Genomic DNA, 55,881 nt, shown 5'->3' on the forward strand with positions numbered 1-55,881 from the left:
AGGACGGCCTCGGCCAACGCCGGGTAGCGGCGCCGCACTTCGGGGTGGGCGGCGAGGTCGCTGTTGGTGACGGTCGCGCCGATCCGCAGGCCGCCGTCATCGGTGGCCTCGATCCGGTCGAGGGGCAACTCGCGTACGTCGATGAGCAGTCCGGGCCGCTCCACGCCGGACTTCATCAGGTCGACGAGGTTGGTGCCCCCGCCCAGGACGCGCGCGTCGGGGTCGGCGCCGAGGAGCGCGACCGCGCCGGGGACGTCGGACGCCCGCTGATAGCCGAATTCCCTCATGCCACGGCCTCCGCAGCCTCGGTCTCGACAGCCGCGGCCTGCGCGACCGCTTGGACGATCGACACATACGCGCCGCAGCGGCAGAGGTTGCCGCTCATGCGCTCCCGGATCTCGTCGGCGCTCAGCTCGGGAACGCCCGCCTCGGGCCGTACGTCGGTGGTCGCGGCACTCGGCCAGCCCGCCGCGTGTTCCTCGATGACCGCGATGGCCGAACAGACCTGTCCCGGCGTGCAGTAGCCGCACTGGTATCCGTCGAGGTCGAGGAATGCCTGCTGCACCGGGTGCAGCCGTTCCCCGTCAGCGACGCCTTCGATGGTGGTGATCTCCCGCCCCTCGGAGGCGACGGCGAGTTGCAGGCAGGAGACGGCACGGCGACCGTCGATCAGCACCGTGCAGGCGCCGCACTGCCCTTGGTCACAGCCCTTCTTGGTGCCGGTCAGATCGAGGCGCTCGCGCAGGGCGTCGAGCAGGGTGGTGCGGTGGTCGACGGGCAGCGAGTGCTTTTCGCCGTTGATGTTCAGCGTGATGGCGCTGGACGTCGATAGGGCCACGATCAGCCTTCTTTCGCTTCTCTCAGCTTCTGTCAGCTTGTGTCACGTAAAAGCGGGAACTTCGCGCGAGGCGGTCCCGACTCAGGCTCCGGGGAGGGTGGTGGCGCTGTGCGTAAGGGGGGTCTGCCGGTATGGTGACCCTAAGCGGACAGGTGTCCGCTAGCTTCAAAACTTAACGGACAGCTGTCCGGTTAGCAAGAGTGGTTCGGGCCGCGATTCTCGGGAGGAGGACGAGTGCACCGGAAGAAGGACGCCCAACTGCGCTCGGACGCGCAACGGAATCGCGAGCGCATCCTGGAAGTGGCACTGGCCGAGCTGACGCACTCGGCGGACGCCCCGCTCAGCACGATCGCCAAGAAGGCGTGCGTCGGGCAGGGAACGTTCTACCGCAACTTCCCCAGCCGCGAGGCTCTCGTCCTCGAGGTCTACCGCTACGAGGTCCAGCAGGTCGCCGACACCGCCTGCCAGCTCCTGGAGACGCGCGCGCCCGACCAGGCCCTGCGGGAGTGGATGGACCGCCTCGCGCAGTACGCCATGGCCAAGGCCGGCCTGGCCGACGCGATGCGCAAGGCCACCAGCACGCTGGGCACGCTGGCCGGAGTGGGCCACGGGCCGGTGACCTCGGCCGTCACACTCCTCCTGAAGGCGAACGAGGAGGCGGGCACCATCCGCCCCGGCGTCACCCCCGACGACTTCCTGCTCGCCATCGCGGGCCTCTGGCAGATCGACCCGCACGGCGACTGGCAGACGCGCGCCGGACGGCTCCTGGACCTGGTCATGGACGGGCTGCGCGCGGGAGCGCCGCGCTGACGCATGCGGCGGCCAGCAGCTCGTGCGGCGGCATGTCCGCGCTGATCGGGGGCGGGGCGGCCCGCCGCCGTGTCGTGGGTTTGCGGGGCGTCGGCGCGCAGCTCCACCCCCGACAGTCCGTTGTCTGCTGGATTCATGACTTCAAGTGTTTCGTTGAAGTCGCACCGGAGACTCTCGCTCGCTGCCGTTCGCCGCCCCGGGAGTATCACGCTGTGAACCCTCAAGCCCCGGTGCCACCCCGTCGTGACAGAATCCGGCCTGAACAGCGGCGATGAGGGTGTGAGCGCAGTGAGACGGCGGACCAGAACCGGCACATGGGACCGCTTCGTGGCATCGGACCCCGGGCTCCTGCGACTGATGGCGGGGCTGCGGACGGTCGGCGCGATCGGGCTCACGCTCGTCGTCCTCGCGCTGCTCGGCACCGACGTCACCCACATGGTCGCGGGTGCCATGACCGCGATGGTCTCCACCTTCGCCATCAAGGAGAAGGAGGTGCGCGGCCAGGCGATCACGCTCGCTCTCGGCCTGCCCGTCGCCATGGCGGCGATCTCCCTGGGTGCTCTGCTGCACGACCAGGTCGTCGCGGGGGACATCTTCTTCATCGCGCTGATCTTCGGCGCCGTCTACAGCCGCCGGTTCGGCGACCGGGGCACCGCCCTTGGTCTGATCGGCTTTCAGGTCTACTTCGTCTCACTGTTCGTGGGCGCCACCACAGCCGCCCTGCCCCGCCTCCATCTGGCTCTGGCCGTCGCCTTCGCGTGCAGCGCTGTCGTACGGTTCGCCGTCGTGCCGGAGACTCCGGGGCGTGATCTGGGGCGGCTGCGCGTCGCCTTCCGAGCGCGGCTGGCGCAGCTGGTGGCCACACAGATCGAGCTCCTGGACGCCACGCCCGCGCAATTGGAGAAGGTCCTCGCCGAGCTGCGGCGCGGTACCTCCCGGCTGCACGAGACGGCCTTGATGATCCAGGGCCGCCTTGAGGAGGGCACCCCCGACGCCGCCACGGCGGCTCTGGTCCAACGACGCGTGGCGGACGCGGAGATCGCGGCCGAACGCCTCGGCGTGCTCCTCCTGAACGCGCGCAGCGCCGAACGCGCGGACACCCTCACCCTGCACCTGCCGCACGCGCCCGTTCCGGCGACCGGGACGCGCATCCGCGCCGAGGATGACGCGACCGTCACCCTGCGCCGCGACCTGAAGGCGCTGCATCTGGTGGTCGGCCATCCGGTCGCCGACGACCGGGGTACGGCACTGGCCCACGTGCGCAACCGGCTGCTCGGCTACCGCGACGAGGACAATCTGCCGCGGGCGTCGGTCGCCGTCCAGGATGTGTTCCGCGGCATCGGTGAAGCGGCCCGAGCCGTCCTCGGCCTGCGCATCGCCCTCGACGGCCCCCAGGACGAGTCCGACGACTCACCGGCGACGACCCGCTCCCGCGAGGAGTTCGACGCCGAGGACATCGCGATCGCCGGCGCCGAGGAGGCCGCCGAAACCGAGGAGGACGACCGCACGGGCCTCCGGCGGCCCACCACCAGGGCCGCTTTCCAGGTCTCGGTGGGTTCGACCCTGGCCATCATCGGCGGCGAGTTCCTCTCCACTCAACGCTGGTACTGGGCGGTGCTCACCTGCTGGGTGGTGTTCCTCAACACCGCTTCCACGGGCGAGATCCTGGTCAAGGGCTATCGACGGCTCCTGGGCACGGTACTCGGGGTGGTCGCCGGTGTGGCGCTCGCGGGTCTGGTCGGCAACCACACGTGGGTCGCGTTCGCGCTGGTCCTGGTCTTCATCTTCGCGATGTTCTTCACCGCTCCCCTGTCGTACGCGCTCATGTCCTTCTTCGTCACGGCGATGCTGGGTCTGCTCTACACGCTCCTGAACACCTACAGCCTCGCCGTGCTCTGGCTGCGCATCGAGGAGACGGCGCTCGGGGCCGCCTGCGGCATCATCGCCGCGGTCCTCGTCCTTCCGGTGCGCACCGACCACCGCACCGACGAGCTCCTGAACACGGTCCTGACCCGGCTCGCCGACGTCATCTCCGCGTCGGTCGAGCAGCTCAGTGGCGGCCCGGCGGCCGATCTCCTGGACAAGGCGCGGGACTTGGACACCGCACTCGATGATCTGCGCGCCTCCATCCAGCCGTTGACCCATCCGATCACCCCCCTGCGTGGCCGCCGCAGGACCGCCCGCTATCTGGTGGCGCTCCTGGAGACCTGCGCCTACCACGCCCGTTCCCTCGCGGCGACGGCCGAGCTCGTGCCCTTCAGCAAGAACGTCGCGGCCGATCCGCGCCTTGAGCGGGCCGGCCTGCGCATCGCCCACAACATCGAGGTCATCGCCGGGTACGTGGACGACGACAAGGCCACGGGTGAGGTCGAGTCGGGTGCCAGCATCGCCTCGATGCTGGAGGCCGAGGGGTCCGGCGCCCCGCGCTCGGGCACCGTGACCTACCGCGTGCTGCGCCATCTGCAGCGCCTGGACGAGGGAGTGGTGGGCCTCGCGCGGCCTCTCGATGTGCCGGTCGCGGGGCGGTCCGGGAAGACCTCACCGGTCTGAGGCGCGTGCCCGCGCGGTCACTCGTCCCAGCGGCGGTCCGGCGGCAGTGAGGCGCTACCGGACCATCCGTCGAGGACGACGGCTTTCCTCCGGCGGTGGTTCAGTCGAGCAGTCGCGTACGCAGTCGGTCGATCAGGGGGTCGTCGACGCCGAGTTGCTTGACCGCGTAGTTGTGCACCGAGCCGTAGGTGGCGGTCAGGTCGGACAGGAACAGGCGCATGATCTCTTCGGGTGCTCGTCCGTAGCCGGGCCAGTTCAGGGGGCGGTTCGGGTGGGCCGCTCTCCAGTCGGCTATGAGCCGGTCCGTGGCGAGTTCGGTGAGGGCGAAGTCCGCGGCGATGTCGTCCTCGTCCACGCCGAGCAGCGAGAGGACGAGCCCCGCGAGCAGCCCGGTGCGGTCCTTGCCCGATGCGCAGTGGAAGACCTGCGGGGCGCTTCCGGAAGCGATGACCTCAAGGGCCTGGTGGAGCTCCGCGGCGCCGTCGATGGCGACTTCGGCGTATCGGTCGGCGAGGAAGCGCCAGGGGTCGAGGGCGGGGTCGATCTCGGCCTGGTCGTAAGGGCGGTGCTCCACACTGAGGTTGGCGTACGCGAGCCCTTCCGCTGCGGGCACCCGTCCCTTTGCTTCGATCTCCCACGGATAGCGCAGATCGATCACCGTACGGATTCCCAGCGACAGGAAGCGGTCCCAGTCGGCGTCCCGCAGCTTGGCGAGCGAGTCGGAGCGGTACAGCCGGCCCCAGCGCACAGTGCGACCGTCAGAGGTCCGATAGCCGCCCAGGTCACGGAAGTTGTGCAGGCGCTCGAAGTCTATGTGTCGTCTCACCCGCGGGATTCTACGTGGCGCAGGCGCGGGGATCAGCGGTTGCCAGGGACTCCCGCAGGAACGCTGCCGCCTCCCGCAGGGGCGCGGGGGTGTCGGGCTTCCTGAGCAGTAGGGACGCCGTGCGGCCGAGTGTTCGCGTCGTGCGTACGGACCCGATGCGGGCGGCACCGGGCGCCAGCCCGGCGATGAGGTCCTCCGCGTCCCTCCAGGCTCCGGCTCGTGCCAGGGCCCAGAGGAGCTGTGCGGTGAAGAGGTTCCGGTAGGAGGGGCCGGGCGCGGTGGCCGCCTCGTGCAGGAGGGGAACGGCCTGGTCCCATCGGTGCAGCCGGGCCAGGACCCAGCCCCGGTGGCCGAGCAGCTCGGTCTGGTCGATCCACCAGGCCCAGGGCGGGTCGTGGCGCGAGACGCCGTCCAGGAACCGGCTCTGGGCACGGTCCATCAGGTCCATGGGCGCACGGTGGCCGCCGAGCATGGCGATCGCGTGTGCCCGGCGGATCAGGACGAGGCTGCTGACCCTGGCGGGCAGCGTTCGCGCCTCGTTCACGCGAGCCGCCGTCTCCAGGGCGGTGCGCGGCTCTCCCGTATGGGCCTTGAGCATGCTGTCGTTCAGGAGGACGAAGCGGGCGGACCAGCGGTCACCGCAGAGCTCTGCCAGGGCCAGCGCCCGTGCGTTCATCCGGTGGACGTCGCGGTAGCAGCCCGCGTCGAAGAGGATCCACCCGATGACCTCGCACAGTTCGGCAAGTACCGCGAGCTCATCGCTGTCACGGGTACTGAGGCTCCCGGGATCGGCGGACAGTTCCGGGATGAGCCGCGTGGCCTCGCGCACGGCGGGCATCGCTGAGGTCGCGCCGGACGTGGCGTCCAGGGCCACGAGGCGCTCGACGGTGCGAAGAGCCAGGGGGATCACCCTGCCATGGTCCCGCACCCGTCGAAGCTCCGGCCAAGTGGCCACCGCCGGATTCAGCAGCCCCCGGATGACGGTGCCGATGCGCCGGTCCGGAGCGTGGCCGGGGCGCCACAACAGCCGCCGCCGTCCTCGGGCTTGGCGGCATCGGGCTCATCGAAGAGGCCCGCACCACCGCAGACGCCGGTCTCCGGGAGCGTCAACTCCACGCGCTCCGCGGCCTCTTGGTCCCCGGCCAGGGAGGCGGCGATGGAGCGCACCTGCTCGTAGCCGGTCATGGCGAGGAACGTCGGTGCGCGGCCGTAGGACTTCATGCCGACGAGGTAGACGTCCCGCTCGGGGTGGGAGAGCTCGCCCACCCCGTGCGGATAGACGGTGCCGCAGGAATGGACGTTGGGGTCGATCAGCGGCGCGAGGCCGACCGGGGCCTGGAGGCGCTCGTCGAGCCCGAGGCGCAGTTCGGCGAGGAAGGAGAGGTCCGGGCGGAAGCCGGTGAGGACGATGACCTCGTCGACCGGGTCCAGGCGGTGCCCGTCCTCTGCCACCAGGACCAGCCGCTCGCCGGCCTTCTCGATCGCGGCGGTACGGAATCCGGTGACGGCGTCGGCGTACCCCTCGTCGACGGCCGCCTTGGCCGCGAGACCGAGCGCCCCGCGGGCGGGCAGCTGATCGGCCTCGCCGCCACCGAAGGTGGCGCTGCCGATGCCGCGGCGCAGTACCCATGCGGCGTGGGTGCCGGGGGTGTCCTTGGCGAGGTCGGCCAGGTAGGCGAGCGCGGTGAACGCGGAGGCCCCGGAGCCGATGACCGCGGTGCGCCTGCCCGCGTAACGGGCGCGCACGGAGGGGTCCTTGAGGTCGGGGACCCGGTAGGAGATCCGGTCGGCCGCCGCCCGCTCGCCGGGGGCGGGGAGTCCGTCGCCGCCGATGGGGCCGGGCGAGGACCAGGTGCCGGACGCGTCGATGACGGCGCGGGCGGTGAGCCGCTCCTCGGTGCCGTCGGCGTGCGCGACGTGGACGGTGAAGGGCTGCCGCTCACGGTCGGCGTCGACCACACGGTCCCGCCCGAGACGGGACACGCCGGTCACCCGCGCCCCGAAGCGGACCCTCTCCCCCAGCGCACCGGCGAGCGGCTCCAGGTAGCGGGCCGCCCAGTCGCCGCCGGTGGGGTAGGTATCGCCGTCCGGCTTCACCCAGCCGGTGGGAGCCAGAAGCTTCTCGGCCGCGGGGTCGACGACTTCGGCCCAGGCGGAGAAGAGGCGTACGTGACTCCACTCGCGGACGGCGCTGCCCGCACCCGGTCCTGCCTCGAGGACCAGCGGCTCGATGTCGCGCTCGACGAGATGCGCGGCGGCGGCCAGACCGACGGGGCCGGCTCCGATCACCACGACGGGCAGGGCGGCGGTGTACGCCTCGGTCGTAGGCACGGTCACGGCGACTCCCCTGGTTGGTTCGACATCTGTCGATGCCCTCGCCCGGCCCAGCATCCCACCTGATTCGACATCGGTCAACATAGACGGGTATCAAAACATAGGGTGGCGGAAGTGCTGCACCCTGTGAGCCTGGTTCGACGCGTGTCAACATAGACGTATGCCGAATACGAAGGTGCTGCCGGAGCCGACCGTGGTGGCCGACGTGGTCCCGTGCTGCCCGCCGCTCACCGAGCGCCCGCTCTCCGCCGGGGAAGCAGTCCGTACGGCCGCGATGTTCAAGGCGTTGGGCGACCCGGTCCGGCTGCGCCTGTTCTCGCTCGTCGCCTCGCACGAGGGCGGCGAGGCCTGCGTGTGCGACATCTCCGACGTCGGCGTCTCCCAGCCCACCGTCAGCCACCACCTCAAGAAGCTCAAGGAGGCGGGCCTGCTGACCTCCGAGCGGCGCGGGACGTGGGTGTATTACCGTGTCGAGCCGTCCGTGGTGGCCGCCTTGGGGCAGATGCTGCGTCAGGGCGCCGGGCCGCGCCCCGGACACTCGAGGCGGTAGCCGAGCCCTCTGACCGTGTCGGTGGTGCGGCAACCGCCGGGCACGGAACCGATCTTCTCGCGCAGTCACTCGATGTGGACGGTGAGCGTGTCGGTGTCGGTGTCGGTGAGTTCACCGCCCCACAGCTCGCGCAGGATCTGCTCGCACGCAAAGAACTCCCGTTGCGGGAGGAGGAGTTGACCGGGCTCGGCGACATGCTTGACGCGAGGTCAGCCGACTCACCGATACACCTCAGTGGAATGCGAACGGCCCACGTCACGGACGAGTTCCAGGCCGAGGACACGGTCGAGATGGGCGAACGTCTCGAACTTGGCGCCGCCCGGCACGTCCACGGCCGTCTCCAGATCGCCGAGGAGCCGCAGCACGGCCGGGGTGTCGAGTCCGTTCTCCAGAGCGGTGCGGGCCCGCTCCACGAAGTCAGCCGGCATCGCCTTGGACGGCTCATCGGCCCAAGCGGCCACGGACTTGCGCCAGTTGGCCAGCTTCTCACCGGCGGCAGCGACGGCCTTCGCGCCGACCTCGACGGTTTCGTGGGGCGCGTGGCCAAGGAGGAGCAGCCGCAGGGCGAACATGTCCCGGTCCTCGTCACCCTGGCCCTTGTCCCGGTACGCGCCTCCCGTGGTGGTGGCTTCGCCGACATGGAGCGACAGGCCGCCCGCGGCTTCGTACGTGCGGCTGGTGAAGTGAACGGCCGGCGGGCCGCCGAGAGCTTCGGTGATCTCGTCCACGGTGCCGTGGGCGTCGGCCGGACGGATACCGGTGGCGTCGGCCGACGCCACCGGCGGGCAGGTCCACCCGATGAGAACAGTCCGGCCGCGCAACTCGGCGACGCGGGCCAGCACGTCGGCGACGAGGAGCACACGCAGACCGGTCAGGGCGTCCGGGCCCTCTAGGTCGTCGCGGTCGTCGGGGTCGTCGGCCGAGGGCGCGTGGACGCACATCCGCAGCGGTCCGAACCCGGCCAGATCATCAACGATGCTCAGCACACCACTGAGACTAGGCGTACCGCTCCTCGATGGCACCCGGCCGGAGCGGGTATGGGGCCCGGTCGCGTTCGGCCTTCTGCGCGCGCTGCGCGCGAGGGCCTGCGGTGGGCGGCCTTCACCGGTGCGCGGGCGGGATCTCCGGTTTCCGGGGCTGGACCCTCATCGCCTCTGCGTCGCCGCCCTCAGCCCCGGCGCTGATCCAGCAGCCGCTACTATCTGCGGCCATGGCGTCAGGTCTGCGGGACTCGGTGTGCGGAGAGCGGCGGACTGCCGCGCGCTGCGCCGTATTCGGGGTGAGCCTGGCCACCCTGCTGGCCGTCCTGTGCGTGTGCTTCGGTTCCGCGGCTCATCACGAGGAGCCGGGCGCCCGCGACGTGCTCTCCTTCTCCGCAGCGCTCACGCCCACGGCCGGAGCCGGTGGCCCGAGCCCCGCCGACGAAGCCTCCCAGGGCCACAGCTGCCCGCCCGGCGACCGGTGTGCCTCCGCCACGCACGCCGCGGCGATCGCGCTCCCGGCCCCCGAACCAGCGGTGCCGACGGCTCTGGGGGAGGCGGGTCTGCCCGCGGCTCCGGGCACGGCACATCCCGTCCCGCGGGCGCCTGTTCACCGATACGCCCCGGATCTCCACGTCCTTCAGGTGCAGAGGACCTAGGCCGAACCCCCGCGCGGCAATCCCGTCGTCCCGTCCTTCACACGCACACGGACACGGACACGGACATGGTCACTGCCGCGCGCTCGTGCCGTTCACCTCACACACCACCACCGCCGCGCCCCGGGCACGGCGGGGACAAGGACACCCCGGACATGGGCACCTCCAAGACAGGCAAGAAGGCTGCGACCTCCGCCGCACGCAAGGCCCGCATACAGGAGCTGCGCCGCGCCGAGCAGGCGCGCGAACGCCGCAACCGCGTCATCGCCATCACCGCGGGCGTGGCCGTACTGGCCGGACTCGCCGGATTCGGCTCGTACGTCCTGTTCGACGCGTCGGAGAAGAAGGACAAGGAAGAAGCCGTCGCGCAGGCCCCCGTCAAGGGGGAGAAGACGTGGGACGCGAAGAAGCTCGGGCGCAATCACGTCACGAAGGAGGTCGACTACCCGATGACGCCGGCAGCGGGCGGCGATCACAGCCAGGCCTGGGCCAACTGCCAGGGCGATGTGTACGACAAGCCGCTGGGCGAGGAGAACGCCGTCCATTCGCTGGAGCACGGCGCCGTCTGGATCACGTACAACGACAAGGCGGCGACCGGCGACATCAAGACGCTGAGCCAGAAGGTCAGCGCGACGCCCTACACGCTGATGAGCCCCGTCGAGGACCAGAAGGGTGCTCTCACGCTCACCGCGTGGGGCCGCCAGCTCACCGTGGACAAGGCTTCCGACCCGCGGGTCGAGCAGTTCCTTGGCAAGTACGTCCAGGGGGAGCAGACGCCCGAGCCGGGAGCGGCCTGCACGGGTGGGGTCGGACCGGCCTGAGGGAGAGCGGCGCTCGGGCGGCAGCAGCACTCGAGCGGGAGCGGCCGGGCGGGGAGTCACCGCCCGGCCGGGCGCTCCGCCTGCCCGGCCCTTCCCCGGCCGCTCCATCGCCCCGGACCCCATGCCCATGCCCATGCCCCGAGTGCCTCGCCCTGCCCCGGCCCCGCCGCGGAACCAGCGTGCCCGAGCGCTCCCCCGCCGCTCACATCCCGTGATGCGCGAGGGCCTTGTGCGGGTCCGGGGCTCCGGGCGCGGTCGCCGGGTCGGCGTGTACCAGCGCCGCCGTCAGTTTCCCGACCGCGTGGAGCAAAGCGTGCTCCGCGTCCACCGCGACCGCGTGCGCCTCCCGGACGGACAACTCCCCGTCCACCACGACCGCGACCTCCGCGCGCAGCCGGTGTCCGATCCAGCGAAGGCGCAGCTCGCCGACGCCACGTACGCCGGGAACCGTGAGGAGCGCTTCCTCCGCCGCGTCGACCAGGGCCGGGTCGACGGCGTCCATCACCCGGCGGAAGACCTCGCGCGCCGCGTCCCGCAGGACCAGCAGGATCGCCGCGGTGATGAGGAGGCCCACGATCGGGTCGGCGAGCCGCAGACCCAGTGCGGTGCCGCCCGCGCTCAACAGGACGGCGAGCGAGGTGAATCCGTCCGTCCGGGCATGCAGACCGTCGGCGACCAGAGCGGAGGAGCCGATCTCGCGGCCGACACGGATGCGGTAGCGGGCGACCCATTCGTTGCCGATGAAACCGATGACGGCAGCCGCGGCCACCACCCAAAGGTGCTCCAGAGTGCGGGGGTTGAGCAGCCGGTCGAACGCGGCCCAGGCCGCGAAGGCCGCCGACGCGGCGATCGTCAGGAGGATGACGATGCCGGCGAGATCCTCGGCGCGGCCGTAGCCGTAGGTGAAGCGGCGGGTGGCGGCCCGTCGGCCCAGGACGAAGGCGATGCCGAGGGGAATCGCGGTCAGGGCGTCCGCCGCGTTGTGCACGGTGTCGCCAAGGAGGGCGACCGAACCGGTGAGCACGACGATCACCGCCTGGGCCACGGCCGTCACGCCCAGAACGGCCAGCGAGATCCACAGTGCCCGCATGCCGCGCGCGGACGATTCCAGCGCCGGGTCGACCTTGTCCGCGGCCTCGTGCGAGTGCGGCTTCAGGACGTGCCCGGCCTTGTGCCGCCACCCGGTATGCCCGCGACCGTGGTCGTGATCGGGATCGTGGTGGTGGTGATGCTCGTGCGGAGGGTGCGGGTGTCCGTGCTGCTCACTCACGAGTACGGCCTTCCGACGCGGGACGGAGAGTGGACACCGCCAGGCGCCCGTGCCCATTATGTGCGTATGAGCGCACGCATGCACCTATCACCTGCGCACGATGCGCACCCGCGAGATCCGGGCGCCGAGCACTTCGCCCACGCGGCCGAGGTCCTCGGCCTCCTCGCCGACCGCACCCGCCTCGCCCTGCTGCACACCCTCGGCAAGGGCGAGGCCGATGTCATGACGCTGACCGCCGCGTGCGGCGCGGCTCGCCCGGCGGTCAGCCAGCACCTGGCCAAACTCCGCCTCGCCGGTCTCGTCTCCGTACGCAGGGAAGGCCGACGGATGATCTACGGCCCGCCCGACGGGCACCTGCGCCGCGTGGTCGACGAGGTCCTGAACCTCGCCGACCACCACCTCAGCGGCACGGTCACCCACGACTGAGCGGGCGTCAGGCGTAGTTGCGCCTGCCGCGCCGGTAGTCGATCTCCCCCAACACGATGTCCACGGCCATGAAGGCCGCCAGCGAGATGCCGAGCAACGGCACGAAGTAGCCGAGCACGGCGATCGCCGCCATCAACGGGACCAGGACGTACGCCGGGACATGTCGCCACGCCCCGCGCGGCAGCGGCCGTCCGAAGGAACCGCCGCGCCCGCGCTGCCACCACATGCGGTAGCCCCACACGATCATCAGGATCAGGCTGAGGGCGAGAGCGACGAGCACGATCTGGTTGGCGAGACCGAACAGGGTGCCGGTGTGGGCGTCGATGCCCCAGCGGGTCAGCTTGGCGAGCACGGGGTAGTCGGCGAACCGCAGCACTTCGGTGACCTCGCCGGTCGCCGGATCGACGGCGACGGAGTCCTGCTTCTCGGGCCAACTGCGCTGGATCTGCCGGACGACGTACGCGGACGACGCGTCGGCGGGCGGTACGACCTCCACCGGGTTGGAGAGCCCCTCGGCGCGTGCCGCCTTCAGGACGGCGTCGAGCCCGACACCGTCGCCGCCGCCGGCACCGGCACCGGCCGAGCCCGTTCCGCCGTGCCCCGCGTGCTCCCCGCCGCCCGCGGCGGTCGCCGTCAGCGCCGGTGTCGTCTGCCCGATGGCCTCGCGCAGGTCGCTGACGCTCTGTCCCGCGTACGCGGACCAGGTCAGGCCCGTCGCCGACAGGCAGATCAGCCCGACGGCGGCCCACACGCCCACCGAGCCGTGCAGCGAGAGCGTGCGCCGACGGCCCGTGGCCCCGCGCAGCTTGCGCCGGGAGCGGCGGCGCCCGAACCACAGCACCAGGCCTCCGCCCGCGATGACCCACAGCCAGCTGGCGGCGAGCTCGCTGTAGAGCCGGCCGGCCTCACCCAGGTGCAGGTCGCGGTGGAGTTCGTCGATCCAGGTGCGCAGCGGCAGCGCGCCGGTGGAACCGTACTGCTCCAGCGCACCCCGCAAGTCGCCGGTGTACGGGTTCACGAAGACGGCGAGGGTGTGGTCGGCGTCCACGCCCGGCGTCCCGGACAGCAGCACGCGGGTCGTCGCGCCGTCCTCCGACGAGGGACGCACCGCGCTGACCGTGCCCTCGGGATGGGCCTTACGGGCGGCGGCCACCTGTTGCGAGATCGGTAGTGCGGTCTTGTTCTCGCCGACGGAGACGCGCAGTTCGTGGGAGTACACGATCTTCTCGGCCTGGTACGAGCATGCGTACAGGAGCCCCGTGGTGGCGGCGACGAGCAGGAAGGGCGCGATGAGCACCCCGGCATAGAAGTGCAGGCGCAGCACGAGCGGACGCAGCGACGTCCATCCCGACCGTCCTGAGGAGGGCGGCGCCCCCTGGGTCTCCTGCCCGTCGGCCGGGGCGAGGAGTGTGGGTTCGGCGGACATGCGCTGCTCTCCTGGGTCAGGGGTGGTGCGGATCGGCCTTGTCGGGCCGGTGCAGGAGTCGGCCGGAGAGGCGGCAGAGTTCCCCGCGATGCGCGCGAGTTCCGTGATGCGCGCCACGTGGGCGGGTGGTGGACATGCGGGTGCGCCAGGAGGAACCGGCGGACCGCCGTGCGCCGCGATGGGCGAGCTCCGCGCCCTTCACCGGCGGCGGAGGGGGGACTAGCGTCGAGAGACCGGGTGTCCTCAGGTCCGGGAACCCCCGGGGCCGGGGCCCTCAAGACCTTGTTGGAGACGCGATGCTCCAGACACGCGAGTTGTTCGACAGCCTTGCCTCGCGCGCCGACCACCTCGACAACCAGACCCTCGCCACCGCTGCCGACGCCCTCTCCTCGTGCGAACTGGCCGTGACCGCCTGCGCGGTCGGCATGCTCGCCGAGAAGGAGGCCGATGAGCTGCGGGCCGCGATCAACCGCGACCTGAACTGCGCCGACGTGACCGCGGCGACGCGGCGGGTCCTGACGCGCGGCACGGACGCCGATCCCGCGCTGATGGCGGCGCAGTTGGAGGCGTGTGCGATCGCCTGCGAACAGAGCCACGAGCTGTGCGTTCAGCACGCGCCGCAGCACGAGCACTGCCGCATCTGCTCCGAGGCCACCGACAGCGCGGCGTCCGCGTGCCGCGAGGCCCTGCGGAACCTGCGGGCCTAGGCGGTTTCGTCTGGATCAGTGGGGCGTTGCCCGCTGCGGATGTGGGCCATCGACCCAACCTCGCAGGAGACCGCGACCATCTGGGTACCGGCAGACCGTCACGGAAGATCGAGGCCGATGGAACCATCCGCCCCACCCGTCGAGTGGTACACCCTGTGTGGATACGAACATGGTCACTCATCCTCTGTACGGCCCTCGCCGGCATCGCCCTCGGCCTGACCCCGGCCGCGTCGGCCATGGCCACGTCCGCGGGCGTGAACGGGCTCGCGCTGGAGGGCGTCTCGGCCACGCGTTATCTGCCGGAGCCGGACAATCGGCAGTATGACGACCCCGATCCGCAGGACTTCGGCTTCACGCTGAAGCGGGACCGGGCGGAGCGGTCCACGCCTGTACGCATACGGATCGACGCCAGTGCGCTCAACGGCATCGCCACGGTCGGCAGGCTCAGCAAGAGCTGCCACTACGGCGACGACCGCGCGCACGTCGAATGCGCGTACACCCCGCGGTCGGCCCGCAGCGAGGTCAAGCCCTTCGCGCTCACCATGACCGACGCCGGCGCGGCCGGTGACCACGGCAGGGTGACCGTCGCCGCGTCCGCCGGCTCGCGCCCGGCGGTCGAGGCCTCAGCCGACGTGTGGGTGGGCCTGCCCCAGCTCCACATGAGCGCGGAGTTCGAGAAGAAGGTCCAGCCGTCGGGCGGCACAGCCCCTGTGCGGATGAGTGTCCGCAACAGCGGAAAGGTGCCCGCACCCGACGGCATCGGCTTCACCGTCGACGGCGACCAACGCGTCGCCCTCACACACCTCCCCCGTAACTGCGGCAGGTCCACGGAGACCGACAACATCGCCGTGTGCAGGTTCGGCAGCGAGGCTCTCGCCCCGGGGGCGACCGTGACGCTGGACCGTCCCCTCGACCTCCACGTGCCCAAGCGCATCCTGCGCGCGACCCTGGATCTGCACGCCTGGGCGATCGGCAGTCAGGACGACCCGCGGCTGCCCGAGAACGCGTACCGGAAGGGCGAGAGGTACTACGGCCACTGGCAGCAGGGGAAGGCAACCGCCCCCGCCGTGGGGCTCCGGAAGCAGTCAGGGGCGGACGGCGGCTTCAGAAAGTACCTGCGAAGGTGGATCGAAACGGACGCCCGCCTCGACATCTCAGCCGACGCGGGCACCATCCGGGGGAAGGTGGGGGAGACGGTCGAGGTGCCCATCCACATCAGCGAGCGATGGCCGGACGGGAGCCGCAACAGCTCCTTCTACGTCGAGTGGGCCTACCGGTTCACCGCCCCGGAGGGAACCACCGTGGTGCACGGGCCGATGGAAGAGGGCGAACCGCTGTGCCCCGGCAAGGGCCGCACACTCTCCTGCCCGAGCACCATGCCCGGCGACCACATCACTCTGCACATCGACCGCAAGGTCCCGGACGCCGCCGCGCGGATCGAGATCGTGCAGAGCAAGAGCCACCCCGCTCACGACCCCGTACGCGCCAACGACCGTGCCACGCTGCCCCTTTATGTCGACGGCGTGATGCCGAAGCCTTGGACCCGCATCGTCTCGGCCGTTGCCCCGTGGGCTGTCGGAGCGGCGGTCGTACTGGCGGGCGGCGCGCTGTACTGGTGGCGCAGGCGGCGTTCGCGGCGGCCGGTCACCCGGTGACCGCAGGCGTGTGCCGGGTCCGGGCCACGGTTCGCTCCGCGTTCCCCGATCCGGCAGACTGCCCGGATGGACTATGAGTTCTGGAACGACATCCACACCCGCGGCGGCATCCCCGCGGTCAGGAACGCTCTGGAGGAGCTGGCCGAGCGCGGTTCTGCCGAGGACGTGGACGCCGCGATGGATCTGGCCTGCCGGGTCATCGAGGACGACACCGCCCGCCTTCAGGCCCGAGCGGATCAGGCCGAGGCCAGGCTGCGGATGCTGACCGACGAGGCGCGTGAGGTGGAGCGGCAGGTCGACGCGCATGCCGGGGCCGAGGGGTCCGGCGAGGCGTCGGCGCGCGCAGAACGGGAGTAACCGCGGCCGGGCGCCGGGCAGCTGGACCCCGGGGCCGGGTGACGCTTGGCGCTTGGCGCTTGGCGCTTTCGGGGCTCCAACGCGAGCCCGGCCGGTGCCAACGTCCCACCGTCCGGCGCGTACCTCGTACGCGTCTTCCACCGCCTTCTGACCGTGGAAGACCTCGGCGCAAGTGGCACGACGGCACCGACCCCCGAAGAAGTCGGGGCGATGTACGACCAGTTCGGCGACATCCTCGCCATGACGCTCGGCTCGACCGCTCTGCCCATCGGCATGTGTGTGCTCTACGAGGACCGGCGCGGCGAGATCGAGGAGCGGTTCGGCAAGGAGGCCCTGGCCCACAGCGATCCGCTCATGACCCCCTGTCGCTCCTTCTGCCGCGGCCACGTGGACTACTTCCTGCTCGTCGTGCGCGCCCCCGAGGCCTGACCGCGGCGGATCAGTGGGTTCGGCGGGTCCGCTGGTCAGCTCACCGTCACCGTGACGACCGGTGAGACGGTGGTACCGCTGGCCACGCGCAGTTCGTTCTTGCCCTTGATGCCGAGCTTCACGCGCAGGCCGTAGCTCCCGGTCGCGCTGGTGACCGTACTGGCGGGCAGGGCCTTCCACGCCCCGTGCTGCTTCTGCTGCAGGGTCACCTTGCTGCCTGCCTTGACTCCGGTGGCCTTGCCCGTGAGGCGCAGCTCCTGCCACGCGCGGACGTGGGAGACGGACGCCTTCGCCGTGAGCGTGGCCGCGACGGGCTCAGCGGCGGCCTGCGCCGGCCGGGGCTCGGGGCCGGACCCGGCGGCGAGCGCGACGGTGGCGGGAATCAACAGGACCGATCCGACGAGAGCGGAGACGGCGGTGGTGCGCAGCAGGCTGCGGCGGTTGTTTCGCATGACGGCAGTGATCCCCTTGGGTGTCGGTCGGTACGTGTTCCTCCGGGTGCGACGAGCCGCCGCACCCTGAGGAACATAAACGTATGCACCCGACATTGCGATCACCCGGAGGGCGCGTAACAGAATCCGGCAAAACCGGTCACAGCGCCGCAACTGCCCGCACGGTCCCTCGCGTTGCGCCACGCGTTGGGCCCTCGCGGCCCGGTCAGCGGCGGGCCGGGTACGCGCGGTGACTTCGTCGCGCGCCCCCTCACCTGCCCCCCTTCTCGCCGTCGCGCGCCTTGCCGGCGGCCGGCAGGGACTCGATCCCATGCCGCCGCTCCCCCAGAACCCGCCGGCAGTTGGCGGCTTCCGCGGCCGGTCCGAAGGCTCCCTCAGAGACCCCCTGAGCGCGCCGTTCCGCCACTGCGGCCGCGGTGTCGGCGGTCACGAGATCGGCGTTGATCGCTGTCGCGGCCGTCATGCCGGAGGCCGCGGACACCATCACTCCCGCCACGAGGTCGGTGGCGTTGCCCGCGACCCACACCCCCGCGACGCCCGTGAACCCGGTCGCGTCCGACTCCACGTAACTCCCGGCACCCATGGGATGGTCGACGCTCTTCAGGCCGAGTCCCGCGAGCACCGCACCGCGCGCCTCGAACCGCGGTGCCACGGCGAGGGCCCGCACCGGGACACGCCCGCCCGAGGCCATCCGTACGCCGGTGAGGTGGTCGGCCTCGACGTCGAGGCCGACCACCTCACCGTCCACCACCGCGATGTCGCGGGCGGCCAGCTGCTCCCACTGCTCGTCGGTCAACTCGCCGGCGGTGTGCAGGAACAGGGTCACCTCAGGCGACCACTGACGGAACAGCAGCGCCTGGTGCGTCGCCATCGGGCCGGTCGCCAGGACACCGATCGGCTCGTCGCGCACCTCCCAGCCGTGGCAGTAGGGACAGTGCAGGACGTCACGGCCCCACCGCTCGCGTACGCCGGGTACGTCGGGAAGCTCATCGACGAGCCCCGTGGTCACCAGCAGGCGCCGCGCCACATAGCTCCGCCCGCCGGCGGTCTCCACGACGTAGCGCTCGGAGACCCGCCGGGCACCCGTCACCAGGTCCGACACGATCCGCCCCCCGTAGCCGACGACCTCCTCCCGGCCGATCCGCAGCAGCTCGCCCGGCGCGAGGCCCTCGCGGGAGAGGAACCCGTGCACGCCGTCGGCGGGAGCGTTGCGCGGCTCACCGGAGTCCACCACCAGCACGGAACGCCTGGCCCGGGCCAGGGTCAGCGCCGCCGACAGACCGGCCGCGCCGCCCCCGACCACCACTACATCCACATCCGCAGCCGCGTTCAGATCAGCGGCGATGTCTCGCTCGTTCGTCTCAGTCATGCCGACACCGTGCGCCCGACATCAGCAGAACGGCAAGCTTCCTTGCTGTTTCAGCAAGGAAGCCAGCTCACCGCTCACACCGCAGGTCCTCCAGGTCGACCGTGTCGGCCATCACCCGCATGCCCTTGTCGTTGGGGTGGAGATGGTCCCCGCCGTCGAAGACCGGCAGCAACCGTTCCTGGTCGTACGGGCTGCGGAGCGCTTTGTCGAAGTCGGTGACGGCGTCCAGCTCGCCGCTGTTCCTGATGAAGTCGTTGACCTCTTGGCGCACCGCCTCGCCGGCGGCGTCGAACTCCGACCAGCCCTTGAAGGGCGGCACCGTCCCGCCCACGACGCACTTGCCCGCCGCGTGCGACCGGTCGATGATCTGCCGGTATCCGGCGATGAGTTGCTCCGCGGTGACGCCGGTGTGCGCCTTGATGTCGTTGATGCCCTCGAACAGGAACACCGTGCGCACGCCCGGTTGGGAGAGGACGTCTCGTTGCAGCCGGGCAGTGGCGCTCTGCCCGGCGCCGTCGACAAGGACCTTGTTGCCGGAGATTCCCTCGTTGGCGACCCCCTTGATGCCGGTGCCGGACGTGCCCTGGAGTCGCCGGGACAGATAGTCGGGCCAGCGGCGGTTCATGTCGGTGGTGGACTGCCAGCCGTCGGTGAGGGAATCGCCGAGCGCGACCACAGCGCCTGTGTCCGCCCCGCTCTCCACGCTCACCGCGTCGAGATAGAACCACGAGCCGATCCGCTCGCTCCAGCTGCCCTCGCTCTCCTCGCGGGCGTGGTCACCGTTCGCCGCGTACGACGTCTGCATGGCCATGCCGTGCCCCGTCGCCCGGCCCGCGGCCTCGGCCACGTACAGGCTGACGACCAGATCGCTCTGTGCCGCGAGCTGTCCGAGCAGCGGGTCGCTGGTCACACTGGAGCCCGGCGCCACTGTGACGGACCGCGCGCCCCCGAAGCTGACCCGGCGGTTGCTGCCGGGCACGAGCCGCGCACCCTCCTCGCGCGCTGCGGCGTAGACGCTCCCGAAGGTCACCGGCCGGTCGCCGAAGGCGTTGGACAGCCTGACGCGCGGTTGGGATCCACCGACGCTGGTGCGGACGACAAGGCGGTAGCTGCGGTCGGCCACCGCCTGGCCGAGCCGGTCGGCGCTCGCTCCCCAGGTGACGACCTGATGCCGGGGCGGCCGGCCCACCGCCGACGCCGCTGTCATCGGTAAGCACAGCGCGAGCACGAGCCCGCAGACGAGGACGATCGCCCGGCCGCTCCGCCGCATGAACCGCAGCCGGGGTCTCAACTGCCCTCTCCCCGCAGCGTGATGGAGCCACCCGGCTCGAGAGCGACCTTCCGTGTCACTCCCCCGCACACCACGGTGGTGCTGCGACCGCCGACACTGCGCAGCCGCGCCCGGGTCACCTTCCCGTTCCGCCAGCGCAGGTCGACGACGAAACCGCCGCGTACGCCGACGCCGGAGACCGATCCCGAGCGCGCCCAGGCCTCGGGCAGGGCCGGGAGCAACTCGACGTGTCCCGGGCGTGAGGAGACCAGCATCTCCAGCATCGCCGCCGCCGTGCCGAAGTTGGAATCGATCTGGAAGATGCCGCGGCCCTTCTCGACCTCGTAGATGTCGAAGAGGTTCATCGCGGTGCCGTTGCTGCCGCCGATGGACGGCCGCAGGTTGTTCACGACCAGTTGGTACGCCTTGTCCGCGTCCTTCAACCGCGCCCAGCACAGACTCCGCCAGGCGTTGGCCCAGCCGAAGCTCTCCATGCCGCGCGCGGTGAGCAGCGCCCTCGCCCCATCGACCAGGGCCTTCGATGTCGTTGCGTCGGGGCGGATCCGGTCGCCGGGGAAGAGCTGGACGAGCGGGGAGAGGTGGCGGTGGGTGGTCTCGCCGAGGTTGTCGGGGGACATCCACTCCTCCAACCACCCGGTCGTCGGACTCACTCCGGGGAGGTGGAGGCGATCCTTGAGTTCGCCGACCCTCTTGCCATGGGCGGTGTCCCTGCCGAGGACGGAGCAGGCGGTGCGGTAGTTCCCGAAGAGGGCCCAGACCAGTTCCTGCGCGTATGTGATGCCCTTGGCGTCGAGCGGTCCGTGCTCGGGAGACCAGTCGCTGTCGGCGATCAGGACCTCGCGGCTCTCTCCGGTGGCGGGGTCGGTCACGGTCGTGGTGAGCAGGCGCGCTTCCCAGAACTCGCAGGCCCCCTTGAGCAGCGGGTGGATCCTGGCGAGGTAGGCCCGGTCCTGGGTGAACTCGTAGTGCTCGTAAAGGGAGTTGGACAGCCAGGCGTTGCCCGCGGGGTGCCACCACCAGCCATTGCCGCCGTGAATGTTGGTGGAGATGGCCACGGTCCAGCCCGCGATCTTCCCGCTGGAGTTGCGGTAGCGGTTGCGCGGGTCGTTGAACAGGGTCCGGGTGAGCTCGGTCCAGGAGGGAAGCTGCGCCAGGCAGTAGTCGGCGTACGCCTCGAAGCAGGTGGAGAGCGCCGCTCGGTCGGCCAGCCAGTAGTTCATCTGGATGTTGATGTCGGTGTGGTAATCGCCCATCCAGTCCGGGTCGTTGCCGTCCAGCCACAGGCCCTGGAGGTTGAGCGGCAGGCTGTCGCGGGACCCGGCGATCATCAGATAACGGCCGAACTGGAGGTACGACGCCTCAAGTTCGGGGTCGGCTTCACCGTCTCGGGCGCGTGCCTGGACGCGTTCCCAGGTGTCGAGGCGACGCTGCGCCCGCGACGACGTGCCGAGCGAGACGTCCATCCGCTCGAACAGGCGCCGATGGTCGGCGACATGGGTGTGCAGGAGCGCGCCGGGCTCATGGCGGGCGGCCGCGAGCACCTTGGTCCTGGCGAGGCGCTGCGGGTCGAGGGTGGGGTCGCGGTATCCGGCGGCCGCGTCAGGTGCGTAGTTGGTGCCGCCGCTGACGACGACGGTGAGCTCTCCGCAGTTGGTGAAGGAGATCCGCGAGCCGTCGACTGCCACGGTGCCTGTGGTGCTGTAGGCCGTCACCGCGGCGCCGTAGCGCAGCCCGCCGTCCGGGAAGGCGGCACCGAACGATGCGGTGCGGGGGCCGTGCGCGGTGGTGCTCTCGCCGTGGGTGCCCGCGAGCATCACGGTTCCCGTGTAGTGGCCGCCGCCCTTCTGGGAGAAGTGCAGGACGATGGCGTCGTCGGGATGGCTCGCGAAGATCCGGCGGCGGTACGTCGCCCCGGAGCGGACGTACGAGGTGGTGACGATCCCTTGGCTGATGTCGAGGTCGCGGCGGTAGTCGGAGACAGCGGAGAGGTCGTGGTCGGGGATGTCGACGGTCAGTCGCGCGAGGAGGGTGAACGAGCCGAAGTCGCCGCGCCCGTAGGGGAATTGTCCGTCCGCGTCGAGTGTGGCGTTGAGACCGCCGGTCCACATTGTCGCGTCGGTGAGCAGGAGCAGTTCGCGGGCCGGGGCGTTGCCGGCGAGCGCGCCCAGGCGCCCGTTGCCCACCGGCAGACCCTGTTCGATCATCCTCCGCTCGGATGCGGGCGCCCGGTACCAGAAGCGGGTCGTCTCCTCCTCGGCCAGCAGGGGCGAGGCCGTCTGCCGGGTCGCGGGCGCGGAGGCCGCGAAGGCGGGCAGTCCGCCGAGTGCGGTGAAGGCGCCGGCCGCGGCGGCCACGGAGAGGAGGTCGCGGCGGCTCGGTCTGGGTCGGGTTGACTCGGTGTGCTGATCGTCGTCCACGAGGCACTCCATTCCGAAGGGGCGGTGCGGGGCGGAAGATGTGGGCGGCAGCGGTCGTCAGGAACGCTTCGGAACGCCGATCCGGTCGATGTCGGGGGCGTATCCGTCACCGCTGTCGAAGGTGACCGTGTTGGTTCCGGCCTTGAGGGTCACCGGCACTCCGATCGTCTCGGCGGTCCCCCAGTCCCCGGTGGAGGGGAACTTCAGGGCGGTGGAGCCGTTGCCGTTGGCGGAGACCTGGACCGTGCGCGGATCACCGCTGACGTACGCGACCTCGATCACGTAGCGGCCGGCCTTGCGTACCTCGATATCGTTGAAGCGGAGCCTTCCGCCCTGGTAGAGATTGCCGACCTTGCTGCCGCCCGAGCATGCGGGGCAGTCGCCGACCGCCGCGTTGCCGGTGAGGGTGTTGGCATCGGACTCGGCCTCGTATCCCGTCATCTGCTGCTCGGGGCCTCGGGGTGTGACGGTGAACAGGCGTGAGCCGTGGGCGGGCAGCGTCTGCGTCACCTTGTCCTGGTAGGTGCCGATGTCCTCGTGGTTCCACAGGTCGCGGACCTTGCCCCGACCGGAGAAGCCGAGGGTGGAGAAGTCGGCGCTGACGGCGGCGGGGGAGTCGCCCAGATTGAAGAGGGCGACGGTGTGGCTGCCGTCGGCGTTCTTCGCGCTCCAGACCTGCCGGTCACCGGAGGCGGTGACCGGGCGTGCGGGCGGTGTGCTGCCCTGGTTGAGCGCGATGACCTCACGGTTGGTCAGGAGGGAAACGCCGTAGTCGTCGAGGCGGGTGAGGTCGTCGCCGGTGTAGAGGGGTGACTTGGCGATCGCCCACAGGGTGGCGTAGCTCTGCCGTTCGGCCTTGGTCAGGCCGTCCATCTCGCCGTTGCCCACGTTCAGGGAGTCGAGGTCGTTCCAGCCGCCGGGACCGGCGTGCCGGGTCCAGCCGGGGGCGTCTTCCCAGCGGTCGTCGACGGAGTTCTCCCACGACACCAGGGTGTTGCAGTAGCACTCGACGTCCGTGTCGATGCGCCAGCCGTTGGAGTACTTCTTCCAGTCGGCGACATGATTGATGTCGAGCGCCCAGGAGATCTCCAGGTGGATCGGCCGCCCCGCCTTGGCGATCGCCTTCTTCCAGGCGGCCACGTCGGCGACGTTGTTGTAGTTGTCGCCGCTCTTGGAGGAGCCGGGGCCGACGCCGTCGAGCTTGAGGAAGTCATATCCCCAGTCGGCGAAGAGCTGGGCCTGGGAGTCGATGTACTTCTGCGCGCAGGGCCGGGAGAAGTCGAGTTTGTAGGCGCTGTCCCAGCCGTTGGTGGTGCGCAGGTCGTCGTACACGATGTCGGCGGTGCTGCAGCCCTGCGCGTTCCAGATGGGCACCTTGCCCTCGCCGTACGCCTCCTTCTCCAGGCCCACCGGCAGGTAGATGCCCGCCTTGAGGCCCTTGGCGTGGATGTCGTCGGCGACCGGCTTCATCCCGCGCGGGAAGCGGCCCGCGTCCGGCGCCTGGCGGGCGTAGGCGTCGAACTCCGGCTTCCACGCCATGTCACGCCACCAGCCGGCGTCGATGTTGACGTATTCGTAGCCGTACTTCTTGAGCTTGGAGGCCATCGCGGCGGTCTGCTTGAGGACGTTCTTCTCGGTCAGGTAGCTGTAGTCGCCCTCGGGGTTGAGCCCGGGGTACTTGGATGACTGCATGGACCAGCTGGTCCAGCCCATGAAGGGCTGCTGGGCCGGCTCGGCGGCAGGTCTCGCCTCGGCCACGGGGGTGGCGGCGGCAGGCACGGCCGTCGTCAGACCGGCGGCGAGGGCCAGGACGAGCGCGGAGGAGTACAGGGACGACCGCATGGGTCGCACCTCCAGGGGGTCGGGGCAGAGGGTCAGCCCTTGCCGGAACCGATGGTCAACCCGCTGATGAACTGGCGCTGGAGCGCGAAGTACACCAGCAGCGTGGGGATGGCGGTCAGCAGGGCACCGGCCGCGATGAGGTTGGGGTTGGTGAAGTACTGGCCCTGGAGGTTGGCGAGCGCGGAGGTGATCGGCCGCTTGTCGCCGGTGTCGATCAGGGCGAGCGACCAGAAGAAGTCGTTGTAGATCCAGATCGATTCGAGGGTGGCGAGCGCCGCGAACGCGGGCCGGCACAGCGGGAGCACGATCTGGAAGAACTGCCGCCACACGGGGGCGCCGTCCACCAGGGACGCCTCGGTGATCTCCTTGGGGATCGTCCGCATGTAGTTGCTGAGGACGAAGGTGCAAAAGCCGCACTGGTAGGCGATGTGAATCGCGATGATGCCCCAGACGGAGTCGTAGAGCAGGAACGAGTCGCTCATCCAGCCGGGAAGACCGATCTGCAGATAGAGCCGGTACAGCGGGGTGATGAGCACCTGCGCGGGCAGCAGGTTGCCCGCGGTGAAGAACATCAGCAGCGCGATGTTCCACCGGAAGTCGAAGCGCGAGACGAAGAAGGCGACGGCCGCCGAGAAGAGCAGGGTGCCAAGGACCGCCGGGATCGTGATGAGGACGGAGTTCCAGAAGAAGTGCGGCATCCCGGACTGGCTCCAGGCGTCGGAGAAGTTCTCCAGGCTGATGCCGTGCGGCCAGGACAGATAGCCGTGCTTGCTGGTGTCCTCGTAAGGCCGCAGCGAGGTGTACATCGCCCACAGCAGCGGGACGAGCCACAGGAGGGCGATCCCGCCGAGGAGGATGTGCCGGCCGGTCTGCCGTTTGGGGCGCGGCGGGCCGCCCGACGGCAGTGGCCGGCGGGTGCGTGAGCCGGCGGCCGGCGGGGTGGCGGTCGCGGTCACTGGTCCTCCTTGCGGAAGGTCTGTACGAGGAAGGCGCAGATGGCGAGCAGTGAGACGACGAGCAGGACGACCGCGAGCGCGGAGCCGTAACCGATGTGACTGGACTCGCCGATGATGTTGTCGGTGATCAGGAGCGAGAGGAGCTCCATGCCGGGTTTGCTGCCGGTGCCGCCGCCCAGTACGTAGACGATGTCGAAGGCCCGCAGGGACTCCATGACGGTCACGACGAGGATGATGATGTTGACCGGCTTGAGCGCGGGAAAGACCACCCGCAGAAACGTCTGGCGTCCGTTGGCGCCGTCGAGTGCCGCGGCCTCCTTCAGGGCGGGGTCGAAGCCCTTCAGCCCGGCCAGGTAGAGGATCATGATGTAGCCGGTGTGACGCCAGGCCGACGCGACAAGCACAGCCCAGAGGTTGAGGTCGGGATCGCCGAGCCAGTCGATGTGCTGACCGGCGTCCGCCCCGCTCAGGATGCCGTTGAGCAGACCGTTGTCGGGGTTGTAGATGATCTCCCAGATGAAGCCGACGACCGCCAGGGAGAGCACCATCGGCAGGAAGATCGCGGTCTGGTAGACCCGCGTGAAACGGATCTTCCGGTCGAGCTGGTAGGCGAGGAAGATGCCGAACGGGGTGGGCAGCAGGGCCGTGAACATCAGCCAGACGACGTTGTGCTGGACGGCCGGCCAGAACGGCGGATAGTTGGTGAAGATCTCCTGGTAGTTGTCGAGTCCGATCCAGCGGATGTCGGACAGGGCGATGCCGTCCCAGCTGGTGAAGGACAGGCCCACGGAGGCGAGGGCCGGGAGCCAGACGAGGACCAGCAGGGCGAGCAGCGGAATTCCGACGATGACGGTGAGGAAGACGCGGTCACCGGTACCGAGCCGCCGGGGCCGGGCACGCTTGGACGGGGGCGCTGAGCGCACGGAGGACATGGTGAACCTTCCCGGTCCTGATCAGAGCCGTTCAGGCCGTGAAGAAGCGCGAACGCTGGGACTCGATCTTCTTCAGCAGGGCCGCGCCGTCGTCCGGGTGACCGAGCCATTCGGTGAATCCCGGCAGTACGACAGTGGAGATGAACCCCGGGTCGCTGTCGCGGTCGCCGAACTGGGTGATGTGCTCGGCCGACGCGATGAGGTCGGCGGACTTCTTCTGCAGGGGGTTGTATTTGCCGGTGTCGGCGCGGGAGTTGACGGCGACGTTGCTCGGGTCGACGCCCATGTAGAGGTTCTCGGCCTCGGCACTGGCGAGGTACTCGAGCATCTTGGTGGCGCCTTTGAGGTTCTTCGGCTCGCGGCTGAGCATGAAGCCGTCGGTGGGGGCTTCGACGGTCTCCTGGCCGTGCGAGGGGTCGATCTCCGGGAAGGGAAAGAAGTCGATGTCCGCGCGCAGCTTCTCGTCGGTGATCTGCTGGCCGAGGAAGAGCCCGATGACAGCCATGCCCGACTTCTTGTCGAGCAGCGACTGGGCGGCGTCCTGCCAGGAACGGCCGCCCGCGCCCTGCTGGTAGAAGCCGCTCAACTCACGCCACAGGTCGAGGGTCCTGGTCGTGCGGCGGTCGGTCCAGGCGACCTCGCCCCGCATCAGGTCCATGTGGAAGTCGTAGCCGTTGGCCCGGAGGTTCAGATAGTCGAAGGCTCCGAGGACGGACCAGCTGTCGCCGCCGCCGTAGCCGGACGCGATCGGCGAGAGCCCGTCCTTCTTCATCTGCTTGGCGAGGGCGGTGAACTCACTCCAGGTGCGCGGGACTTCGTAACCCCGCTTCTTGAACACGCTCCTGCGGTAGAAGACGGCCCACGGGTAGTTGTACAGCGGGACGAAGTAGTACCTGCCGTCCTCTCCCTTGGACAGCTGCTTGGCGGCTTCGCTGAATCCGGCGCCTATTTTCTCCCATACGTCGTCGATGGGATGGGCCAGCTTCTTCTTGGCGAAGTACTGCATGCGGTAGCCCGCGAACCAGGTGAAGACGTCGTCCGGAGTGCCCTGGAGATAGGTGGAGATGCTCTTCTGGAAGGTGTCGTGGTCCACGGTGTTCGTCTTGACCTTGAGGCCGCTGTCCTCGGTGAACGCACTGGTGAGGGTCGCGTAGGCCTTCTTGGGCGTGGCGTCGGCGCCGTTGGATCCGAAGGTCACCGTCTTCGGGTCGGCGGCCGGCCCGCCACCGCAGGCGCTCAGGAGGGGCGTGCCCAGCGCGGCGGCACCGATCCCGAGAGATCCGCGGACCACGGTGCGGCGGCTCGGCTCACGGGCGGGGAAGGGTCTGCGGCTCTGCTGCGTCATCGCAACTCCTAGTACGTGTCTATGCCGATGAAGGACTGGATCGCGGTGGCCGCGGCCCCGCGCGCCCACTCCTCGAAGGGCAGGGGACGTGTCATGACGTCGCACTGCGCGGCCGTACCGAAGGCGGACGCGGTGAACGCGTCGCGGATCTGCTCGGCGAACAGGTCGTACGCCGCGAGACCTTCGCCGGAGATGATCACCCGCCGCGGTCCGAGGACGTTGACGACGGCCCCGATGGCGCGGCCGATCGCCTCCCCGGCCCGTGCGTAGGCCTCTCGCGCTCCGGGGTCACCCCGGTGCGCCAGTTGAAGGACCGCGGCGGAGTCGGCCACCGGCATGCCGGTCACCTCGCGGACGCGGCGGACGATGGCCGCGTCCGACGCGATCGCCTCCACACAGCCGGTGTTGCCGCAGTGGCACGGCGGGCCCAGTGGGTCGATCGGCAGGTGGCCGATCTCACCGGCGACTCCGTGCGCCCCGGAGACCACCTTGCCGTGCACCACAAGGCCGCAGCCGATGCCCGCGCCGACGGTCACCAGAGCGAAGTCGGAGATCCCCGCCCCTGCGCCGAACCACTGCTCGGCGACGGTCAGCGCGCGGACGTCGTTGTCGACCGTGACGGGCAACCCGGTGACGGTGGCGGCCAGTTCGGTGAGCGGCACGTCCCGCCAGTCCAGGAAGGGCGAGTAGCGCACCACTCCGGCGGCACGGTCGACGTCGCCGGAGACGGCAAGCCCGAGACCGCGCACCTCCACGCCGAACCCCTCGGCCTCCGTGAGGAGTTCCTGTACGAGTCCGGAGATCGAGGCGAGCACGGCGCCGGGCTCGCGGTCGGTGACCGGGAGGTGGCGGGCGACGCGGATGCGGCAGCACAGGTCGGTGAGGACCGCGATGATCTCGTCGCCGGTCACCTTGACCCCGATGAACAGGGCCCGCCCGCCATCGACCCGTACGAGGGTGGCGGGCCGCCCGAGGGAGGGCCGCGCCTCCTCGTCCATCCCTTCGACGAGGTAGCCGGCTCCCATCAGCGGCCGTACCGCCTTGGTGACCGCAGCCGAGGAGAGCGCGGTCCGCCGGGAGATCTCGATCCGCGTGAGCGGGCCGTGGGACAGAACAGTGGTGAAGACCAGGGATGCGGCAGGTGTGGGTGCCGGAACCACGTCGATCCGAGGAGTCGTGGAGCGCATGGCCGAAACGTAGGGGGTGTTCTTTTCCTCTGTCAATGAAAGAAGCAAGCTCCTTTCAAGAAGCGCTGAACGAGGCACCTTGGCTTTCAAATGCCTGCCATTGACGAGGTGTTGACAGTTGATCGAAGGGAGTGTTGGCTGCCGCATGTTCTCGAGGCGCTATCTGAACGTGAGGATCCATGCCTGTGATCTCCTTCGCCCCTGAGACCGGGGTCTGGCTGCTCTGCACTCCGCGCACGTCGTACGCGCTCCGCGTCGACGAGACGGGAGCGCCCTGCCATCTCGCGTGGGGGCCACGGCTGACCCTGACCGAGGCACAGGAGCTCGCGATTCCCCCGGCCCCGCACCCCAGCAGCTTCGAGGGACGACCACCGGTCGGCGAGGAGCTGCCCGTCGACGGCGGGGCACGGTACGGAACCCCCTCCCTGCAGGTGCGCTTCGCCGACGGGACGCGCGCGTTCGAATGGGAGGCCACAGGTCACCGCGTCCATCAGCCGGCGCCGGGCTCGACCGAACTGGCCCTGGACTTCCGCGACCGCCACCACCCACTGGAGGTCACGCTCCACTACCGCGTCCACGACGACAGCGACGTCATCGAGCGCTGGTGCGCCCTGCGCAACACGGGCCAGGAGACGGTGGCCCTGCTGCGCGCCGACTCCGCCGCGTGGACGCTCCCGGCCAGGGACGACCACCGGCTCAGCCATGTCACGGGCCAGTGGTCCGCCGAGACCCAACTGCACCGCGACCGCCTGCCGTTCGGCGAGACGGTACTCACCAGCCGCAGGGGCATCACCAGTCATCACGCGAACCCCTGGGTGATGCTCGACGCGGGCGACGCGACCGAGAACCACGGCCAGGTCTGGAGCGCGGCCCTGGCCTGGAGCGGCAGCTGGCGCGTCACCGTGCAGCGCGCCCCCGACGGCCGGGCGGGGTTCACCGGCGGCTCCGGCCACGACGGCATGGCCCAACCCCTCGACCCCGGCTCGGAGTTCCTCACTCCACGGCACGCCGGTCTCTACACCGACGGGGGCTTCGGCGCGACGAGCCGCGCCTGGCACGCGTACATCCTCGCCCATGTGCTTCCGCACCCCGATGAGATACGCCCCGTGCTCTACAACTCCTGGGAAGCCACCGGATTCGACGTCGACGAGGAGAAGCAGCTGGCCCTGGCGGGCCGGGCCGCGGCGCTCGGCGCGGAGCTCTACGTCATGGACGACGGCTGGTTCGGGGCACGCCGCGGCGAAGACGCGGGGCTCGGCGACTGGACGCCGTCCCCGGACCTCTTCCCCCGAGGGCTCACGCCACTGGTGCGCGAGGTGCACCGGCTCGGGATGGGCTTCGGCCTGTGGGTGGAACCCGAGATGGTCAACCCGGACAGCGACCTCTACCGCCGGCACCCGGACTGGGTCCTGCACTTCCCGCACCGCACCCGCACCGAGCTGCGCAACCAGCTCGTGCTCAACTTCGCCCGTCGCGACGTCGCGGACTGGGCATACGGCTGGCTGACCCGCCTGGTGGGCGACCACGGGATCGACTTCCTCAAATGGGACATGAACCGCGCGCTCAGCGAGGCGGGCTGGCCGGAGCGGGCGGGCGGAACGGAGCGCGTGTGGACGGCGTACGTGCACCACCTCTACGACGTCATCGACCGGCTGCGGGCCGACCACCCGGGCCTGCGGATCGAGGCGTGCGGCGGCGGCGGAGGCCGGGTCGACCTGGGGATCCTGTCCCGCACCGACCAGGCGTGGACGTCGGACAACACCGACGCGGCGGACCGTGTCCTCATCCAGCACGGGTACGGCCAGATCTACCCCGCCCGCACGATGGCGGCCTGGGTGACCGACGTACCCAACCAGCTCACCGCCCGATCGGTGCCGCTGCGCTTCCGCTTCCATGTCGCCATGGCAGGGGTTCTCGGCCTCGGCGGGGACCTGACCCACTGGTCGGATGCCGAACTGGCCGAAGGGGCAGAGCTGGTGGCGGAGTACAAACGCGTACGCCACCTCGTGCAGCACGGGACGACGCACCGGCCGCGAGGCCCGGTCGACGACGGTCCGTCCGCGGTGCAGTACACCGCGGCGGACGCCGGCGAAGCGCTGCTCCTGGTCTGGCAACGGGCTCCGCGCCACGGCGCGGCCCGCCCGCCCTTGCGCCTCACCGGTCTCGCCCCTGGCGCCCACTACCGGGACGCCCGCACGGGAGCGGTGCATTCCGCGACGGTGCTGACCGACTACGGTCTGCTGCCAGAGCTTCCGGCGGGCGACTGGGCCAGTGCGGCTGTGCACTTGGTGCGCGTCCCCTGACCGGAAAGCGCAGCAACCACGCACCAGTGGCTGCCCTACTGGGACGGCTCCATGGTCCTGATCGCGGTCAGCATGTGCCGCTACATGCGTTCCTCCTTGCAGGCAGAGCTGGAGCGGTAAACCGCGTGCGGACAAGATCTGCGCGCGTTACCGTCGTCCGTATGAACGTCACCGGCCTACGCACCACCGCGACCGCGCGAGCGCCCAGCTCGCCGGTTGCCGCCGTCTGACGCACTTCCCCTTTCCACCGGCGACCGGACACGGTCCGCCGGTGTTTTCGTGGTCTCCGTGGTGTTCCCGCCCCGGTTCTCATGTGCGGACCCGCTGTCCGGTGCCTCCCCGCTGTGATCGCGAAGGAGCCACCCCATGAACACCGAACTGAGCACCGAGGACGTCGTCCGCACGTTCGTCGAGTACTTCGAGGAGCGCGGCCACCGCCGGATCACCGGTTCGACGCTGCTGCCGCCGCCCGGCGACCCGGTGCTGTTCACCACCTCGGGCATGCATCCGCTCACTCCGTACCTGGAAGGGCGGCCTCATCCGCTCGGCAGGCGTCTGGTCAATGTGCAGCGCTGTCTGCGGACCACGGACCTGGAGGAGGTCGGTGACTCCACCCATCTGACCGTCTTCGAGATGCTCGGCACCTGGTCGCTCGGCGACTACGAGGGGCGGCAGAGCCTCGACTGGGGGTACGACCTGCTCACCGACGGGTTCGGCGTCGACCCGCGGCTGCTGCACGTCACCGTCTTCGGCGGCGACGACCGCGTCGGGCCCGACACCGCCTCCCTCGACCTGTGGCAGGACCGCGGGGTTCCGGTGGAGCTCACCGTCGAGGACAACTGGTGGCCCGGCGGGACCAACGGGCCCACCGGGCCGTGCGGACCCGACTCGGAGATCTTTCTGTGGACCGGTGACACCCCACCCGAGTCCACACCGACCGGTGACGACCGCTGGGTGGAGATCTGGAACCACGTGATGATGCGCCACCGCCGGCTCGCCGACGGGTCACTCGTGCCGCTCCCCCAGCGCAACATCGACACCGGCCTCGGACTGGAGCGGCTGGCCTCGCTGCTTCAGGGGCGGGCGTCGGTGTTCGAGTGCGACCTCTTCGCCCCCTGGCGTCGCCTCGTGCCGGACCTGTGGCAGCTGGACGAGACGACGCTGCGGCTGGTCTGCGACCATCTCCGCTCGGCCATGGTGGTGATCGGCGACGGGGTGGGCCCCGCCAACACCGGCCGCGGCTACGTGCTGCGCCGACTCCTGCGACGCGTCCTCACCGTGCTGTGGCGGGGTGACCCCTCGCGTCAACTGGCCGATGTTCCGGTGGAGTTGTTTCAGCACACCCTGGAACACTTTCGTCAGGAGGTGGCAGCCGACGACGTGCGCCGCGTACTGATCGAGGAGGAGCGGCGGTTTTGGAGGCTGCTGGAGCGGGGGCGGCAGGTCCTTGCCCGGCCTCGATTCCGGGGCACACTCGACGAAGAGGACTTTCACTACCTCCATGACACCCATGGTCTGCCGCGCGATCTCGTTCTGACGTTGCGTCAGGGGTGAGGGAGCCGCTCGGCCACCGTCCCCAGCACGTCGACCAGAGCCGCCACCGCCGGACGCCGTTCGGCGGAGGCGCGGCACACCACGACGACGTGCCGCTCGATCCGCTCGCGCAGCAGTAGCACGTCGAAGCGCGAGGCGCGCAGGCCGAGCATCAGCTCGGTCACCGTGCTCACACCGATGCCCGCCTCGACCAGGGCCAGGGTCGCGGCGGTGTCGGTGACTTCGTGCCGCACGTCCGGTTCGATGCCCGCGCGACGGCACGCGGTGCGTACGGCGCGGCCGTAGTAGCTGTCGGCCGTCGGCAGGATCCACGCCAGGTCCCGGGTGTCGGCCAGAGCGGCGCGGTCGCGGCCCTCCATCCAGCCGGTGGGCACCGCCAGGGCGAAGCGCTCGCGGTGGAGCCGGGTCACGCGCAGAGCGGAGTCGCGCGGGATGGGCACGTCCGGGTAGTCCAGGCCGAGCGCCAGGTCGACGCCTCCCGATGCGACGGCGTCGTACACCTCGTCCACGTCCATGTCACGGCTGTGCACATTGAGTTCGGGGTGGGCCTCGTGCACCCGGCGCAGAGCCGGCGGCAGGATCTCGGCGGCGGCCGTGGCGAACAGGCCGACCAGGAGGGTGCCGCAGACCGCGCCGCGACCGCGCTCCAGTTCCTCGACGGCTGCGGCCTCCGTGGCCAGGATCCGCTCGGCGTGCCGGGCCAGCGTGGCCCCGGCATCGGTGAGTTCCACGCGGCGGCCCGCCCGGCGCAGCAGCGGCGTGCCCGCGGCCTTCTCCAGTGCGGCGATCTGTTGGGAGACACCGCCCGGGGTGTAGCCGAGGGCCTGAGCGACAGCGGTGATGGTGCCGCGCCGGGTCAGCTCGACCAAGGACCGCAGCTGGGCGCTCGTCCAATCCATGAGGCGCCCATCATGAGACGACCGTATAGAGGTCGTCAATGATCAGGTGCAGGATCTGTTCATGGACGTCAACGGTTGGGTTGCGTCACGATGACGGGAGGCCGACTGATCAGCGCCCCGCACGTTGCCGAGCAAGTCACTGACGTCCATGCCACGCCCATGAACTGACGCCCCCTCAGGCCCCCTTGGTCCGGGCGTCGGCATCTGGAAGGGATCGGCCTCTTGTCCTCGCCACCGCATCCGTCCAGCGCCCCGTCCTTCCGCATGCTCCCGCCGACCGCGGATGTCGTGATCGTCGGCGGGGGCGTGATGGGTGCTTCCATCGCCTTCCACCTCGCCGAGGCGGGGTTGCACGACGTGATCGTCGTCGAACGCGGCGAGCTCGCCTGCGGCAGTTCCGGCAAGCCGATCGGCGGGGTGCGCGCCCACTTCTCCGACCCGCTCAACATCGAGCTCGGCCGGCGCAGTCTCCGCGCCTTCCAGGACTTCCCGCACCGGCCGGGGGCGGGCATACGCCTGGACACCGTGGGCTATCTCTTCCTGCTCACCGGCGAACGGCACGTCGCGGAGTTCACCGAGAGCGTGCGGCTCCAGAACAGCCTGGGCGTACCGAGCCGCGTGATCGATGCCCAGGAGGCCCGGCGTCTTTGCCCATATCTGAACACCGAGGGCCTTGTGGCCGCCGTCCACTCCCCCACCGACGGACACGCCCGCCCGGGCCTGGTCGTGCACGGCTACGCCGACGCGGCGGCCCGGGCGGGTGTCCGTTTCGCCACGCACACCCGCGTCACCGGCATGGACACCTCCGGCGACCGTGTCAGTGCCGTGCACACCCACCGCGGAACCGTCGCCTGCTCCACCGTGATCTGTACGGCGGGCGCCTGGTCCGGGCAGATCGGCTCCATGGTCGGCGTCGACCTTCCCGTCCGGCCCGTGCGCCGCCAACTCGCTTTCACTGAGACGCTTTCGCCGGCCGCCCCGCGGATCCCGTTCACCATCGACTTCACCTCGTCGGCGTACTTCCACAACAGCGACGACGGGCTGCTCTTCGGCCTCGCGGACCCCCGGCAGGCCGACGGTTTCGACACGACGTGGACCCCGGAGTGGCTCGACCTGTTCCAGGAGGTCGTACGTCATCGCGCCCCTGCCCTCGCCGCTATGCCGATCAACGGCGGCTGGGCGGGCCTGTACGAGGTCACGCCCGACCACAACGCCCTGATCGGCCGTTCTGTCGAACTGCCCAACTTCCTCTACGCCACCGGGTTCTCGGGGCACGGCTTCCTCCAGGCACCGGCGGTCGGCGAGGTCGTGCGCGACCTCCATCTGGAACGCGAACCGTGCGTCGACATCGCGCCGATGAGCGCCGACCGCTTCCGGGCCGGGACCACGAACCGCCCCGAGGCCCACGTCGTATGACCCCACTCCCGTCCTCGACCGTCGGAAAGGCAGTCCCTCCATGATCAGCCAGTGGCAGCTGCGAGCTGCCTTCGCCACCCGGCTCTCGGAGATGTACGGGCGGGAAGTCCCGGCCTACAACACACTCGTGGACGTCTCGCGCGAGGTGAACGAGGACGCCCTGCGCGCGCGGGGCGCCGACGCCGAACGGCTCGGTTCCATCAGCCGGGTCACCGCGGAGCGGCACGGCGCCATCCGGGTGGGCACACCCGCCGAACTGCGCGACGTCGCCCGCGTCTTCGGCGCCCTCGGCATGCGCCCGGTCGGGTTCTACGACCTGCGGGAGGCGGCCGCGAGCGCGGTGCCGGTCGTGTCGACGGCGTTCCGCCCGGTGGACGCCGAGGAGTTGGCGCGCAACCCCTTCCGGGTCTTCACCTCGCTGCTCACGCCCGCGGACCCGCGCTTCTTCGACGCCGGCCTGCGCGCTCGCCTGGAGACGTTCCTGGCCGGGCGCGAGCTGTTCCCGCCGGAGCTGCTCGCCCTGGCGGACCGGGCCGAGGCCGAGCGCGAACTTCCCGAGGCGGACGCCGAGCGCTTCCTGCAACTCGCCGTATATGCCTTCGAGTTGTCCACGGAGCCGATCGACAGGGCCTGGTACGAGGAGCTGGAGAAGGTCTCGGCGGTCGCCGCGGACATCGGGGGCGTCCGCTCCACCCATATCAACCACCTCACCCCGCGCGTCCTGGACATCGACGCGCTGTACCGGCGGATGACCGAGCGTGGCATCGAGATGATCGACACCATCCAGGGGCCGCCCGGCTGGCAGGGCCCCGACCTGCTGCTGCGCCAGACGTCCTTCCGTGCCCTCGCCGAACCGCGCGCCCTGCGCCTGGCCGACGGCAGCGTGACCCGCGGCGCTCTGCGGGTGCGGTTCGGTGAGGTGGAGGCCCGGGGGATCGCCCTCACCCCGGCGGGCCGCGCTCTGTACGACCGCCTGCTCACCCTCGTCGACGAGGAGGCCGTCCGGCGCCCCGCGGCCGACCGCACCGAAGTGGCACGGGGCCTGTGGGCCGCACACGTCCCCGCCACCGAGCGCGAGCTCGCCGCACAGGGGCTGGCCTGCTTCACCTACCGCACCGCACCCGACCGTGCGCGCGATGACACCCAACCTCCCTCCACCATCCATGAGTTGGAGAGCCGTGGCTGGGTGCGGGCCGAACCCGTCGTCTACGAGGACTTCCTGCCACGATCCGCCGCCGGCATCTTCCAGTCAAACCTCAGCGGCGAGGGATCGCGGAACACCGAGCAGGAAGGCGCCGCGTACGACAGTGACTGGCTCTCCGGCGCCCTTGACCGCGAGGTCCTCGACCCGTTCGCCCTGTACGAACACCAGCAGCGCCTCTCGATCACCCAGGTCGGCCGTGAACTGGGCCTGGACATCGACCGCACCCGCCACTGACCACCTCACCCAGGGAGCACCATGACCGGCCCCACCGCCCTGCCCACCACCGACGACCTGCGCACCCGTGCCCGCACGAGCCTGCGGCGCATCGGTGTGACCGTTCCTGATGGCGGCGACTTCCGGGCGCGTACGCCCATCACGGGCGAGGACCTCCTCGGCCTGGCCGCGGCGACCGCCGCCGACGCCGAGGACGCCGTCACCGCCTCCCGCGAGGCGTTCCTCACCTGGCGCACCACGCCTGCCCCGCGTCGTGGTGAACTCGTGCGCCGCCTGGGCGAGTTGTTGCGGGACCATAAGGGCGACCTGGCCGACCTGATCACGATCGAGGCGGGCAAGATCCGCTCCGAGGCGCTCGGCGAGGTCCAGGAGATGATCGACATCTGCGACTTCGCGGTGGGCCTCTCGCGCCAGCTGTACGGCCGCACCATAGCCTCCGAGCGGCCCGGCCACCGGCTCGCCGAGACCTGGCACCCGCTGGGCGTGGTCGGGGTGATCTCCGCGTTCAACTTCCCCGCCGCGGTGTGGTCATGGAACACGGCGGTCGCGCTGGCCTGCGGCGACACCGTGGTCTGGAAGCCGTCGGAGCTGACCCCGCTGATCTCGCTGGCCTGCGACCGACTGCTGGCCCGGGCCGCGCAGGAGACCGGCGCCCCCGGCGACGTTCACCGTCTCCTGCTCGGCGACCGTGCGGTGGGCGAGCGGCTGGTCGATGATCCGCGCGTCGCGCTCGTCAGCGCCACCGGATCCACGCGCATGGGCCGCAAGGTCGGTCCGCGGGTGGCGGCCCGGTTCGGGCGCAGCCTGCTCGAACTCGGCGGCAACAACGCCGCTGTCGTGGCGCCGTCGGCCGACCTCGACCTCGCGGTGCAGGGCATCGTCTTCGCGGCGGCGGGCACGGCGGGCCAGCGGTGCACCACGCTGCGCCGTCTCATCGTCCACCGCGACATCGCCGACACGCTCGTCGCGCGCCTGACGGCCGCGTACACCAGGCTCCCCATCGGTGACCCCTTCGACGAGAACACCCTCGTCGGCCCGCTCATCTCCCCTGCCGCCCTGGACCGCATGCAGGACGCCCTCACCCGCGTACAGGCGCAGGGAGGCAAGATCCTCGCCGGCGGCAACAGGCGCCTGGCGGATGCGGCGCCGCTGGCCGCTTATGCCGAACCGGTGATCGTCCGCGTCGACGAACAGGCCGACGTCGTACGCCAGGAGACGTTCGCCCCGATCCTGTACGTGCTCACGTACGACACCCTGGAGGAGGCCATCGCGTTGCACAACGACGTCCCGCAGGGTCTTTCCTCCAGCATCTTCACCCGCGACCAGCACGAGGCCGAGCTCTTCCTGTCCTCCGAGGGCTCCGACTGCGGCATCGCCAACGTCAACATCGGCACGTCCGGCGCCGAGATCGGGGGCGCGTTCGGCGGCGAGAAGGAGACGGGCGGCGGCCGCGAGTCCGGCTCCGACGCCTGGCGCGCTTACATGCGCCCGGCCACCAACACCGTCAACTACTCGGGCCGTCTGGCCCTGGCCCAGAACGTCAGCTTCCTCTAGGACGTAGCACCCGGCGGCAATTCCCCCCCCCGGCCGGGCAGTGCGGCGCCCCTTGGCAGGGGGAGACCAAGGGGCGCCGCCGAACGCTGCCCAGGGCTGTTCAGGCCCTCAGAGGTCGTGCCGGAAGAACTCCACGATCACCGCCCAAAGGGCACGGCCCACCAGGGCCGCCGTGATGCGTGAAGCCAGATCCCGCCCCACCTTTGTCCGCTTGGACGACTCGCGCTCTGCCATATCTCCTCCTCTCGGTTTCCGAGCGCCCGCTCGGCCGCCGCATGACGGCCGAACACCGCGCTCCCCCAACGCGAGAAAGAGACGAGATCAACGTAACGCCGGGCAAGGGGAGTTCGGAAGCACCCCGACAACCAGGAAGGCGCCCCGAGGCCCTGTGTCCGCCAGTGCGGCGGACTTCAAGACCTCACGCGATCCACCCCTCGACGCTTCGGTGCCGCCCCAACATCAAGGGCCGAAGGTGATGCCGGCGGTGAGAGGCACGTGGTCGCTGCCCGTGAGGGGCAGCGTCCGGACGTGGGTGACGGTTGCCGTGCGGGTCATGATGTGGTCGATCCGCGAGACGGGGAAGGCGGCGGGCCAGCTGAACGCGAAGGAGTCCCGTCCCGTCGAGTCCAGGCGTGTGGTGACCGGGTCGAGGCCGCGGTCGTCAGCCGTGCCGTTGAGGTCGCCCAGCAGGATCACCTTCTCCAGCTCCTCGGCGGCCAGGGCCGAGCCCAGCAGACCGGCGCTCTCGTCCCGGCGCCCGGAGCTGAGGCCGTGCCCCTGGACGCGCACCGAAGCCACAGGCGCGCACTCCGCTTTTCGAGCGCCGCCCCGCTGTCCACGCGCTCCACTGAGCTCCCCCGTCTCCTCCGTCTCCCCGCTCCCCGGCTGAGAGCGTCACGTGCCCGGAAGGACGCCACCATCGGGTGATCGGGTTCCGGCCGCCGGGTGCGGGCCACGCGGGCGAGGGGAACACTGGGGTGTACGCGTGTCCACACACGCGTGTGCGCTCACGCGCGCTCGCTCTTCGTCGAAGGGACCCACAGTGGCCGACCTCTACGCCCTCGTCGCAGAGCACCTCGAGAAGGCCCGCACCGCCGCGCACGGGCGCAGCGCCGAGCTGCTCCTGCACGACGGTCCACTGCGGCAGAGCCTCATCGTGCTCATCGCCGGACACGAGTTGAGCGAGCACGACACCCCCACGGCCGCGACGCTTTTCGTCCTGCGCGGGCGGGTCGGGCTCACCACTGCGGGCGACACGCTCGAACTGGGCGAGGGTGAGTTCGCGCCCGTCCCGCACGAGCGCCACGGCCTGACCGCGCTGGACGACTCGGCCGTCGTACTGACCGCCGTCACCGAGGTCTGAGCGGGCGGCGCTACTGCGTCGCGACGGCCTTGAGCCACTCCTCGACGGGCACGACCTCCGCCCACTGCGGGAACAGCTTGCCGATCAGGAGCGCGTGCACCTCGGGGTCCAGGTCGAGGCAGGCGTCCGACAGGACGGTGAGTCCGAGGTCCCGGTCGTTCGCGTGGCACGCGGTGTGCAGCACTACGCCGCCGGTGGCGATGCCGGTGAGAACGAGATGGTCGATGTCGCGCGCCCTGAGCACCAGGTCCAGGTCACTGCCCGAGAACGCGCTGCCACGCCGCTTGGTCACCACGGTATCGCCCGGCTGCGGCGCGATGTCCGGGTGGATCTCGGTGCCGGGCTCGCCTTCGATGTGCAGGCCCGCCCGCACCACGGCGGTGAGCGCCTTGTTGCGGGTGCTGACGTCCGGGTGGCCGGGTCGTAACGCGATGGCCACGTAGATCACGGGAATGTCCGCCGCACGCGCGCCGTCGATCGCCCGGCGCAGGCGCGGCAGATATCCCGAGCCGTCGTCGGCGAGGTCCACGATCTCGCGCTGGACATCCATCACGAGGAGGGCGCTGTTCACACTGTCCGCCATGCCTGCCGTCCCTTCGTTCGAGGCCGTACCGCCACCACGTCCGACAGCCGTCCGGTGGCGTCGGTGGCCGGTGCGATCATGGCGCGTGATGAAAGCCGATGAAAAGAGTGCCGGGCCCGAGCCCGCGGGGGACGGATGGCCGGACATACCGGGTGACACCGCGCTCACCATCAAGGTCCCCGAAGCCGATCCGCTGGCCCGGGCGGGGTTCCCGGCTCATGTGACGGTGCTCTACCCCTTCGTGCACGAGAGTCGCCTCGATGCCGCGGCCCGCCGCGCACTGTCCGGTCTCTTCGCCGGGCATGACGCCTTCACTCTCACCTTCGCCGAGTTCGCCCGCTATCCCGGCGTGCTGTACCTCGACCCGTGGCCGCATGCCCCGGTCACGGCCCTGGCCAAGGACCTCACCCGGCACTGGCCGGAGGCCGTGCCCTACCGGGGCATCTTCGACCCCCCGCTCGGCCCGCATCTGACGGTCGCGAACAGCGAGGGCCCCGAGACCCAGGACGCCGCGTACGACGCGTTGCAGGCCGAACTGGAGCCCCTGCTACCACTGAGCTGCCGTGTCCGCGCGGTACACCTCATCGCCTGGAACGGCACACAGTGGCAGGACCGCGCCGAGTACCGCCTCGGCCCGTAGTCGCCGGAGCCTCGCCACCCACTGACCGGTTACGGCCGGCGGGGACCCACGCGCACCGGAAGCTTCTGCACACTGTTCCCCACGAAGGAGGCGTGGCGCGGCAGTTCGGGTTCCGGGACGGCGAGGTCGAGGGCGGGGAAGCGGCTGAACAGTTGCTCCAGGGCGATGGTGGCCTCCATGCGGGCCAGCGGGGCGCCCATGCAGAAGTGCGCGCCGTGGCCCAGGGACAGGTGCCGGGTGGTGGTGTTGTCGCGGGTGATGTCGAAGCGGTCGGCGTCGGGGCCGTGCGCCTGCTTGTCGCGCCCTGCGGCGGAGTAGCCGGCCAGGACAGGGGTGCCCTGAGGGATGACCGTGCCGTCCAGCGTGAGGTCACGCGTCGGGTAGCGGAAGGGGAAGTAGCTGACGGGGCTGTCCCAGCGCAGGGTCTCCTCCACCACGTCCGCCCAGCTCACCTTGCCTGCCGTGGCCAGGGCCAGCTGCTCGCGGTGGGTGCACAGGGCGCGTACCGCGTTGGTGATGAGGTTGAGGGTGGTCTCGTGCCCGGCGATGATCGTGAGCATCAGGGTGCCGAGCAGCTCGTGCGGGCCGAGCCGGTCGCCGTTCTCCTCCCGGGCCGCGATCAGGGCGGTGGTCAGGTCGTCTCCGGGGTTCGCCGCGCGGGCGGCGGCGACCGCGCCGAGGACTTCCACCATCTCCCGGTTGGCCGCCATCGCCTCCTCGGGGCCGATGTCGGTGGCGACGATCTGGTTCGACAGGTGGTGCAGCCGGCCGTGGTACTCGGCGTCCACGCCCAGGAGTTCACAGATGACGCCCATGGGCAGCGGCAGCGCGAAGTGTTCGCGCAGGTCCGCCACGCCGTCGCCCGCCGCGGCCTCTTCCAGGTTGTCGAGCAGCTCGGTCGTCAGGGCCGTGATCCGCGGCTGGAGCTCCGCCACCCGCCGCGCGGTGAACGCCTTGCCCATCAGGGAGCGCAGCCTGCGATGGTCGGTGCCGTCGGCGGTGGTCATGCCCTGCACCGTCGCGAAAGTCTTCAGGGGCCAGCCGTCGGCTATCTCGCCCGCCTGCAGCGCGGCGAAGTGCTGTGCGTTCTTGGCGACATCGGGGTGCGCGAGGAATTCCTTGAGCGCGTCATGGCCGAGGACCGCCATGCCCTGTACGTCACCGGGCAGGACCACCGGGGTGACGGCGCCGTGTGACAGGAGGCGGGCGTTGTCCGCGTGCGGGCAGCCGCCGGCCGGGTCGAAGCGGTGCGGCTGACTGGCTGCGGTGTTCACCGGTGACGTGTTCAACGGGGCTCTCCTGGTCGAGGGGCGGGTCGGCGGCTGCCGGGGCTGATGGGGGCTGCCCGGGGCTGATGGGGTGTCCGGTCAGAGCACGGCCCTGGCCTCCGGCAAGGGTGCCGAATGCTGTGACAGGACGGGGGCGGTGAAGCGGACCGGGAGCGCGGCGAGCCCCTTGCTCCAGGGTGACTTGATCCACGCCAGTCGGTCCTGCGGAATGGCCAGTTCGAGGTCGGGAAGGCGGTGGCGGATCGTGTCCACGGCGGTGCGCGTGATGAGCCTGGCCGGGTCCTGGGCGGGGCAGATGTGCGGGCCCGCGCCGAAGGCCAGGTGAGAGCGGTTGCCCACGACCGGTGCGCCGTCGTCCGGGAGGATCCGCGGGTCGGCGTTGGCACCGGCCAGACCGAGGATGAGCATGTCGCCGGTGCGGATGGGCTGCCCGCCGAAGGTCATGTCGCGGGTGGCATAGCGGGCGGGGAAGTTCTGCGTCGGCGGGAAGCGCCACAGGACCAGGTCGAGTGCGTCGTCCACGCTGAGGTGGCCGCCGGTCAGCGAGGAGCGGAACTGCGGGTCGCACAGCAGGATGCGCAGGGTGGTGGCGATCCAGTTGACGGTGGTCTGGTTGCCCGCGACGAACATGACGACGAGGTTGTGCAGGACCTCTTCGTCGGTGAGCCGGGCCGGGTGGTGCAGCAGGGCCGACGTGATGTCGTTGCCGCGGTGGCGCCGCTTCTCCTCGATCAGCTGGAGCAGGATCGCGCCCATGCGCTTGCTGGCGTCAGCGGAGTCAGCGGTGGCGGCGACCGTTCCGGCGACGGCCTCCACCAAGTGGCGGCCGGTCTGTTCGTCCACACCGAGCAGCGCGGTGATGACGCGCATCGGCAGCTTGCGCGCGTAGTCGGCCACCAGGTCGGCCTCGCTGCGCTCCGCGAACGACTCGATCACCTGCTCCGCGGTGGCCCGCACGGAGCGCCGCAGTTCGTGGCCGTTGATCCCCGCGAGCGCGGCGGAGACGGCGGCACGCATCCTGCGGTGCTGCTGTCCGTCGTTGAACAGCAGGGCAGGTCGCCAGCCGACCATGGGCAGGATCGGCGAGTCGGCGGGCACGCGGCCTTCCCGCAGCAGGCTCCAGCGGCGCGGATCGTGCGAGAAGTCCTGCTCGTCGCGGGTCAGTTGGAGCAGCTCGCGGTGGCCGATGACGAGCCAGGCGTCGACGCCGGGCGCGATGGTGACGGGCGCCACGGGCCCGTGGTCGTGGCGCAGCCGCTCGTACAGGGCGGGCATGGCGTCGCCGTCGAGGTCGGGTCCGTACAGCGCGGTCGACGGCGCCGCGGCTCCGGTGACCGGGCAGCGGGCGGGCGGCCCTGCCGCGGTGTGGGGCGAGGTCATGAGGTCTCCGTGGCGATGTGGATGAGGTGCTGGACGAGGGCGATCAGTGCCCGGACCGAGGACGCGGGGTCGCGTGCGTCGCAGGTCACCACGGGGGTGCCGGGGAGCAGGTCGAGTGCGGCGCGCAGGTCGTCCGCACCGTGCTGGGGGCTTCCGGGAAAGACGTTGACGGCCACCGCGAAGGGCAGCCCGAGCTCCTCCAGGTTGCCCAGCGCGTCGAAGGACGCCTCCAGGTCACGCGTGTCCACCAGGGCCAGGGCCCCGAGTGCGCCCTTGGCCAGGTCCCGCCAGGCGGGCAGGAACCGCTGCTGTCCCGGGGTGCCGAACAGGTAGAGCACCAGCTCCCCGTCGATGGTCATCCGGCCGAAGTCCAGGGCCACGGTCGTGGTCGTCTTGCCGCCGGCCACGACGGTGTCGACGCGGGCGCCCGCCTGGGTCATGACGGCCTCGGTGGACAGGGGTTTGATCTCCGAGACCGTGCCGATCAGGGTGGTCTTGCCGACCCCGAGCGGTCCGACGACCAGGATCTTGGCGGCGCCGGCGACGCTGGAGGTGAGGTACTTCCCGGAGCCGGCCTGCTGCGGGGCCGGTGCCGGTGCGTCAGAGGCGGCTTTCGAGACCATGGAGGACCTTTCTGAGCATGGTCACATCGGTGTGTTCGGCCGGGGGCACGGGCGGGCGGGTCACGATGAGCCCCCATTCGAGAAGATCGCAGAGCAACACCTGTACGACCGACGGGGGCTGGCCGATGTGGGCGGCCACCTCGGCCACCGAGAGAAGCCCCTGGCACTGCGCCAGGATGGTCTGGTGCTCGGGCTGGAGCGACGCGGGAAACGCCGCGTCCGTCGCCATCACCAGGGACTCCCAGGCCAGCGCCTCGGTGTCGGATGCCGCCCGCCCGCGAGTGATCACGTACGGGCGGATCGCCGAGGCCGTCGGCTCATCCGGCCGCGGTTCCGTCATGACGCCGTGGCGGCCGGATCCCGCGGCTGGCTGCTCAGGTGCGAGCCGATCTTCACCACGAGCAGCTGCATCTGCTGGGCCACCAGGCCGACATCCGCTTCCAGATCGGTGGCGACGCCCAGGTGCGCGCCCACGCCGGCGTGGGTGAACAACACGAAGCCGTGGTCGGACTCCAGCATCAACTGCCGTACCCCGGCGCCTGAGCCGAAGAGCAGCGCGGTGGTGGAGCGCCCCGTCATGGTCATCGCCGCACAGGCCGCGGAGAGGGACTCGGCTTCGGCGACGCTCAGGTCGGCGACGGGGCCCGAGAGGTTCTCCGCGGACGCGTGTCCGAGCCGCAGGCCGTCCTCGGAGACCACCACGCTGTGCCGGACCCCGGGGATCTCGATCAGCGGGCGGAGCATCCAGCCCAGGTCGGGAAGGGGGGTGATGATTCCGGTCACTGCCGGCCTCCGTCTTGCTCGTCGTGCTCGTCAGGGGTGGGGGGTCGGGGCGGCGTCCGGGTCGGCCGGGTCCCGGCCGACGCGTTCGCCTCCCGCGTCGTGGTCGTGTCCGCGTCGAGGGCCGCGCGGCCGCGCAGCGAACCGGACACCACGCTGGCGATCGACGCACGCGCCGCCTCCGGTGTCCAGGGGGTCGTGGGTGCGGCTGCCGGCGGCGCCGGCCGGGGGTCCGGCCGGCGGTGAGCGCCCGGGGCCGCCTGGCGCCGGTTGCGCCGCCGGGGCAGGCCTGCCGCTGTCTCGCGCGCGGGAGGCGCGCTCGGTGCGGCCCGGACGGAGAACTCTTCGTGTGCGGCGGGGTCGTGCTGGTCTCGTTGGTCGTACTGGTCTTGCTGGTCTCGTTGGTCGTACTGGTCTTGCTGGTCTTGCTGACCGTGGGCCTGCGCGTCGGCGTGCTCCGGTGGCCCGCCGGGAGCCACCGGCTGCCGCGCGGGAACGGCCGCGGGCTCGGGCTCGGCGACCCGCTGCGGCGGCGTCATCCGGGTGCTCGCCCGATGGGATCCCGTGAGCTGCGAGGGGGGTTCGGTCAGCAGGCGGAACGGCACGAACGTCACGGCACGCGTGCCGCCGTAGGCCGAGGCCCCGCTCAGTTCCACGTTGAAGCCGAGCTCCCGGCTCCAGCGGCCCACGCAGGCCAGGCCCAGGCGCGGCACCGCGCCGAGGCGGGCCAGGTCCTGGTCGTCGCGGAGCTGGCCCATCGCCCGGTGCAGCACGTCCGGCGGCATCCCCAGTCCGGCGTCGTCGATCTCCAGGACCGCTCCGGCACCCACCTCGCGGATGGTGACGACGACTTGGGAGCTCGAGGGGGAGAACACCGTGGCGTTCTCCAGGAGTTCGGCGATGGCGTGCATCAGCCCTTCGACCGCGGGCGGCACGGCGTACAGGGTCTGGCCGCCGTGCACCTCGATCCGGCTGTACTCCACGATCCGGGACTGGGCGCCGCGTACGCAGTCGTACAGCGAGACCGGTCGTGTCTCCCTGCGGGCCGGCCAGATCCCGCACATCACGAGCAGCGTCTGGGCCTTGCGGGTCATCTGCGCCGCCGCGTGGTCGGCCTTCATCACCTCGCCCATGAGGTGCGGGTCGTCGATGGAGCGCTCGACCCGGTCGAGAACCTGCTGCTGCACGGTGGCCATCGCGTGCATGGTGCGTGCGACGGATTCGAACGCGGCCTGCACCGAGTCGCGCAGTCCGCGCTCGCGGCGCACTGCCTCGTCCGACCCCAGGGCGACGGCAACGGCGGACAGGGCCCGCGCGAACTGCTCACCGGTCTCCGCGGGCGCCGCCAACGGCCCCGGCACCCCCTCCAGCCGCTGCCCGGCGCGTACGCGCTCCGCGATCGCCGGGAGCCGCACACCGGCAAGGTGCGCCACCTCCGCTTCCCGGGCCGCGGCAAGACGCTCCGAGCGGGCGCGGTCGGCCCGCTCGGCGGACAACTGCCGGACCAGCACGAGCACCCAGGCGAGCAGCAGCACCGCGACCGCGGCGCAGCCGCCGGCCAGGACCTGCCGCCACTGAGCCGCGGCGTCCAGTGCGGCGAGCACCGCGCCCGCGATCGCGAGGACCACGGCCATCAGCCAGACCACAGCCTCGCGGCCCACGGACCCGCGCTTGAGACGGCTCACCACGCCGCACTTGCCCCGTGGATCCTGCACACCTTCACCACGACGAACGAACCCTCCCCGAACGCACCGAACTCCCTTACGAATGGGGAGCGTGGCGATCTTAGGTCAACTCGGCCTTTACTGGTTGCCCGTTCGGGAACCTCGCCTTCCGGCGCACGGGTCCCTGCCCGGGCATGGCCGAAACTACTTCCCAGTAAGGGGGCATCGGGCCAGCAGGGTTGCGGCGTCGGCGGCAGCCGGTCGCGGCACGGTTCGGCTGGGCGGCGGCTGCTTCCCCCGACCGAGCCAGTCCTCCATCGCCGTGAAGGCGGAACGGTGGCAGGGCACCAGAGGCCGCAGCTTGTCAGGGAACGTGTCGACGAGCGAATCGACGTGCGTGCCGCCTTCGACGCGGTAGTAGCGGAAGAGGCCGCCGCGGCCCGCGCCGCGCACCATCTTCGCGTAGATGTCCGAGTCCTTGCTGATGGGCAGTTGGACGTCGAGGGTGCCATGGACGGTGATCAGCGGTTTGCCGATGCGTCCGGTCAGGGCGATCTTCCTTACGGCGTCGCGGACCTCCCGCGGCCGGGACGCGTACGCGTAGTCGGCGTCGCACGCCGCTGTCCCCGGTGCGCAGAAGGGAGTTCCGGCCTCGGTCGCGCCGTCGTAGCCCGGGTCCAGCTCCTCGCGGTAGATCCGCTGGGTCAGGTCCCAGTAGACCTGGTGGTGATAGGGCCACAGGAACTCCGAACCGGTCGGGAACCCGGCGGCGATCATCTCCTGGCGGGCCTTCTCGGCTCCTTCACCGCCCACCGCGTAGGTCGGATAGGCACGCAGCGCGGGCGGCAGGAAGTCGAGCAGATTGGGGCCGTTGGCCCGCCACAGCGTGCCTTCCCAGTCCACTCCCCCGTCGTAGAGCTCGGGATGGTTCTCCAACTGCCGGCGCACCAGATACCCGCCGTTGGACATGCCGGTGGCCAGCGTGCGCGCGGCGGGGCGGTGGTATCGCTGGGCGACCACGGCCCGTGCGGCGCGGGTGAGTTGAGTGACGCGCTCATTCCACTCCGCGATCGCTTCGCCCGGCGCGGCCCCGTCGCGGTAGAAGGCGGCGCCGGTGTTGCCCTTGTCGGTGGAGGCGAACGCGTAGCCCTGGGAGAGCACCCAGTCGCCGATCGCGCGATCGTTGGCGTACTGCTCACGCACTCCGGGTGTGCCCGCGACCACGAGGCCGCCGTTCCAGCGGTCCGGCAGCCGGATGACGAACTGAGCGTCGTGCTTCCAGCCGTGGTTGGTGTTCGTCGCCGAGCTGTCGGGGAAGTAGCCGTCGATCTGAACGCCGGGCACGCCGCGCGGCGCCGTGAGCCCGGCGGGGGTCAGCCCCGCCCAGTCGGCCGGGTCGGTGTGGCCCGAGGAGACCGTCCCCGCGGTGGTCAACTCGGCCAGGCAGACGGCCTCTTGGCGCTCGGCGCCCGGCACCCTCAGCCTCGCCGAGGACGCGCAGTGCCCTGCGTAGCCGCCTCGATCGGCGCCCGGCTGACCGGCGGCGGCCGGGACCGCGGCGAGCGTGACGAGCAGCGCGGTCACGGCGAGGGCGCTCATACGCCGGGGCGGATCTATGACGGGCACGGGTTCCTCCGGAGGGCGTGGACGCGTACGGCGGCTGCTGGGCGGCGTCGGTCAGGGGCAGACGCCGTCGGCGATGACGTAGTAGCCGGCGGGAGATTCCTTGAGGGTGCGTGTGACAGCGGTGTTGTAGAGGCCCATGTTCTGGTTCGAGCCCTTCGCGTAGGTGTAGCCGCCGCTGGTGGTGGCTCGTCCGGCCCGGACCTGCTGGTAGTTGTTCGCCGTCCAGCACTTGGCGGTGGAGCCCGTGGTGGAAGCGGCGACCTGGGACGACCTCGCCCCTTCGGTGCCGGCCGGGTCACGGGCGGACACGCTGTAGGTGTGACTGCCGCCGGGGCTGAGACCGGTGTCCGTGAACGGAGGGCCTGTCGGCGTTGCGACACGGGTGCCGTCCCTGTACACGGCGTAGGACGCGGCGTCAGTGACGCTGTTCCAGTTCAAGGTGACGGAGGTGTCGGTCGCGCCGGTCGCGGCCAGGCCGCCCGGGGCGGGCAGACCACCTGGGTCCGGGTCGGAGCCGTCCAGGCCGAAGAAGCCGGTGATCCAGTGGCTGGAGCAGATGGAGTCGATGAAGTTCGCCGTGCCGGTCGCACCGCACTGCTGCGCGCCCGTTCCCGGGTCGACGGGTGTGCCGTGGCCGATGGACGGCACCCGGTCGACTTCCACGGCGACGGCCCCGTCCGCCCCGAGGTATTGCTCCCTGCGGGTCGAGTCGGGGCCGATGGCGGAGGTGCGGTCCGGGCTCTGGTCCAGGCCGTGGACGGCGGTCCACTGGTCACGGAGTTCGTCGGCGTTCTTCTTGGCGACGGTGGGATCGTCGTCGCCGTGCCAGATCGCCACCCTCGGCCAAGGTCCCGTATAGCCGGGGTGAGCGTCACGGACGCCTTGCGCCCAGGCCGAGGGGGTGCGGTCGACGCCGGGGCTCATGCAGCTGTACGCGGACAGCACGTCATCGGCACAGTCGTACGGGAGGCCCGCGACCACGGCGCCCGCCTTGAACACGTCCGGGTAGGTGGCCAGCATCACCGACGTCATGGCACCGCCGGCCGAAAGACCCGTGGCGTACACCCGCTCCGAATCGCCGCCGTACGCGGAAGCGGCGTGCATGACCATCTGGCGGATCGAGGCGGCCTCGCCCTGCCCGCGTCGCGTGTCCCCCGGCTGGAACCAGTTGAAGCACTTGCTGCTGTTGTTGGCGGACGTCTGCTCCGGGAGGACGAGCAGGAATCCGTGCCGGTCGGCGAACTGCACCAGGCCGGAGTTGTCGGCGTAGATCCGCGCACTCTGCGTGCATCCGTGCAGGGCCACGACCACGGCGGGATCGGCCGCCAGGGACGTCGGCCGGTACACATACATGTGCAGACTGCCGGGATTGGCGCCGAAGTCGCCGACCCTCTCCAGGGTGACGGCCGCCTGCGCCGAGGGCGCGAACACGGCCCCGGTCACGACCAGGCCCACGACGGCGGCCAGCCGCCCCAAGACGCGGCGCCACCTCCTCGCACCGCGGGACGGCAACCCTTCGGGCACCTGACGCATAGGTCTCTCGTACGACGGCATGGCGGCTCCCGACGGAGGGCGGCGCGGTCTCCGGGGTGGATCACGCGACCCCAACCGTAGGAGTCGCCAGGGCGGAGGCAGAATGGCGAGGGGCCCCACAACGTCACCAACTGCCGCTGGTGTCCGAGCCGTTGCCACTCCGCCCTGTCCGTGCTAGGAGCACCTCCACGGCGCGGCCCGCGAAAAGGTAGAACGGCGATGCCCGGGGCACTCGTCGCTCGGGACGCAGGCCGCCGACCGGCCTGGCCCGGCTGACGCCCCAACGGCACCGCGGAGGTGCGCACCATGTCCACGCAACAGCCCATCACCGCCGGTGTCGACGGCTCACCCGGCAGCCTGGACGCCGCCGGCTGGGCAGCCGGCGAAGCCCTGCGCCGTGATCTGCCCCTGCGTCTGATCCACGCCTGTGATCCGCCCGCGGAACGCGGCCGGCCCCCGAAGAGCGACGCCGCCTCCCGCCTGGAGACCGGCGCCCTCGAGCGTTCCGTCCAGCACCTCCTGCGCGCCCACCCCGGGTTGGAGATCCTCGACGAGCAGGTGAGCGGATCTCCGGCGGGGGCGATGTTGGCGGCGGCGTCCTCCTCGGCTCTGCTCGTCATCGGTTCGAACGGCGCCGGCAGACTCTCCCATGTCATGGTCGGCTCGGTCGCGCTTGCCGTCGCCACGCGTGCCTCGTGTCCCGTCGCCGTGGTGCGGGCGGCAGCGGCCTTTGAGGACGAAGACCGGGATGCGGCGGATCACCCGGTCGTGCTCGGTCTCGACCTCGACCGTCGCGGCGACGAACTGCTGGAGTACGCCTTCGACGCGGCGGCTTCCCGTCGGGCGCCGCTCCATGTCGTGCACGTCTGGACCGCCCCCTTGACCGAGGACTCCGAAGCCATCGACCCCATGCCGGACAAGGAGCGCCTGATGGCCTCCGAGCTCAGCTCATGGCGGCGGAAGTTTCCCGGAACGCGGGTTACTCAGAGGCTCGTGCACGACGCGGCCGGGCACTACTTGGTCGAGGCGACAGCGTCCTCCTGCCTGCTGGTCATCGGCCGCCTCGTTCCCACCGGTCCGCATCTCGGCGAGACCGCGCACGCGGCCATCCACCAGGCCAGATGTCCGGTCGTCATCGTCCCGCACAACTGACGGGCTATCCGTCCAGCGTCGCAGGACCGTACCGTGCGGCGGGCGCCTCGGTCGTCAGGGCCCAGTAACGGTCGCCGTAGGACCAGTGCCACCACTCCGTGGGGTAGTTGACCAGGCCGGCCGTGGCGAGGGCAGCGGTGAGGGTGCGGCGGTTGCGGCGGGCGGTCGGGGAGATGAGAGCACTGTCCATGTAGCAGGCTCCGTCACTCTCCTCCGGGCTCGCGTTCACCGGGGTGCCGAGGTCGAGTTCGGTGCCGGACGCGGTGCGCAGGGTGAGGTCGACCGCGGCGCCCGCGACGTGCGGTCCGACCTCGGGCGGCGAGAGGGAACGACTCGTCTGCTGGTGGAGGTAGGCGTCCGACCAGTCGGGGTTGGCCTTCCTGAGCTCGGTGGCGTACTCCTCGAAGTACTGGATCTGCAGGGCCAGCGGCCGGTACCCCTCGGTCACCAGGAGGCGCAGGCCCTCGGGCAGCAGCCGGGCGGCGCGGGCCAGTCGCCAGGCGACGCCCTCGCGCAGCTGGGCGTAGGCCCCGGCCGGGTCGGCGAGGCGGTCGTCGACGTCCACGAAGGGCAGTTGGCGCAAATCCACCAGGGCTTCGCCGCAGTCGTGGACCGGGATGCCGACGACTCTGGGGTCGTTCATGAGGATGATCGGCGACATGATGGCCCCTTCGGTGCGACGGTGGCGGGCACAGCTCCGGGGACGGGCTGCCGCCCGCCCCCGGAGTCCCCTCCGTGCCCTGGCAGGGGCTCTACGCGACGAGCGGCCCACACGACCGACGGTGTCGGTGGTGTGGGCCGTACGAGGCATCAGTGGCCTTCCCCCGTGCTTCCCCCGATGAATTCCGCTGAGTCCCCCGTTGTTTCCTGCGTTCCCCCGTGGTCATCGGCGCGTTCACCCGCCGACAACCACAGCGTGACGCAGCCCGCTGCAATTTCTCTGCAAGTCCGGGACCAGCGGATTGCAGACCGCCACGGGAAGCGGCCTCAGAGCCCCGGCTCGTTCCGCTCGCGCGCTTCGTACGCCCTGAAGACCTCCCGTGCTTCGGCGCGCAGGGCACCTGCCGCCGCCCGGTCGCCGACGGCTTCGCGCGCCGCCGCGAGATCGCGCAGGGTGCGGGCGCGGGGCAGGAGAAGCCCCAGGTCGTTCCAGAGGGCGGCGGCCGCGGTCAGATGCTGCTCGGCGGTGTCGATGTGGCCCGCGGCGAGCTCGCACTCGCCCAGGGTGCGCAGGCCCAGTGCCTCGCCGAAGCGGTCGCGCTGGCCGCGGCAGATGTCGAGGACTTCCCTGATCTCGGCCTCCGCTTCGGCCGAACGCCCCAGCCTGATACGGGACTTGGCGCGCGCCTGCATCGCGTACGCGAGCATGAGCGGGTCCCCCAGGGTGCTCAGGAGATCCACCGCGCGGCCGGAGAGTTCCTCCGCCGCCTCGTACTCACCGAGGGCGCGGTGGACCAGGCCGAGCGAGCGCAGCGTGAGGGACTCGCCGCGGCGGCTGCCGAGCCTGCGGTAGGCGCGCAGCGATTCGTCGAGGAAGGCGCGGGAGGCCGCGAAGTCGCCGAGTTCGAGTTGGACGGATCCGGCGTACCGGCAGGACAGACCGAGGCCCGGATCGTCGTGCAGTTCACGGAACCCGTCGACGGCCCGCACCAGCGTCTCCTGCGCCGCGCGCAGCCGCCCGGCTTCGCGCAGCGCGCTGCCGAGCCCGGCGAAGGCGGCGGCCTGTCCGCGTACGTCTCCGAGCTCGGCGCACAGACCGGCCGCCTGCTTGAAGTAGCCCTGGGATTCGGGGAACCGGTCCTGTTCGTAGCGGAGTTGGCCCAGGCCGATGAGCAACAGGGCCTCCCCCGCCCTGTCCTCGGCGCGGCGGGCGGCGGCCAGTGCCGCGTCGTGGGTGCGCCACCAGGCTTCGAAACGGTTGCCGACGGTGTACGCGGACGAGCACAGGGCCGCGGCGGCTTCGCAGGAGAGGGTGTGCAGGTCGAGGGCGGCGGCGCGCTCGACAGCGGCGGCGATCGCGTCGGCCTCGGCCTCGAACCAGGCGGCAGGGTCGGCGAGTGCCCGCTGGGTGGCTTCCGGTCCGACGGGGCGGACGAGTTGCCGCAGGGAGCCGGCCGGGGATCCGTTCGGGCTGGAGTCCAGGAGCCCGCGGTGCAGTTCGACGGCGCCCGAGGGTGTGGCGGAGGCGGCAAGCCCGGTGAGCCAGAGCCAGGCGCCCAGCGCGCGGCCGACGGCGGCGGCCCGTTCGGCGGGCGGGTCCTCGGCGTCGGCCCGTTCGGCGGCGTAGACGCGGACCAGGTCGTGGGGCCGGTAGCGGGGCTGGCCCGCACGGTCGACGCCGGTGCAGTGCAGGAGCTGGGCGTCGATGAGCTGTTCCACGACGCGGTCCGCCTCGGCTTCGGGCACGTCGAGCAGTGCGGTCACCACCCACGCGGCGACATCGGGGGCGGCGAGCAGGCCGAGGCGGCGCAGGGCGGTGCGCGCGGGGGCGTCCAGGGCCCGGTAGCTCATGCCGAGACCGGCGCGTACCTCCAGGTCGCCGACGGCGAGTTCGTCCAGGCGGTGGTGTTCGTCGGCGAGCCGGTCGGCGAGCATGCGCGCGGTCCAGTGCCGCCGGGTGGCGAGGCGGGCGCCGGCGATGCGGATGGCGAGCGGGAGCCCGCCGCACAGCTCGACGATGCGCCGGGCGGCGTCCGGCTCGTCGCGGACACGCCGCTCCCCCGCGACGCGCCCGAGGAGCTCGACCCCCGGCTCCGTGTCGAGCACGTCGAGATCGGTGCGGTGGGTGCAGGGCAGGGCGCCGAGGCGGGCCCGCGCGGTGATGAGCACCCCGCAGGTGGCGCTGCCGGGAAGCAGCGGGCGCACCTGGGACTCGCTGGCCGCGTCGTCGAGCACGAGCAGCACGCGGCGCCCGGAGACCAGGCTGCGGAAGAGGTCGCGCCGCTCGGCGTCCCCGTCGGGCGGATCGGCCCCCAGGGCGTAGAGGAGCCGTCCAAGGACCTCGCCGGGCGCCACGGGATCGGTGGCGCCCCGCAGCTCGGCGTACAGCTGCCCGTCCGGGTAGGCGTCGGCGACCTGGTGCGCCGCGCGGACGCCCAGCGTGGACTTGCCGACGCCGCCGGGCCCGGAGAGCACGACGACGGGCATGGCCTCGCGGGGCTCCGACAGCGCGGCCCGCACTTCGGCGAGCTGCGCGTCCCGGCCGGTGAAATCGCCGATGGTGGGCGGCAGGAGGGCCGCCACCGGAACGGCGGCGGCGTCCCTGGGGGTCGTGTCGGGCACGTCCGCGGTGGGCAGCAGCTCTTCGTCGGCCCGCAGGATCGACTCGTGCATCCGGCTGAGATCGGGGCCGGGATCGATGCCCAGCTCCTGTGCGAGTACGTCGCGGCCCTCCGCGTAGACCGCGAGCGCGTCGGCCTGCCGCCCCAACCGGTAGAGGGCGAGCATCAGTTGGCCGCGCAGCCGCTCACGGGTCGGGTGGGTGGAGACCAACGCGGTGAGTTCGGCGACCAGTTCCCTCTCCCGGCCCGTCTGGGCGAGCTCCGCGGCGATCCGCTCCTCCAGGGCCGCCTGCCGCGCCTCGTCGAGCTGGTCGGCCATGGCCCGCAGCGTCTCGCCGATCCCGCCGAGCGCGGGGCCGCGCCACAGGGCGAGGGCGTCCCCCAACAGCCGGGCGGCCGCGCCGTGGTCCCCTTCGGCTGCGGCCTGTCTGCCCCGTACGGCGAGGCGCTCGAACTCGACGCGGTCGACGAGGGTGGCGTCGGCTCGGATCAGATAGCCGGGCGGCCGGGTCTCGATGGCGTCGGCGGACAGCGCGCGGCGCAGCGCGGAGACGTACGACTGGATCAGGGAGCGTGCCGTGTCCGGCGGCCGCTCGCCCCAGATGGCGTCGATCAGCGCGTCGACGGACACCACGCGCCCGGGCTCCAGGAGCAGCGCCGCGAGCAGGGCCCGCGGCTTGGGTCCGCCGAGGCTGAGGCGGCGGCCCGCGCGCCAGGCCTCGACCGGGCCCAGTAAGCGGTAGTCGGTATCCGTGTCCAAGCCCGTCTCCCCGGGTCCTTGCCCCGCGCCGCCCCCACAGCCCCCGCTCCCGATCGGCGGGTCATACTACGTCTGCCCGCTGTCAACTCGCCTGCACACCAAGGGAATCAAGCCATCGACGTGCAGGGCGCCGCGCGGGCTTCGACTGTCGCGGCTTCAGCCGGGCGCGGGAGGCCCGTCGCGGGGAGCGGAACCGTCACGCGAAGCCGCCTCATCCGCGCCTGATTCCGGCGCGTCCACGGTCGGCGCGAGCGGCAGGCCGCCTCCGCCCTGGAGGCGCTCCAGGTCGGCGGGCCGTACCTGGATGACCACCAGGGCGATCAGCGCGGCGACGACGGCGAAGACGGCAGCGGCGATGAAGGAACTGGAGATACCCGAGGCGAGGACCTCGTCACCCCAGCGCCCCGGCAGCTCCCCCGTCCTGCGGAACTCCAGCTGCTCGGCCCGGGTCGCCTCCGCCATGAAGCGGGGGACCTGGTCGGTGGCCTCGTTGCGGCTGGCCGTGCCGAAGACGGTGACAAGGACGGACAGGCCCAGTGAACCGCCCACCTGCTGGGTGGCGTTGAGGATGCCGGAAGCCGCTCCGGCGTCCTGCGACTCCACACCCGACACCGCCATCAGGGTCAGCGACACGAACTGCATGCCCATGCCGAAGCCGAAGACCAACACGGGCCCGAGCAGGCTTCCCATGTACGTGCTGTCGACATCGGTCAGCGTCAGCCAGCCGAGTCCCACCGCGGCCAGCACCGCGCCGGCCACCATGAAGGGCTTGGGCCCCCACTTGGGAAGGAGCTGGGACGCGAGTCCGGCGCCCACCGCGATGATCGCGCTCACCGGCAGGAAGGCGAGACCGGCCCGCAGCGGGCTGAAGTTCAGGATGTTCTGCACGAAGAGCGTCAGGAAGAAGAACATCCCGAACATGGCCGCGGCCAGGCACAGCATCATCCCGTAGACACCGGCGCGGTTGCGGTCGCGGAACATCCACAGCGGCGTGATGGGCTGCCTGGATCGCCGCTCGACGGCGAGGAAGAGCCCCAGAAGCACGACGGCCGCCACGAAGGCCGCGATGGTCACGCTGTCGCTCCAGCCGTCCTCGGACGCACGGATGAAGCCGTAGACGAGCAGCACCATGCCCGCCGTGGAGGTGAGCGCGCCGACGATGTCGAAGTGTCCGGGGTGGCGCTCGGACTCACGGATGTAGCGGGGGGTGGCGAGGGCGATGAGGAGGCCGATGGGGATGTTCACGAACAGGACCCAGCGCCAGTCGAGCCATTCCACGAGCAGTCCGCCCGCGAGCAGTCCGATCGCGCTGCCGCCCGCCGAGACGGCCGCGAACACGCCGAACGCCCTGTTCCGCTCGGGACCTTCGCGGAACGTCGTGGTGATCAGCGAGAGAGCGGTGGGCGAGGCGATGGCGCCGCCGACGCCCTGCAGCGAGCGCGCCGCGAGCAACTGCCAGGATTCCTGGGAGAGTCCGCCGAGCAGCGAGGCGAAGACGAAGAGCAGGACGCCGAACATGAAGACCCTGCGGCGTCCGAGGATGTCGCCGAGGCGCCCGCCGAGCAGGAGCAGACCACCGAAGGTCAGCGTGTAGGCGTTGATCACCCAGGAGAGGGT

General features: G+C 71.1%; 50 protein-coding genes (2 of these 50 cut by a window edge). 18 read left to right on the plus strand and 32 right to left on the minus strand.

Translation table 11 applies throughout. From position 1 onward, the window contains the following. Positions 1 to 287: the beginning of an FAD binding domain-containing protein gene (locus ACZ5WE_RS07700; protein WP_467684774.1), read on the minus strand. Its footprint begins 706 nt before the window's first position; only the first 287 of its 993 coding nucleotides appear in the window; it begins with the start codon at positions 285 to 287; its stop codon lies beyond the left edge, outside the window. Then, positions 284 to 838, minus strand: coding sequence for a 2Fe-2S iron-sulfur cluster-binding protein (locus ACZ5WE_RS07705; protein ID WP_467684772.1), 555 nt, complete (start codon positions 836 to 838; stop codon positions 284 to 286). Before ACZ5WE_RS07705 ends, ACZ5WE_RS07700 begins: the two co-directional genes overlap by 4 nt. Before the next feature lie 234 nt (positions 839 to 1,072). On the opposite strand from ACZ5WE_RS07705, the gene ACZ5WE_RS07710 reads away from it, so the two are divergent. Next, positions 1,073 to 1,648: a TetR/AcrR family transcriptional regulator gene (locus ACZ5WE_RS07710; protein ID WP_467684770.1), complete on the plus strand. Its 576-nt coding sequence runs from the start codon at positions 1,073 to 1,075 to the stop codon at positions 1,646 to 1,648. A 357-nt stretch (positions 1,649 to 2,005) separates the two neighbouring features. Beyond that, on the plus strand, positions 2,006 to 4,198 hold the full coding sequence (locus ACZ5WE_RS07715; RefSeq protein ID WP_467685193.1) for an FUSC family protein: 2,193 nt from the start codon (positions 2,006 to 2,008) through the stop codon (positions 4,196 to 4,198). Between the two features lie 100 nt (positions 4,199 to 4,298). Here ACZ5WE_RS07715 and ACZ5WE_RS07720 read toward each other — a convergent pair whose 3' ends face one another. The 3 genes from ACZ5WE_RS07720 to ACZ5WE_RS07730 are packed head-to-tail and all read right to left on the minus strand — an operon-like array spanning position 4,299 to position 7,361. Next, positions 4,299 to 5,024: a tyrosine-protein phosphatase gene (locus ACZ5WE_RS07720; protein ID WP_467684768.1), complete on the minus strand. Its 726-nt coding sequence runs from the start codon at positions 5,022 to 5,024 to the stop codon at positions 4,299 to 4,301. A 10-nt stretch (positions 5,025 to 5,034) separates the two neighbouring features. Next, complete coding sequence (locus ACZ5WE_RS07725) at positions 5,035 to 5,934, minus strand: DNA-binding protein (protein WP_467684766.1); 900 nt, start codon at positions 5,932 to 5,934, stop codon at positions 5,035 to 5,037. A gap of 53 nt (positions 5,935 to 5,987) precedes the next feature. Further along, positions 5,988 to 7,361: an NAD(P)-binding domain-containing protein gene (locus ACZ5WE_RS07730; RefSeq protein ID WP_467684764.1), complete on the minus strand. Its 1,374-nt coding sequence runs from the start codon at positions 7,359 to 7,361 to the stop codon at positions 5,988 to 5,990. A 157-nt stretch (positions 7,362 to 7,518) separates the two neighbouring features. Between ACZ5WE_RS07730 and ACZ5WE_RS07735 the strand changes: the two genes are divergently transcribed. Further along, positions 7,519 to 7,908 carry an ArsR/SmtB family transcription factor gene (locus ACZ5WE_RS07735; protein ID WP_467684762.1) on the plus strand — a complete coding sequence of 130 codons (390 nt, stop codon included), beginning with the start codon at positions 7,519 to 7,521 and terminating at the stop codon, positions 7,906 to 7,908. Positions 7,909 to 8,126: 218 nt separating this feature from the next. On the opposite strand, the gene ACZ5WE_RS07740 is transcribed toward ACZ5WE_RS07735, so the two are convergent. After that, complete coding sequence (locus ACZ5WE_RS07740; RefSeq protein WP_467684760.1) at positions 8,127 to 8,894, minus strand: hypothetical protein; 768 nt, start codon at positions 8,892 to 8,894, stop codon at positions 8,127 to 8,129. Positions 8,895 to 9,118: 224 nt separating this feature from the next. Here ACZ5WE_RS07740 and ACZ5WE_RS07745 point away from each other — a divergent pair, with 224 nt between their 5' ends. Continuing rightward, a complete protein-coding gene (locus tag ACZ5WE_RS07745) occupies positions 9,119 to 9,547 on the plus strand; it encodes a hypothetical protein (protein ID WP_467684758.1) in 429 nt (142 codons plus the stop codon). Between the two features lie 152 nt (positions 9,548 to 9,699). Next, positions 9,700 to 10,365, plus strand: coding sequence for a DUF3105 domain-containing protein (locus tag ACZ5WE_RS07750; protein WP_467684756.1), 666 nt, complete (start codon positions 9,700 to 9,702; stop codon positions 10,363 to 10,365). A 202-nt stretch (positions 10,366 to 10,567) separates the two neighbouring features. On the opposite strand, the gene ACZ5WE_RS07755 is transcribed toward ACZ5WE_RS07750, so the two are convergent. Next, entirely contained in the window at positions 10,568 to 11,635 is a 1,068-nt protein-coding gene (locus tag ACZ5WE_RS07755) for a cation diffusion facilitator family transporter (protein WP_467684754.1), read from the minus strand. A 66-nt stretch (positions 11,636 to 11,701) separates the two neighbouring features. Here ACZ5WE_RS07755 and ACZ5WE_RS07760 point away from each other — a divergent pair, with 66 nt between their 5' ends. After that, positions 11,702 to 12,061: an ArsR/SmtB family transcription factor gene (locus ACZ5WE_RS07760; protein WP_467684753.1), complete on the plus strand. Its 360-nt coding sequence runs from the start codon at positions 11,702 to 11,704 to the stop codon at positions 12,059 to 12,061. A gap of 7 nt (positions 12,062 to 12,068) precedes the next feature. Here ACZ5WE_RS07760 and ACZ5WE_RS07765 read toward each other — a convergent pair whose 3' ends face one another. Continuing rightward, entirely contained in the window at positions 12,069 to 13,487 is a 1,419-nt protein-coding gene (locus tag ACZ5WE_RS07765; protein ID WP_467684751.1) for a PepSY-associated TM helix domain-containing protein, read from the minus strand. Between the two features lie 296 nt (positions 13,488 to 13,783). On the opposite strand from ACZ5WE_RS07765, the gene ACZ5WE_RS07770 reads away from it, so the two are divergent. From ACZ5WE_RS07770 to ACZ5WE_RS07785, 4 genes are all read left to right on the plus strand, one after another. Next, the gene (locus ACZ5WE_RS07770; protein ID WP_467684749.1) at positions 13,784 to 14,194 is read left to right on the plus strand and encodes a four-helix bundle copper-binding protein; all 411 of its coding nucleotides are present in this window, start codon (positions 13,784 to 13,786) and stop codon (positions 14,192 to 14,194) included. 155 nt (positions 14,195 to 14,349) lie between these two features. Further along, positions 14,350 to 15,849, plus strand: coding sequence for a hypothetical protein (locus ACZ5WE_RS07775; protein WP_467684747.1), 1,500 nt, complete (start codon positions 14,350 to 14,352; stop codon positions 15,847 to 15,849). Positions 15,850 to 15,915: 66 nt separating this feature from the next. Further along, a complete protein-coding gene (locus tag ACZ5WE_RS07780; RefSeq protein WP_467684745.1) occupies positions 15,916 to 16,206 on the plus strand; it encodes a hypothetical protein in 291 nt (96 codons plus the stop codon). A 45-nt stretch (positions 16,207 to 16,251) separates the two neighbouring features. Then, positions 16,252 to 16,635 carry a hypothetical protein gene (locus ACZ5WE_RS07785; RefSeq protein ID WP_467684743.1) on the plus strand — a complete coding sequence of 128 codons (384 nt, stop codon included), beginning with the start codon at positions 16,252 to 16,254 and terminating at the stop codon, positions 16,633 to 16,635. Positions 16,636 to 16,670: 35 nt separating this feature from the next. On the opposite strand, the gene ACZ5WE_RS07790 is transcribed toward ACZ5WE_RS07785, so the two are convergent. The 9 genes from ACZ5WE_RS07790 to ACZ5WE_RS07830 all read right to left on the minus strand — a co-directional run bounded on the left by ACZ5WE_RS07790 (position 16,671) and on the right by ACZ5WE_RS07830 (position 28,426). Next, the gene (locus ACZ5WE_RS07790) at positions 16,671 to 17,087 is read right to left on the minus strand and encodes a hypothetical protein (RefSeq protein ID WP_467684741.1); all 417 of its coding nucleotides are present in this window, start codon (positions 17,085 to 17,087) and stop codon (positions 16,671 to 16,673) included. A gap of 250 nt (positions 17,088 to 17,337) precedes the next feature. Then, complete coding sequence (locus ACZ5WE_RS07795; RefSeq protein WP_469157283.1) at positions 17,338 to 18,456, minus strand: NAD(P)/FAD-dependent oxidoreductase; 1,119 nt, start codon at positions 18,454 to 18,456, stop codon at positions 17,338 to 17,340. 67 nt (positions 18,457 to 18,523) lie between these two features. Next, complete coding sequence (locus tag ACZ5WE_RS07800; protein WP_469157288.1) at positions 18,524 to 19,663, minus strand: SGNH/GDSL hydrolase family protein; 1,140 nt, start codon at positions 19,661 to 19,663, stop codon at positions 18,524 to 18,526. A gap of 80 nt (positions 19,664 to 19,743) precedes the next feature. Beyond that, positions 19,744 to 22,164 (minus strand): glycosyl hydrolase family 95 catalytic domain-containing protein, encoded by a 2,421-nt coding sequence (locus ACZ5WE_RS07805; RefSeq protein ID WP_467684735.1) that lies wholly within the window; start codon positions 22,162 to 22,164, stop codon positions 19,744 to 19,746. 57 nt (positions 22,165 to 22,221) lie between these two features. After that, on the minus strand, positions 22,222 to 24,006 hold the full coding sequence (locus tag ACZ5WE_RS07810; protein WP_467684733.1) for an alpha-galactosidase D: 1,785 nt from the start codon (positions 24,004 to 24,006) through the stop codon (positions 22,222 to 22,224). 32 nt (positions 24,007 to 24,038) lie between these two features. Further along, positions 24,039 to 24,962, minus strand: a complete 924-nt coding sequence (locus ACZ5WE_RS07815) for a carbohydrate ABC transporter permease (protein ID WP_467684731.1) — start codon at positions 24,960 to 24,962, stop codon at positions 24,039 to 24,041. Further along, positions 24,959 to 25,894 carry a carbohydrate ABC transporter permease gene (locus ACZ5WE_RS07820; protein ID WP_467684729.1) on the minus strand — a complete coding sequence of 312 codons (936 nt, stop codon included), beginning with the start codon at positions 25,892 to 25,894 and terminating at the stop codon, positions 24,959 to 24,961. The genes ACZ5WE_RS07815 and ACZ5WE_RS07820 overlap by 4 nt, the downstream gene beginning before the upstream one ends. A 31-nt stretch (positions 25,895 to 25,925) precedes the next feature. Further along, the gene (locus tag ACZ5WE_RS07825) at positions 25,926 to 27,239 is read right to left on the minus strand and encodes an ABC transporter substrate-binding protein (protein WP_467684727.1); all 1,314 of its coding nucleotides are present in this window, start codon (positions 27,237 to 27,239) and stop codon (positions 25,926 to 25,928) included. Between the two features lie 8 nt (positions 27,240 to 27,247). After that, complete coding sequence (locus ACZ5WE_RS07830; protein ID WP_467684725.1) at positions 27,248 to 28,426, minus strand: ROK family protein; 1,179 nt, start codon at positions 28,424 to 28,426, stop codon at positions 27,248 to 27,250. Between the two features lie 179 nt (positions 28,427 to 28,605). Between ACZ5WE_RS07830 and ACZ5WE_RS07835 the strand changes: the two genes are divergently transcribed. Continuing rightward, the gene (locus ACZ5WE_RS07835) at positions 28,606 to 30,729 is read left to right on the plus strand and encodes an alpha-galactosidase (RefSeq protein ID WP_467684723.1); all 2,124 of its coding nucleotides are present in this window, start codon (positions 28,606 to 28,608) and stop codon (positions 30,727 to 30,729) included. A 366-nt stretch (positions 30,730 to 31,095) separates the two neighbouring features. Further along, on the plus strand, positions 31,096 to 32,283 hold the full coding sequence (locus tag ACZ5WE_RS07840; protein ID WP_467684721.1) for an alanine--tRNA ligase-related protein: 1,188 nt from the start codon (positions 31,096 to 31,098) through the stop codon (positions 32,281 to 32,283). Here the strand turns inward: ACZ5WE_RS07840 and ACZ5WE_RS07845 are convergent. Further along, positions 32,274 to 33,182, minus strand: a complete 909-nt coding sequence (locus tag ACZ5WE_RS07845) for a LysR family transcriptional regulator (RefSeq protein ID WP_467684719.1) — start codon at positions 33,180 to 33,182, stop codon at positions 32,274 to 32,276. The two genes, ACZ5WE_RS07840 and ACZ5WE_RS07845, sit on opposite strands and share 10 nt — an antisense overlap. A 264-nt stretch (positions 33,183 to 33,446) precedes the next feature. On the opposite strand from ACZ5WE_RS07845, the gene ACZ5WE_RS07850 reads away from it, so the two are divergent. The 3 genes from ACZ5WE_RS07850 to amaB are packed head-to-tail and all read left to right on the plus strand — an operon-like array spanning position 33,447 to position 37,590. Continuing rightward, a complete protein-coding gene (locus ACZ5WE_RS07850) occupies positions 33,447 to 34,598 on the plus strand; it encodes an NAD(P)/FAD-dependent oxidoreductase (protein ID WP_467685189.1) in 1,152 nt (383 codons plus the stop codon). Positions 34,599 to 34,638: 40 nt separating this feature from the next. After that, positions 34,639 to 36,036, plus strand: a complete 1,398-nt coding sequence (hglS, locus tag ACZ5WE_RS07855) for a 2-oxoadipate dioxygenase/decarboxylase (protein ID WP_467684717.1) — start codon at positions 34,639 to 34,641, stop codon at positions 36,034 to 36,036. 21 nt (positions 36,037 to 36,057) lie between these two features. Continuing rightward, positions 36,058 to 37,590, plus strand: coding sequence for an L-piperidine-6-carboxylate dehydrogenase (gene amaB / locus ACZ5WE_RS07860; RefSeq protein ID WP_467684715.1), 1,533 nt, complete (start codon positions 36,058 to 36,060; stop codon positions 37,588 to 37,590). A 108-nt stretch (positions 37,591 to 37,698) separates the two neighbouring features. Here amaB and ACZ5WE_RS07865 read toward each other — a convergent pair whose 3' ends face one another. Next, positions 37,699 to 37,824 carry a hypothetical protein gene (locus tag ACZ5WE_RS07865; protein ID WP_467684713.1) on the minus strand — a complete coding sequence of 42 codons (126 nt, stop codon included), beginning with the start codon at positions 37,822 to 37,824 and terminating at the stop codon, positions 37,699 to 37,701. A gap of 225 nt (positions 37,825 to 38,049) precedes the next feature. Next, positions 38,050 to 38,388 carry an endonuclease/exonuclease/phosphatase family protein gene (locus ACZ5WE_RS07870; protein ID WP_467684711.1) on the minus strand — a complete coding sequence of 113 codons (339 nt, stop codon included), beginning with the start codon at positions 38,386 to 38,388 and terminating at the stop codon, positions 38,050 to 38,052. Between the two features lie 244 nt (positions 38,389 to 38,632). On the opposite strand from ACZ5WE_RS07870, the gene ACZ5WE_RS07875 reads away from it, so the two are divergent. Then, positions 38,633 to 38,953, plus strand: a complete 321-nt coding sequence (locus ACZ5WE_RS07875; RefSeq protein ID WP_467684709.1) for a cupin domain-containing protein — start codon at positions 38,633 to 38,635, stop codon at positions 38,951 to 38,953. 10 nt (positions 38,954 to 38,963) lie between these two features. Here the strand turns inward: ACZ5WE_RS07875 and ACZ5WE_RS07880 are convergent, their stop codons facing one another. Further along, on the minus strand, positions 38,964 to 39,536 hold the full coding sequence (locus ACZ5WE_RS07880; RefSeq protein ID WP_467684707.1) for a cysteine hydrolase family protein: 573 nt from the start codon (positions 39,534 to 39,536) through the stop codon (positions 38,964 to 38,966). An 88-nt stretch (positions 39,537 to 39,624) separates the two neighbouring features. Between ACZ5WE_RS07880 and ACZ5WE_RS07885 the strand changes: the two genes are divergently transcribed. Next, positions 39,625 to 40,176 (plus strand): 2'-5' RNA ligase family protein, encoded by a 552-nt coding sequence (locus ACZ5WE_RS07885; protein ID WP_467684705.1) that lies wholly within the window; start codon positions 39,625 to 39,627, stop codon positions 40,174 to 40,176. 29 nt (positions 40,177 to 40,205) lie between these two features. Here the strand turns inward: ACZ5WE_RS07885 and ACZ5WE_RS07890 are convergent, their stop codons facing one another. The 8 genes from ACZ5WE_RS07890 to ACZ5WE_RS07925 form a co-directional block, all read right to left on the minus strand. Then, on the minus strand, positions 40,206 to 41,465 hold the full coding sequence (locus ACZ5WE_RS07890; RefSeq protein ID WP_467684703.1) for a cytochrome P450 family protein: 1,260 nt from the start codon (positions 41,463 to 41,465) through the stop codon (positions 40,206 to 40,208). Positions 41,466 to 41,543: 78 nt separating this feature from the next. Next, positions 41,544 to 42,845, minus strand: coding sequence for a cytochrome P450 (locus tag ACZ5WE_RS07895; protein WP_467684701.1), 1,302 nt, complete (start codon positions 42,843 to 42,845; stop codon positions 41,544 to 41,546). Further along, positions 42,842 to 43,468 carry a GTP-binding protein gene (locus ACZ5WE_RS07900; protein ID WP_467684699.1) on the minus strand — a complete coding sequence of 209 codons (627 nt, stop codon included), beginning with the start codon at positions 43,466 to 43,468 and terminating at the stop codon, positions 42,842 to 42,844. Before ACZ5WE_RS07900 ends, ACZ5WE_RS07895 begins: the two co-directional genes overlap by 4 nt. Then, positions 43,446 to 43,808: a DUF742 domain-containing protein gene (locus ACZ5WE_RS07905; RefSeq protein ID WP_467684697.1), complete on the minus strand. Its 363-nt coding sequence runs from the start codon at positions 43,806 to 43,808 to the stop codon at positions 43,446 to 43,448. The genes ACZ5WE_RS07900 and ACZ5WE_RS07905 overlap by 23 nt, the downstream gene beginning before the upstream one ends. Next, positions 43,805 to 44,251: a roadblock/LC7 domain-containing protein gene (locus ACZ5WE_RS07910; protein ID WP_467684695.1), complete on the minus strand. Its 447-nt coding sequence runs from the start codon at positions 44,249 to 44,251 to the stop codon at positions 43,805 to 43,807. The genes ACZ5WE_RS07905 and ACZ5WE_RS07910 overlap by 4 nt, the downstream gene beginning before the upstream one ends. Next, positions 44,248 to 45,882 carry an ATP-binding protein gene (locus ACZ5WE_RS07915; protein WP_467685187.1) on the minus strand — a complete coding sequence of 545 codons (1,635 nt, stop codon included), beginning with the start codon at positions 45,880 to 45,882 and terminating at the stop codon, positions 44,248 to 44,250. Before ACZ5WE_RS07915 ends, ACZ5WE_RS07910 begins: the two co-directional genes overlap by 4 nt. A gap of 234 nt (positions 45,883 to 46,116) precedes the next feature. Continuing rightward, positions 46,117 to 47,511, minus strand: a complete 1,395-nt coding sequence (locus tag ACZ5WE_RS07920; protein ID WP_467685185.1) for a 3-hydroxybutyrate oligomer hydrolase family protein — start codon at positions 47,509 to 47,511, stop codon at positions 46,117 to 46,119. Between the two features lie 78 nt (positions 47,512 to 47,589). Further along, positions 47,590 to 49,005, minus strand: coding sequence for an extracellular catalytic domain type 1 short-chain-length polyhydroxyalkanoate depolymerase (locus ACZ5WE_RS07925; RefSeq protein WP_467685184.1), 1,416 nt, complete (start codon positions 49,003 to 49,005; stop codon positions 47,590 to 47,592). A gap of 372 nt (positions 49,006 to 49,377) precedes the next feature. Here ACZ5WE_RS07925 and ACZ5WE_RS07930 point away from each other — a divergent pair, with 372 nt between their 5' ends. After that, a complete protein-coding gene (locus tag ACZ5WE_RS07930) occupies positions 49,378 to 50,223 on the plus strand; it encodes a universal stress protein (RefSeq protein ID WP_467684693.1) in 846 nt (281 codons plus the stop codon). 4 nt (positions 50,224 to 50,227) lie between these two features. Here the strand turns inward: ACZ5WE_RS07930 and ACZ5WE_RS07935 are convergent, their stop codons facing one another. From ACZ5WE_RS07935 to ACZ5WE_RS07945, 3 genes are all read right to left on the minus strand, one after another. Beyond that, positions 50,228 to 50,884, minus strand: a complete 657-nt coding sequence (locus ACZ5WE_RS07935) for a M15 family metallopeptidase (protein WP_467684691.1) — start codon at positions 50,882 to 50,884, stop codon at positions 50,228 to 50,230. Between the two features lie 326 nt (positions 50,885 to 51,210). Then, positions 51,211 to 54,264, minus strand: coding sequence for an AfsR/SARP family transcriptional regulator (locus tag ACZ5WE_RS07940; RefSeq protein WP_467684689.1), 3,054 nt, complete (start codon positions 54,262 to 54,264; stop codon positions 51,211 to 51,213). A 156-nt stretch (positions 54,265 to 54,420) separates the two neighbouring features. Continuing rightward, positions 54,421 to 55,881 carry the 3' portion of an MFS transporter gene (locus ACZ5WE_RS07945; RefSeq protein WP_467684687.1) on the minus strand. Its footprint extends 174 nt past the window's final position, so 1,461 of the gene's 1,635 nt are visible here — the last part of the coding sequence; its start codon lies off the right edge, out of view; it ends in the stop codon at positions 54,421 to 54,423.

This window comes from Streptomyces sp. NPDC033180 (genome assembly GCF_055577645.1).

Coding starts and splice junctions, on each gene's coding strand:
- ACZ5WE_RS07715 (WP_467685193.1), top strand. CDS start 2,006: ATGGCGGGGCTGCGGACGGTCGGCGCGATCGGGCTCACGCTCGTCGTC.
- ACZ5WE_RS07735 (WP_467684762.1), top strand. CDS start 7,519: ATGCCGAATACGAAGGTGCTGCCGGAGCCGACCGTGGTGGCCGACGTG.
- ACZ5WE_RS07745 (WP_467684758.1), top strand. CDS start 9,119: ATGGCGTCAGGTCTGCGGGACTCGGTGTGCGGAGAGCGGCGGACTGCC.
- ACZ5WE_RS07750 (WP_467684756.1), top strand. CDS start 9,700: ATGGGCACCTCCAAGACAGGCAAGAAGGCTGCGACCTCCGCCGCACGC.
- ACZ5WE_RS07760 (WP_467684753.1), top strand. CDS start 11,702: ATGAGCGCACGCATGCACCTATCACCTGCGCACGATGCGCACCCGCGA.
- ACZ5WE_RS07765 (WP_467684751.1), bottom strand. CDS start 13,487: ATGTCCGCCGAACCCACACTCCTCGCCCCGGCCGACGGGCAGGAGACC.
- ACZ5WE_RS07770 (WP_467684749.1), top strand. CDS start 13,784: ATGCTCCAGACACGCGAGTTGTTCGACAGCCTTGCCTCGCGCGCCGAC.
- ACZ5WE_RS07780 (WP_467684745.1), top strand. CDS start 15,916: ATGGACTATGAGTTCTGGAACGACATCCACACCCGCGGCGGCATCCCC.
- ACZ5WE_RS07790 (WP_467684741.1), bottom strand. CDS start 17,087: ATGCGAAACAACCGCCGCAGCCTGCTGCGCACCACCGCCGTCTCCGCT.
- ACZ5WE_RS07795 (WP_469157283.1), bottom strand. CDS start 18,456: ATGACTGAGACGAACGAGCGAGACATCGCCGCTGATCTGAACGCGGCT.
- ACZ5WE_RS07800 (WP_469157288.1), bottom strand. CDS start 19,663: ATGACAGCGGCGTCGGCGGTGGGCCGGCCGCCCCGGCATCAGGTCGTC.
- ACZ5WE_RS07810 (WP_467684733.1), bottom strand. CDS start 24,006: ATGCGGTCGTCCCTGTACTCCTCCGCGCTCGTCCTGGCCCTCGCCGCC.
- ACZ5WE_RS07820 (WP_467684729.1), bottom strand. CDS start 25,894: ATGTCCTCCGTGCGCTCAGCGCCCCCGTCCAAGCGTGCCCGGCCCCGG.
- ACZ5WE_RS07825 (WP_467684727.1), bottom strand. CDS start 27,239: ATGACGCAGCAGAGCCGCAGACCCTTCCCCGCCCGTGAGCCGAGCCGC.
- ACZ5WE_RS07830 (WP_467684725.1), bottom strand. CDS start 28,426: ATGCGCTCCACGACTCCTCGGATCGACGTGGTTCCGGCACCCACACCT.
- ACZ5WE_RS07835 (WP_467684723.1), top strand. CDS start 28,606: ATGCCTGTGATCTCCTTCGCCCCTGAGACCGGGGTCTGGCTGCTCTGC.
- ACZ5WE_RS07840 (WP_467684721.1), top strand. CDS start 31,096: ATGAACACCGAACTGAGCACCGAGGACGTCGTCCGCACGTTCGTCGAG.
- ACZ5WE_RS07845 (WP_467684719.1), bottom strand. CDS start 33,182: ATGGATTGGACGAGCGCCCAGCTGCGGTCCTTGGTCGAGCTGACCCGG.
- ACZ5WE_RS07850 (WP_467685189.1), top strand. CDS start 33,447: ATGCTCCCGCCGACCGCGGATGTCGTGATCGTCGGCGGGGGCGTGATG.
- hglS (WP_467684717.1), top strand. CDS start 34,639: ATGATCAGCCAGTGGCAGCTGCGAGCTGCCTTCGCCACCCGGCTCTCG.
- amaB (WP_467684715.1), top strand. CDS start 36,058: ATGACCGGCCCCACCGCCCTGCCCACCACCGACGACCTGCGCACCCGT.
- ACZ5WE_RS07865 (WP_467684713.1), bottom strand. CDS start 37,824: ATGGCAGAGCGCGAGTCGTCCAAGCGGACAAAGGTGGGGCGGGATCTG.
- ACZ5WE_RS07880 (WP_467684707.1), bottom strand. CDS start 39,536: ATGGCGGACAGTGTGAACAGCGCCCTCCTCGTGATGGATGTCCAGCGC.
- ACZ5WE_RS07885 (WP_467684705.1), top strand. CDS start 39,625: ATGAAAGCCGATGAAAAGAGTGCCGGGCCCGAGCCCGCGGGGGACGGA.
- ACZ5WE_RS07895 (WP_467684701.1), bottom strand. CDS start 42,845: ATGACCTCGCCCCACACCGCGGCAGGGCCGCCCGCCCGCTGCCCGGTC.
- ACZ5WE_RS07900 (WP_467684699.1), bottom strand. CDS start 43,468: ATGGTCTCGAAAGCCGCCTCTGACGCACCGGCACCGGCCCCGCAGCAG.
- ACZ5WE_RS07905 (WP_467684697.1), bottom strand. CDS start 43,808: ATGACGGAACCGCGGCCGGATGAGCCGACGGCCTCGGCGATCCGCCCG.
- ACZ5WE_RS07915 (WP_467685187.1), bottom strand. CDS start 45,882: ATGGCCGTGGTCCTCGCGATCGCGGGCGCGGTGCTCGCCGCACTGGAC.
- ACZ5WE_RS07920 (WP_467685185.1), bottom strand. CDS start 47,511: ATGAGCGCCCTCGCCGTGACCGCGCTGCTCGTCACGCTCGCCGCGGTC.
- ACZ5WE_RS07930 (WP_467684693.1), top strand. CDS start 49,378: ATGTCCACGCAACAGCCCATCACCGCCGGTGTCGACGGCTCACCCGGC.
- ACZ5WE_RS07935 (WP_467684691.1), bottom strand. CDS start 50,884: ATGTCGCCGATCATCCTCATGAACGACCCCAGAGTCGTCGGCATCCCG.